This is a genomic window from Alishewanella agri BL06 (assembly GCF_000272005.1).
GTDB lineage: Bacteria > Pseudomonadota > Gammaproteobacteria > Enterobacterales > Alteromonadaceae > Alishewanella > Alishewanella agri.
On the sequence record NZ_AKKU01000001.1, the window covers coordinates 1 to 57671 of the forward strand.

The 57671-nt window shown below is 48.5% G+C and carries 54 protein-coding genes and 1 tRNA gene (1 of these 55 running past the window's edge); 40 read left to right on the forward strand and 15 right to left on the reverse strand.

Going from position 1 to position 57671, the window contains the following annotated elements:
- Window positions 1–76 precede the first annotated feature (76 nt).
- Window positions 77–1507, forward strand: a complete 1431-nt coding sequence (locus AGRI_RS00005) for an IS1182 family transposase (protein WP_008982986.1) — start codon at window positions 77–79, stop codon at window positions 1505–1507.
- 136 nt (window positions 1508–1643) lie between these two features.
- Here the strand turns inward: AGRI_RS00005 and AGRI_RS00010 are convergent, their stop codons facing one another.
- Genes AGRI_RS00010 through tsaA form a run of 3 tightly spaced genes read right to left on the reverse strand, consistent with a single transcriptional unit; the run spans window position 1644 to window position 5165 of the window.
- The gene (locus tag AGRI_RS00010) at window positions 1644–3371 is read right to left on the reverse strand and encodes a proline--tRNA ligase (protein WP_008982987.1); all 1728 of its coding nucleotides are present in this window, start codon (window positions 3369–3371) and stop codon (window positions 1644–1646) included.
- 53 nt (window positions 3372–3424) lie between these two features.
- Window positions 3425–4483: a Kelch repeat-containing protein gene (locus AGRI_RS00015; protein ID WP_008982988.1), complete on the reverse strand. Its 1059-nt coding sequence runs from the start codon at window positions 4481–4483 to the stop codon at window positions 3425–3427.
- Entirely contained in the window at window positions 4437–5165 is a 729-nt protein-coding gene (gene tsaA, locus AGRI_RS00020; RefSeq protein WP_008982989.1) for a tRNA (N6-threonylcarbamoyladenosine(37)-N6)-methyltransferase TrmO, read from the reverse strand. The genes AGRI_RS00015 and tsaA overlap by 47 nt, the downstream gene beginning before the upstream one ends.
- Before the next feature lie 162 nt (window positions 5166–5327).
- Here tsaA and purU point away from each other — a divergent pair, with 162 nt between their 5' ends.
- Window positions 5328–6161, forward strand: a complete 834-nt coding sequence (gene purU / locus AGRI_RS00025) for a formyltetrahydrofolate deformylase (protein ID WP_008982990.1) — start codon at window positions 5328–5330, stop codon at window positions 6159–6161.
- A 2-nt stretch (window positions 6162–6163) separates the two neighbouring features.
- Here the strand turns inward: purU and can are convergent, their stop codons facing one another.
- The gene (gene can / locus AGRI_RS00030) at window positions 6164–6817 is read right to left on the reverse strand and encodes a carbonate dehydratase (protein WP_008982991.1); all 654 of its coding nucleotides are present in this window, start codon (window positions 6815–6817) and stop codon (window positions 6164–6166) included.
- 265 nt (window positions 6818–7082) lie between these two features.
- On the opposite strand from can, the gene AGRI_RS00035 reads away from it, so the two are divergent.
- Window positions 7083–7610, forward strand: a complete 528-nt coding sequence (locus AGRI_RS00035) for an H-NS family histone-like protein (protein ID WP_008982992.1) — start codon at window positions 7083–7085, stop codon at window positions 7608–7610.
- Between the two features lie 84 nt (window positions 7611–7694).
- On the opposite strand, the gene AGRI_RS00040 is transcribed toward AGRI_RS00035, so the two are convergent.
- Window positions 7695–8447 (reverse strand): YciK family oxidoreductase, encoded by a 753-nt coding sequence (locus AGRI_RS00040; protein ID WP_040291180.1) that lies wholly within the window; start codon window positions 8445–8447, stop codon window positions 7695–7697.
- A 225-nt stretch (window positions 8448–8672) separates the two neighbouring features.
- Here AGRI_RS00040 and AGRI_RS00045 point away from each other — a divergent pair, with 225 nt between their 5' ends.
- From AGRI_RS00045 to AGRI_RS00055, 3 genes are all read left to right on the forward strand, one after another.
- Window positions 8673–11060: a VolA/Pla-1 family phospholipase gene (locus AGRI_RS00045; protein WP_008982994.1), complete on the forward strand. Its 2388-nt coding sequence runs from the start codon at window positions 8673–8675 to the stop codon at window positions 11058–11060.
- Window positions 11061–11166: 106 nt separating this feature from the next.
- Window positions 11167–12165 carry a protease SohB gene (sohB, locus tag AGRI_RS00050; RefSeq protein WP_008982995.1) on the forward strand — a complete coding sequence of 333 codons (999 nt, stop codon included), beginning with the start codon at window positions 11167–11169 and terminating at the stop codon, window positions 12163–12165.
- Window positions 12132–12851, forward strand: coding sequence for a class I SAM-dependent methyltransferase (locus AGRI_RS00055; RefSeq protein WP_008982996.1), 720 nt, complete (start codon window positions 12132–12134; stop codon window positions 12849–12851). Before sohB ends, AGRI_RS00055 begins: the two co-directional genes overlap by 34 nt.
- Before the next feature lie 27 nt (window positions 12852–12878).
- Here AGRI_RS00055 and AGRI_RS00060 read toward each other — a convergent pair whose 3' ends face one another.
- On the reverse strand, window positions 12879–14216 hold the full coding sequence (locus tag AGRI_RS00060) for a dicarboxylate/amino acid:cation symporter (protein WP_008982997.1): 1338 nt from the start codon (window positions 14214–14216) through the stop codon (window positions 12879–12881).
- A gap of 159 nt (window positions 14217–14375) precedes the next feature.
- Complete coding sequence (locus AGRI_RS00065) at window positions 14376–15416, reverse strand: IS630 family transposase (RefSeq protein ID WP_008982998.1); 1041 nt, start codon at window positions 15414–15416, stop codon at window positions 14376–14378.
- A gap of 116 nt (window positions 15417–15532) precedes the next feature.
- Here AGRI_RS00065 and AGRI_RS00070 point away from each other — a divergent pair, with 116 nt between their 5' ends.
- Entirely contained in the window at window positions 15533–17758 is a 2226-nt protein-coding gene (locus AGRI_RS00070) for an Ig-like domain-containing protein (protein WP_008982999.1), read from the forward strand.
- A gap of 127 nt (window positions 17759–17885) precedes the next feature.
- A complete protein-coding gene (locus tag AGRI_RS00075) occupies window positions 17886–19214 on the forward strand; it encodes an IS4 family transposase (protein ID WP_008983000.1) in 1329 nt (442 codons plus the stop codon).
- Window positions 19215–19289: 75 nt separating this feature from the next.
- Here AGRI_RS00075 and astB read toward each other — a convergent pair whose 3' ends face one another.
- Window positions 19290–20630, reverse strand: a complete 1341-nt coding sequence (gene astB / locus AGRI_RS00080) for an N-succinylarginine dihydrolase (protein ID WP_008983001.1) — start codon at window positions 20628–20630, stop codon at window positions 19290–19292.
- A gap of 226 nt (window positions 20631–20856) precedes the next feature.
- Here astB and topA point away from each other — a divergent pair, with 226 nt between their 5' ends.
- Window positions 20857–23442 carry a type I DNA topoisomerase gene (gene topA, locus AGRI_RS00085; RefSeq protein WP_008983002.1) on the forward strand — a complete coding sequence of 862 codons (2586 nt, stop codon included), beginning with the start codon at window positions 20857–20859 and terminating at the stop codon, window positions 23440–23442.
- A 47-nt stretch (window positions 23443–23489) separates the two neighbouring features.
- Here topA and AGRI_RS00090 read toward each other — a convergent pair whose 3' ends face one another.
- Complete coding sequence (locus AGRI_RS00090) at window positions 23490–24254, reverse strand: hypothetical protein (RefSeq protein ID WP_008983003.1); 765 nt, start codon at window positions 24252–24254, stop codon at window positions 23490–23492.
- A 282-nt stretch (window positions 24255–24536) separates the two neighbouring features.
- Between AGRI_RS00090 and cysB the strand changes: the two genes are divergently transcribed.
- A complete protein-coding gene (gene cysB / locus AGRI_RS00095) occupies window positions 24537–25514 on the forward strand; it encodes an HTH-type transcriptional regulator CysB (RefSeq protein ID WP_008983004.1) in 978 nt (325 codons plus the stop codon).
- Here cysB and mutH read toward each other — a convergent pair.
- On the reverse strand, window positions 25511–26191 hold the full coding sequence (gene mutH, locus AGRI_RS00100) for a DNA mismatch repair endonuclease MutH (RefSeq protein ID WP_008983005.1): 681 nt from the start codon (window positions 26189–26191) through the stop codon (window positions 25511–25513). The genes cysB and mutH overlap by 4 nt on opposite strands.
- Window positions 26192–26571: 380 nt before the next feature.
- Here mutH and rppH point away from each other — a divergent pair, with 380 nt between their 5' ends.
- The 9 genes from rppH to AGRI_RS00145 all read left to right on the forward strand — a co-directional run bounded on the left by rppH (window position 26572) and on the right by AGRI_RS00145 (window position 35312).
- Complete coding sequence (rppH, locus tag AGRI_RS00105) at window positions 26572–27078, forward strand: RNA pyrophosphohydrolase (RefSeq protein WP_040291187.1); 507 nt, start codon at window positions 26572–26574, stop codon at window positions 27076–27078.
- Window positions 27079–27104: 26 nt separating this feature from the next.
- Window positions 27105–29363: a phosphoenolpyruvate--protein phosphotransferase gene (gene ptsP / locus AGRI_RS00110; RefSeq protein ID WP_008983007.1), complete on the forward strand. Its 2259-nt coding sequence runs from the start codon at window positions 27105–27107 to the stop codon at window positions 29361–29363.
- Between the two features lie 92 nt (window positions 29364–29455).
- The gene (locus tag AGRI_RS00115) at window positions 29456–30250 is read left to right on the forward strand and encodes a sulfite exporter TauE/SafE family protein (RefSeq protein ID WP_008983008.1); all 795 of its coding nucleotides are present in this window, start codon (window positions 29456–29458) and stop codon (window positions 30248–30250) included.
- Between the two features lie 19 nt (window positions 30251–30269).
- A complete protein-coding gene (lgt, locus tag AGRI_RS00120; protein WP_008983009.1) occupies window positions 30270–31076 on the forward strand; it encodes a prolipoprotein diacylglyceryl transferase in 807 nt (268 codons plus the stop codon).
- The gene (locus tag AGRI_RS00125) at window positions 31073–31921 is read left to right on the forward strand and encodes a thymidylate synthase (protein ID WP_008983010.1); all 849 of its coding nucleotides are present in this window, start codon (window positions 31073–31075) and stop codon (window positions 31919–31921) included. Before lgt ends, AGRI_RS00125 begins: the two co-directional genes overlap by 4 nt.
- Before the next feature lie 70 nt (window positions 31922–31991).
- Window positions 31992–32627 carry a FlgO family outer membrane protein gene (locus tag AGRI_RS00130; RefSeq protein ID WP_008983011.1) on the forward strand — a complete coding sequence of 212 codons (636 nt, stop codon included), beginning with the start codon at window positions 31992–31994 and terminating at the stop codon, window positions 32625–32627.
- Window positions 32624–33283 carry a FlgO family outer membrane protein gene (locus tag AGRI_RS00135; RefSeq protein ID WP_008983012.1) on the forward strand — a complete coding sequence of 220 codons (660 nt, stop codon included), beginning with the start codon at window positions 32624–32626 and terminating at the stop codon, window positions 33281–33283. The genes AGRI_RS00130 and AGRI_RS00135 overlap by 4 nt, the downstream gene beginning before the upstream one ends.
- A 174-nt stretch (window positions 33284–33457) precedes the next feature.
- Window positions 33458–34147, forward strand: coding sequence for a FlgO family outer membrane protein (locus AGRI_RS00140; RefSeq protein WP_008983013.1), 690 nt, complete (start codon window positions 33458–33460; stop codon window positions 34145–34147).
- 166 nt (window positions 34148–34313) lie between these two features.
- Window positions 34314–35312: a DUF4382 domain-containing protein gene (locus tag AGRI_RS00145; protein WP_008983014.1), complete on the forward strand. Its 999-nt coding sequence runs from the start codon at window positions 34314–34316 to the stop codon at window positions 35310–35312.
- A gap of 14 nt (window positions 35313–35326) precedes the next feature.
- On the opposite strand, the gene AGRI_RS00150 is transcribed toward AGRI_RS00145, so the two are convergent.
- Both AGRI_RS00150 and AGRI_RS00155 read right to left on the reverse strand, forming a co-directional pair.
- A tRNA-Arg gene (locus AGRI_RS00150) sits at window positions 35327–35401 on the reverse strand.
- 52 nt (window positions 35402–35453) lie between these two features.
- Window positions 35454–36596 carry a flagellar assembly protein T N-terminal domain-containing protein gene (locus AGRI_RS00155; protein ID WP_008983015.1) on the reverse strand — a complete coding sequence of 381 codons (1143 nt, stop codon included), beginning with the start codon at window positions 36594–36596 and terminating at the stop codon, window positions 35454–35456.
- A gap of 217 nt (window positions 36597–36813) precedes the next feature.
- Here AGRI_RS00155 and AGRI_RS00160 point away from each other — a divergent pair, with 217 nt between their 5' ends.
- Window positions 36814–37272: an LPP20 family lipoprotein gene (locus AGRI_RS00160; RefSeq protein ID WP_008983016.1), complete on the forward strand. Its 459-nt coding sequence runs from the start codon at window positions 36814–36816 to the stop codon at window positions 37270–37272.
- A gap of 30 nt (window positions 37273–37302) precedes the next feature.
- Here AGRI_RS00160 and flgN read toward each other — a convergent pair whose 3' ends face one another.
- The 3 genes from flgN to flgA form a co-directional block, all read right to left on the reverse strand.
- Window positions 37303–37737 (reverse strand): flagellar export chaperone FlgN, encoded by a 435-nt coding sequence (gene flgN, locus AGRI_RS00165; RefSeq protein ID WP_008983017.1) that lies wholly within the window; start codon window positions 37735–37737, stop codon window positions 37303–37305.
- Window positions 37734–38054 carry a flagellar biosynthesis anti-sigma factor FlgM gene (gene flgM / locus AGRI_RS00170; protein ID WP_008983018.1) on the reverse strand — a complete coding sequence of 107 codons (321 nt, stop codon included), beginning with the start codon at window positions 38052–38054 and terminating at the stop codon, window positions 37734–37736. Before flgM ends, flgN begins: the two co-directional genes overlap by 4 nt.
- Window positions 38055–38131: 77 nt before the next feature.
- The gene (gene flgA / locus AGRI_RS00175; protein ID WP_008983019.1) at window positions 38132–38842 is read right to left on the reverse strand and encodes a flagellar basal body P-ring formation chaperone FlgA; all 711 of its coding nucleotides are present in this window, start codon (window positions 38840–38842) and stop codon (window positions 38132–38134) included.
- Window positions 38843–38968: 126 nt separating this feature from the next.
- Here flgA and AGRI_RS00180 point away from each other — a divergent pair, with 126 nt between their 5' ends.
- The 20 genes from AGRI_RS00180 to fliS all read left to right on the forward strand — a co-directional run.
- Window positions 38969–39898 carry a chemotaxis protein CheV gene (locus tag AGRI_RS00180; protein WP_008983020.1) on the forward strand — a complete coding sequence of 310 codons (930 nt, stop codon included), beginning with the start codon at window positions 38969–38971 and terminating at the stop codon, window positions 39896–39898.
- A gap of 16 nt (window positions 39899–39914) precedes the next feature.
- Window positions 39915–40748: a CheR family methyltransferase gene (locus tag AGRI_RS00185; protein ID WP_008983021.1), complete on the forward strand. Its 834-nt coding sequence runs from the start codon at window positions 39915–39917 to the stop codon at window positions 40746–40748.
- A 76-nt stretch (window positions 40749–40824) separates the two neighbouring features.
- Entirely contained in the window at window positions 40825–41226 is a 402-nt protein-coding gene (flgB, locus tag AGRI_RS00190) for a flagellar basal body rod protein FlgB (RefSeq protein WP_008949729.1), read from the forward strand.
- Between the two features lie 2 nt (window positions 41227–41228).
- On the forward strand, window positions 41229–41651 hold the full coding sequence (flgC, locus tag AGRI_RS00195) for a flagellar basal body rod protein FlgC (protein ID WP_008949728.1): 423 nt from the start codon (window positions 41229–41231) through the stop codon (window positions 41649–41651).
- A 10-nt stretch (window positions 41652–41661) separates the two neighbouring features.
- Entirely contained in the window at window positions 41662–42345 is a 684-nt protein-coding gene (locus tag AGRI_RS00200) for a flagellar hook assembly protein FlgD (protein ID WP_008983022.1), read from the forward strand.
- Window positions 42346–42370: 25 nt separating this feature from the next.
- Window positions 42371–43672, forward strand: a complete 1302-nt coding sequence (gene flgE, locus AGRI_RS00205) for a flagellar hook protein FlgE (RefSeq protein ID WP_008983023.1) — start codon at window positions 42371–42373, stop codon at window positions 43670–43672.
- Window positions 43673–43842: 170 nt separating this feature from the next.
- Window positions 43843–44589, forward strand: a complete 747-nt coding sequence (flgF, locus tag AGRI_RS00210; RefSeq protein ID WP_008983024.1) for a flagellar basal-body rod protein FlgF — start codon at window positions 43843–43845, stop codon at window positions 44587–44589.
- Window positions 44590–44659: 70 nt separating this feature from the next.
- A complete protein-coding gene (flgG, locus tag AGRI_RS00215; protein ID WP_008983025.1) occupies window positions 44660–45448 on the forward strand; it encodes a flagellar basal-body rod protein FlgG in 789 nt (262 codons plus the stop codon).
- 10 nt (window positions 45449–45458) lie between these two features.
- Window positions 45459–46130 (forward strand): flagellar basal body L-ring protein FlgH, encoded by a 672-nt coding sequence (flgH, locus tag AGRI_RS00220; RefSeq protein WP_008983026.1) that lies wholly within the window; start codon window positions 45459–45461, stop codon window positions 46128–46130.
- A 9-nt stretch (window positions 46131–46139) separates the two neighbouring features.
- Window positions 46140–47234, forward strand: a complete 1095-nt coding sequence (locus AGRI_RS00225; RefSeq protein ID WP_008983027.1) for a flagellar basal body P-ring protein FlgI — start codon at window positions 46140–46142, stop codon at window positions 47232–47234.
- A gap of 1 nt (window position 47235) precedes the next feature.
- Window positions 47236–48360, forward strand: a complete 1125-nt coding sequence (gene flgJ, locus AGRI_RS00230; protein WP_008983028.1) for a flagellar assembly peptidoglycan hydrolase FlgJ — start codon at window positions 47236–47238, stop codon at window positions 48358–48360.
- A 29-nt stretch (window positions 48361–48389) separates the two neighbouring features.
- Entirely contained in the window at window positions 48390–50441 is a 2052-nt protein-coding gene (gene flgK, locus AGRI_RS00235) for a flagellar hook-associated protein FlgK (protein WP_008983029.1), read from the forward strand.
- Between the two features lie 4 nt (window positions 50442–50445).
- Entirely contained in the window at window positions 50446–51669 is a 1224-nt protein-coding gene (gene flgL / locus AGRI_RS00240; RefSeq protein ID WP_008983030.1) for a flagellar hook-associated protein FlgL, read from the forward strand.
- 174 nt (window positions 51670–51843) lie between these two features.
- A complete protein-coding gene (locus AGRI_RS00245) occupies window positions 51844–52671 on the forward strand; it encodes a flagellin N-terminal helical domain-containing protein (protein WP_008983031.1) in 828 nt (275 codons plus the stop codon).
- 196 nt (window positions 52672–52867) lie between these two features.
- Complete coding sequence (locus tag AGRI_RS00250) at window positions 52868–53692, forward strand: flagellin N-terminal helical domain-containing protein (RefSeq protein WP_008983032.1); 825 nt, start codon at window positions 52868–52870, stop codon at window positions 53690–53692.
- 66 nt (window positions 53693–53758) lie between these two features.
- Window positions 53759–54586 carry a flagellin N-terminal helical domain-containing protein gene (locus AGRI_RS00255; protein ID WP_008983033.1) on the forward strand — a complete coding sequence of 276 codons (828 nt, stop codon included), beginning with the start codon at window positions 53759–53761 and terminating at the stop codon, window positions 54584–54586.
- A 216-nt stretch (window positions 54587–54802) separates the two neighbouring features.
- Entirely contained in the window at window positions 54803–55627 is an 825-nt protein-coding gene (locus AGRI_RS00260) for a flagellin N-terminal helical domain-containing protein (protein ID WP_008983034.1), read from the forward strand.
- A gap of 68 nt (window positions 55628–55695) precedes the next feature.
- On the forward strand, window positions 55696–56085 hold the full coding sequence (locus AGRI_RS00265) for a flagellar protein FlaG (RefSeq protein WP_008983035.1): 390 nt from the start codon (window positions 55696–55698) through the stop codon (window positions 56083–56085).
- A gap of 9 nt (window positions 56086–56094) precedes the next feature.
- Window positions 56095–57558, forward strand: coding sequence for a flagellar filament capping protein FliD (gene fliD, locus AGRI_RS00270; RefSeq protein WP_008983036.1), 1464 nt, complete (start codon window positions 56095–56097; stop codon window positions 57556–57558).
- Window positions 57559–57569: 11 nt separating this feature from the next.
- A protein-coding gene (gene fliS, locus AGRI_RS00275) for a flagellar export chaperone FliS (RefSeq protein WP_008983037.1) crosses the window boundary here: on the forward strand, window positions 57570–57671 show its beginning. 333 nt of this gene lie beyond the right edge of the window; the window shows 102 of its 435 coding nt (coding positions 1–102); it begins with the start codon at window positions 57570–57572; its stop codon lies beyond the right edge, outside the window.

The following is a 57671-nucleotide window of genomic DNA, read 5'->3' on the forward strand; positions in this document are numbered from 1 at the left end:
AGACTGCTGACAAAGTCCTGGACGCCGATCCAGGACTTTGATCTAATAGGGTTAGTTGATTTGAAGGCTAACCATCATGCTCAAAACTCCCTCTCCTCAACAATATCAGTTAGAAATGGTCACGCTCGAAGAGCTGGTACCAAAGAACCATTTGGTACGCAAGGTCGATGCCGCCATTGATTTCGAGTTCATTCGTGCTGAAGTCGAACATCTCTATTGCAAAGATAATGGCCGTCCGCCGATTGACCCTGTCCGTTTGTTTAAGATGATGATCCTCGGCTATCTGTTTGGCATTCCCAGTGAGCGTCGTCTGGTACAGGAAATTCAGGTTAATGTGGCTTATCGCTGGTTTTTGCGGATGGGATTAACCGAGAAAGTGCCTGATGCCTCCACGCTGAGCCAGAATCGTATTCGTCGTTTTAACGGCACGGATGTGTTTCAGCGTATCTTCGACCGGATAGTTGAACAGGCGTATGAGCAGCGTCTGATTGGTGGTCACACGCTTTACACTGACAGCACACATTTAAAAGCCAATGCCAATAAGCGCAAGGCGGTGAACAAAGAGGTGGCGGTCAGTGCATCGGCGTATATCGCTGAGCTCAACAAGGCGGTTGAAGAGGACCGGTTAGCCCATGGCAAAGCGCCACTCAAACAAGATGACTCGAAGGAGCCTGAAACCAAAAATCAAAAGGTAAGCACAACCGACCCTGACAGTGGTTTTATGACGCGGGAAGGCAAACCGCAGGGCTTCTTCTACCTTGACCATCGCACCGTGGATGGCCGCCACGGCATCATCACGGATACCTTCGTGACACCGGGGAATGTGCATGATAGCCAGCCTTATCTGGCCAGATTAGACCGTCAGCTTGAGCGCTTTAAGTTTAGTCCGATAGCCGTTGGCTTAGATGCGGGCTACTTTACGGCACCGCTTTGCCATTTAATCCGGGAGCGGCAAATTGCGCCGGTTATTGCCTACCGTCGTCCCAATGTCACCGCTAATCCGATTAAGAAGAAGCAATTTACCTATGATAAAACAACCGATACCTATCGTTGCCCCCAAGGTGAAATCCTGACTTACAGCACGACAGACCGTCAGGGCTACCGGCATTATCAGTCTAACCCTAAAGTGTGTCAGGATTGCCCGCTACGCCAGGACTGCACGAAGAACAAGCAGTATAAGAAAACGATAACCCGGCATGTCTGGGAAGAGGATAAAGAGCATGTGAGCGGGTTGCGGCTGCTGTCGTGGGGTAAGAAGATTTACAACCGACGAAAAGAGACGGTTGAACGCAGCTTCGCGGACGCAAAACAGCATCATGGCCATCGCTATGCACGGTTCCGTGGTCTGGCGAAAGTGCAGATGCAGTGTTTACTGGCGGCGGTAGCGCAAAACATCAAGAAAATGGCCTTGCTGGCCTTTTTATCGCTTTTTTATCTCATAAAGTGCACTTTAATGGGAATTAAAGTGCGATTTAGGGCTGAGATATGGCGAGTAACCGTAATCTGATTGGAAAGTGGTAAAAAATGATAACTGCGGCAGCATAAAGATCACAGCCGTAAAAAAACAAACCCCAGTCTTAAAAACCGGGGTTTGTCATTAATCTGAGGCAGCCTCGGCTGCCTTTATGCTATCAAGCGGTCACTCAGCGTTTGAGCTGCTGATTAACAAAGGCCAGCACCTCATCGATAGCCAGCAACTCGGTGGCACCGCTGCGGCGGTTTTTATATTCCACCTGCCGGTTATCCAAGTTACGCTCGCCGATGACAATATGATGCGGGATACCGACCAGCTCCATATCGGCAAACATCACACCCGGGCGCTCTTTACGATCATCAAACAGTACCTCAATACCGGCAGCAGTCAGTTGCTGGTATAGCAGTTCAGTTGCTTCGGCAATCCGTACTGATTTGTGCATATTCATCGGAATTAACACCACCTGAAATGGCGCTATCGCGTCAGGCCAGATAATGCCGCGTTCGTCATGGTTTTGCTCGATGGCTGCAGCGACGATACGGGACACGCCAACGCCATAGCAGCCCATGGTCATGATCTGGTGCTTGCCTTCTTCGTTCAGTACACCGGCTTTCATCGCCTGTGAGTATTTATCACCCAGTTGGAAGATATGGCCCACTTCAATGCCGCGCTTGATCACCAGTTTCCCAAAGCCACAGGGGCTGGCATCGCCCTCCACGACATTACGCAGGTCGGCAACCTGATAATCGGTGACATCGCGGTCCCAGTTAACACCGGTCAGATGGAAGCCATCCTGATTAGCACCACAGCTAAAATCGGCCAGATGCGCCGCGCTGCGATCGACAATCAGCGGCAGCGGGCACTTTACCGGGCCTAACGAACCCGGGCCGGCACCCATTACGGCGCGGATTTCTTCTTCCGAAGCAAACACCAGCGGGCTGGCAACTTGTGGCAGCTTTTCGGCTTTGATTTCGTTTAATTCGTGATCGCCACGCAGTACCAGGGCGACCAATGTCTGGGGCGCATCGTCACTGGGTTTGGCAGCATAGACAATCAGCGTTTTGCTGATTTGACTGGCCGGTTGCTGTAACAGCGCGGCAACTTCAGCGACCGTTTTCGCGCCAGGGGTTGCTACCTGTGTCAGCTGCTGCGTCGGGGCAGGGCGGGGGCCTGCCGGTGCCTTGGCTTCCGCCATTTCGATGTTTGCGGCGTAATCGCTGGTATCTGAAAAGGCAATCGCATCTTCACCTGAGGCGGCTAAGACGTGGAACTCGTGCGAGACGCTGCCGCCGATAGCGCCGGTATCAGCCAGCACCGGCCGGTAGTCCAGACCTAAGCGGTTGAAAATATTGCAGTAGGCACTATACATCGCATCATAGGTTTGCTGCAGCGATTCCTGACTTAAGTGGAAAGAGTAGGCGTCTTTCATCAGGAATTCACGGGCGCGCATTACGCCAAAGCGTGGCCGGCGCTCATCGCGGAATTTGGTTTGGATCTGATACAGATTCAGTGGCAGCTGTTTGTAACTGGTGATTTCGCGGCGTACCAGATCGGTAATCACTTCTTCATGGGTTGGCCCCAGCACAAAGTCGCGCTGGTGGCGGTCAACAAAGCGCAGCAGCTCAGCATCCATTTTTTCCCAGCGCCCGGATTCCTGCCACAGCTCAGCCGGTTGTACCAGCGGCATTAATACTTCAATGGCGCCGGCTTTATTCATTTCTTCGCGGACAATTTGCTCAACTTTACGCAGCACCCGCACACCAGACGGCAAATAGGTGTACATCCCCGAGGCCAGACGACGGATCATTCCGGCGCGCAGCATAAGTTTGTGGCTGATCACCTCGGCATCGGCCGGGGTCTCTTTCATGGTCGATAATAAATACTGACTGGTGCGCATGCGATTCTCTGCAAAAAGCTGATTCTTAAGTGGCGGCTATTCTAGCAACGCTTTTACTCGGGCAGAAGTTTAATCTGCTGATTAATTACCTGATTGGTCACTTGCTGCTGTGCGAGCATCCCGCCCAGGCTGTAAAAACTGCCGTTGATCTCCACCAGCGCGCGCAGATCCATCACTGCGGTGGCAGCCTCGCCTTTAAACCAGCGTTGCTGCTTTGGCGAATATAGCCATACCGCAGCCGAGGGCTCAGCGGCCTCGCCCTGATAACCGACACCGTTTAAGCGGTAAGGGGTATCACTGCCGCCGATAAAGGCCGCGAACTCTTCGCCATTAAAACGCACTGTGCTGGCGGCTAAACGATACCGGCCCTGTTGATCGGGATGCGCGATCTGGCGCCAACTGATTTTAAGTGGGTCGTTAGCCAGAGTGCCGGCCCAGCAAGCCGGTGATTTTTGTAATGCTGGTGCCTGGTCTTGGGCGTAATGCAGGGTGACGCCATCGCAGACAATTAACTGATTGGCGGCGATGGTGGCAGCATGGCCGAATACCGGCGCCCCGGGAAAAGGCGTCGCCTGCGCCCAGCGCTGGGTAAAGTTATCAAATACCTGCACCAGATTGACGGTGCCGTGATCGCTCCAGCCGCTTACCAGATAAATATACCGGTTCTGGTGTGGCACGGCTGCGGCATGGTCAACCGGCACCGGCATATCATTCAGACGGGTAAAGCGCCGGGTGACCGGGTCCAGCCGGTAACTGTCTGAGGCGGTGGTCACATTACCATCGGACTGCATAAAAGCGCCGCCGAAAATAAAGAAGTTGTTATTCAGAGCAACGGCACTAATACCAATCCGGCCAGCCAGGCGTTGCTGACTGGGCAGGGCTGGCAAACTGTTCCAGCTAAACTCGCCGACGGTATGCAACCAGACTTTGTTATGCTGATCAGCGGTGTTTTTTCCCGGCGCTATGCCTCCGACTGACAAAACATAGGTTTTATCGCGGATGCTGGTACTCGCCACCGCATTGTTACTGACCGGCTCTGGCAAGTCAGGCAGGGCCAGTACGATACTACTGGCAGCCAGCAAGCTCAGACAGCTTAATGATTTCAGTAACATAGTTATGTTCTCCGTTTACCGTCCACTTAATATTGAAGTTATACAGCGTCATACCATAGGTTTGTTCACTCTCGCGCTGTTTTTTATAAGGCGGGCGTGGGTCTTGTTTCAACACCTTCTCTATCAGCTGCTGTAACTTCGGGTAGGCGCTTTGTTGCCGGCAAAACTGCTCGGCTGCTGCACTAAACTCAACCGTCATACTGGTTTCCGGTGCCGCGTCAGCGAAACCACCCCGGGCATCAGCCAAGGCATCAGAGTAGGGTAGATAGGGTTTAATATCCAGGATTGGCGTGCCATCGAGCAGATCGATACCACTAATAAGTAAAGTTACTGCGCCATTATGGATCTCAACCCCGTCCAGTTTGACTACCGACAAACCCAGTGGGTTAGGCCGAAAAGTTGCCCGGGTCGCAAAGACCCCTTTGCGGGTGTTGCCACCCAAGCGTGGCGGGCGCACCATAGGCGACCAGCCTTTATCGGCGGTTTCGTGAAACACAAATACCAACCACAGATGACTGAACGCTTCGATACCCCGAATCATCGTTTCGCTGGCGTAGGGTGCCTGCAGTTTTAGCTTGCCGGTGGCCTCTGGTATTAATCCCGGCTGCCGGGGAATCGCAAATTTTTGTTTGTAGGGTGACTCGATATAGCCAATCACCTGCATCTGATACGGGTTAGTCATTCGGCCTTAGCAGTTAAGTTGTAGGTTTTATTCGGACTTTATTATGCAAGCACCAGCTTGAAACAACAAGAAAAGTTGATTTTAGCTGTCTAAATGGCTTTGACGCCAGATGGATATGTTGTCAGAATGACAGGCATGATAGTTGAGTTGGAAGTTAACCAGATGGAACAACGGATCCTGCTTACCGCCTGCCCGGACTCGAAAGGGTTGATCGCCCAAATCACCAATATTTGCTACAAGCATCAGTTAAATATTAGTCGGAATACTGAATATGTGGATCCGGTCAGTGGGCAGTTCTATATGCGAACCGAGCTGGACGGGTTTTTTAACGAAACCACCTTACTCGCCGATCTGGATCGGGCTTTACCGGCAGGCAGCTCCCGGAGTTTGTTGCGTCGTCAGGCAAAGCGGGTAGTGATTCTGGTAACCAAAGAGGCACATTGCCTAGGTGATATCCTGATAAAAGTTTACGATGGCTCGTTATCGCTGGATATCGCGGCGGTAGTGGGGAATCATCCGCAACTGGCCACACTCGCGGAACGCTTTGCGATTCCTTATCATTACGTTAGCCATCACGGATTAAGTCGCGAAGCGCATGAGCAGGCGTTACTGCAGACGATTCAGCCCTATCAGCCGGAGTATTTAATTCTGGCCAAATTTATGCGAATTCTAACGCCGGCCTTTGTCGCCGAGTTTCCAAACCGGATTATCAATATCCATCACAGCTTTTTGCCTGCCTTTATTGGTGCCAGACCCTATCAGCAAGCGTTTGAGCGTGGGGTGAAAATCATCGGAGCAACAGCGCATTTTGTAAATAATCAATTGGATGAAGGGCCGATTATTCAGCAGAAAGTGCTACCGGTTGATCACAGCTACAGCGCGGAAGATATGGAAAGAGCCGGTCGTGATGTTGAAAAAGCCGCGCTTAGCGAAGCGTTGCAGTTTGTTACTGAGGATCGGGTCTTTGTACACGGCAACAAAACGGTGATTTTGTAGCCCTAGTCGCTGTCTGGCAGTTCCAGCGGATCCAGTGCGTAGATCCTGTCAATTTGCTCCAGACTGGAATGGCTGACTTTTAAATCCTTGACCCGGCCATTACGTAAGCTATACACCCAGCCATGAACACTCAGTTGTTGGCCGCGTTCCCAGGCTTCCTGGACAAAGCTGGTATGGCAGAGATTTTTTACCTGCTCAGCGACATTGAGTTCAATCAAGCGGTTCACCCGTTGATCCTCGGTTTCCAGGCAATCAATTTGCTGGCGGTGCAGCGCATAAACATCTTTTACATTACGTAGCCAGTTATCGACGAAACCGACGCGCTGATTCAATAGCGCTGCTTTAACACCACCACAGCCATAATGGCCAACCACTAAAATATGTTTCACTTTCAAAATATCGATAGCGTATTGCAATACCGACAAGCAGTTCATATCGGAATGCACCACCAGATTAGCGACGTTGCGATGCACAAAGAGTTCGCCCGGCATCAGGCCGACGATTTCATTAGCAGGCACCCGGCTGTCCGAGCAACCAATCCACAGATACTCGGGTGCCTGTTGCTCGGAGAGTTGTTTAAAGAAGCCAGGCTGTTCACGTTCAATACGATCGGCCCAATTGCGGTTGTTAATAAACAAATTGTTAAAGTCTGGCATCTTAGCGCTCACGAAGACAAAATCGCGACACAATAACGGATTTTTCGCAAACTACAACACTGACCAGCCAAAACAGACTCAGCTACTGTATTGGCAGCACAGGCGTTTACAATAAATTTAGATAGCATATATCAACACTAATGGGGACAAATTAGTAACGCAATATTAAATGAATGATAGCTGAATAATATCGATATTATAAAAGCACTTTTGTTGTTACATCATTTCCGTTATCATGTCGCGGATTATTAAACGGGAGTCTAAGATGTCTTTATTACTTGATAAACGCGAGTTAAAGAAAGCCGCAAGAGAATTAACGCTGGCTAAGTTAAATGATGTTCTGGAGACGTTACAATCAGTGCTGGCAGAACGTCAGTCTGAGCTGGATGCGATCAATGAAATTGAACGCTTCGCCCGTGAAAAAGGATTTACACTGGAGCAGTTAGGTTATAAACAGGTACAAGAGGTGGTTGCCAGTACACCGGCGTCAGTAAGCAGTGATGACAAAAAGCCAGTTAAGCCTAAATTTAAAACGCTGAATAAAGATAGCCAGTATTTTTATGTTGAGAATGGCAAGTTACAATTATTGCGGACTCATACAATGAAAAAAGGTTTGCAGGAACGCGGAATTGATGTGGTTCCCGCCGCCAAGGTAGACAAAAAGTTTGCTAAAGATATTGAGCGTTTATTAGCCGATGCCACTGAGCAGGCAGTCACAAACTATAATCAGAAAGTGTTAGTTTGGAATGATTGGGCCAGAGTTAATGGTGGTGAGTTATTAGAACAGCGTTAAGCTGATGTCTTGCTTGTAATAGTTCAAAGCAAGGTCTTTACCAATAAACCCGGCATTGCCGGGTTTATCATTGTAAGAAGCGAGCTATTTTGGTTGCGCATCCAGCGATTGCCCGGTAACACCAATACTGGCATCACTCATCAGATATAAATAAAGCCACATTAAATCCTCCGGCGTTTTCAGTTTTTGCGGGTCTTCACCCGGATAGGCTTTAGCACGCATACTGGTGCGAGTAGCACCCGGATTGATACAGTTCACCCTCAGGCTGGTATTATCATATTCATCGGCGAGGATTTGCATCAATCCTTCAGTGGCAAATTTTGACACTGCATATGGCCCCCAAAATGCCCGGCCTTTGCGACCAACACCCGATGATGTAAATACCACTGATGGCTGCTGACTTAACTGCAACACAGGAATTAGCGCCTGAGTCATTAACATCGCCGCAGTAACATTGATTTGCATAATATCTTGCCAGGTAGGCAAGTCGATATGTTCAAAGGGCGTTAATACCCCCAACAGGCCTGCGTTATGCAGTAAACCATCAAGGCGACCGAATTCAGCACGGATCGTTGCCGCCATATCCTGATAATGCTTTTTGGTCGCGCCTTTTAAATCCAGTGGCACTATTGCCGGCTCCGGATAACCTGCCGCCACGATTTCGTCATAAACTGCAGTGAGTTTAGCGGTTGTTTTTCCTAACAGAATAACGGTAGCGCCGTAGCGGGCGAAAGTTACAGCGGCGGTTTTGCCAATACCGTCTCCGGCGCCAGTGATTAAGATGACTTTGTCTTGCAGCACACCCGCCGGTGCATTATAAGATGTTGGAACTTGCATTTCATGCTCCCAAGCCAGAAAAAATGGCGACAGGATACGCCGAAAGCCGGCATTTTGCACCTTTCTTCACGATATCTGTGTTTTTGCTCTAGCGCTCTTGAAAACTTTGAGTTAACTTTAACTGGTCGTAGCTGTTAGCCATTAACAGCCGCCTAATTCAGAAATAAGCAGAGTAAGGTTTTGCTTTGCAATAAAAAAATACCAGTGATGGACAGGGGAGAAGATATGAACAAGCTGGCAATAAGTATTGCTGTCACAGCGGCGCTCGGTCTGGCGGGTTGTGGTGATTCGCTGGATGATATCAAACAGGATGTCGTGGACTCCGGGACGGTGGTAGTCCCTAGTTCCCGAGTTGTGTTTGACCCTACAGCCGGTCAGGTTTCGGTACCAAATGACTTACTATTTCAGGGAACTAACGACGGCACCTTAACTCTGGATAGTGGTGCTACGCCTGACTACACTAACCCGCAAGTCGCTTTAGGTGCCTTGGATGGTTGGTCAACGCAGAATCCTTTTAGTATTGCACTAAACTTCCCAGCCGGCGTATCGCTGAATATGGATTCGGCGCGGGCACCAGGCTCTGTTCGTCTGTTTAAAGCCTTGATGGGCGATCCGGCATCACCTGATGCGGATTGTCGGCCAGTACCTCGCGGTTTGGCGTGTAAAATTGTCGCTGAATTACAATACGGCGTTGATTTTGTATCGGCGGGCAGTGGTAACAGTGTCGCTGTGATTCCGTTAAAGCCACTGGAGGGGGCAACCACTTATCTGTTGGCGTTAACCAATGGCTTGAAAGACAGCACCGGCGCAGCTATTAAACCATCGACCACTTATGAACTGGTAAAACAAGATCTGGCGACTAATCCATTAGCGACCGATGCACAGCGCGGCCTGCAGGCAGTGATCAATAGCTTCGAGAGCACTATGCTGCGCGACGAAGGTTTACCGAAAGAAAGTATTATCTACACCGCTGCCATTACTACCCAATCGACGGCAGCGGTAATTGCTAATTTAAAGCAGCTGATGGCATCTCCTACACCAACCGGTTATGCGCCTGGTCAGTTAACGGTGCAGAATACCGGCTTGAGAGTGTCTCAATTAAATCCGGCGTTTGCTACTTCGCCGGCGTTTCAGTTAGCACGCTATTATCAGGGCAGTATGACGCTTCCTTATTTCCTGGGCGTACCTTCAGCTGAAAATGTCACGGCACCGCTAAATACCCGTTGGACAGCGCGTTGTGACAGTGGTGCTATTATTGCTGCGCTACCACCAAGTTTGAAACCTGCCACGCCGGTTTCCGAGAATGATGGTTTTTGCCAGGCAGTCAGTAACGGTGCTTTGCGCGATTTAGGTGTTGACAGTGCCCGTCACCTGACCAAATTTAATACTATTCCTAAGATCAACAGCTATCAGAACGTCGAAGTTCAGATGACAGTGCCGGATACCAACTTTATTCCAATGCCGGAAGCCGGGTGGCCGGTAGTGATTCTGCAGCACGGTATTACGTCGAATAAGCAAGCGATGCTGGCTATCACGGGTACACTCAGCTCTCAGGGCTTTGCGACTATTGCGATCGACCATCCATTGCATGGTAGCCGCGGTTTTAGCTATGAAACCCCTGACCGTACTTTAAACTTTAATGCGTCGACTAACTCAGCGACAGATTATATGAACCTGTCTAACCTGTTAGTAACCCGCGATAACTTGCGGCAAAGTATTGCTGACATGTTAGCGCTGCGTTTTGCATTAAATACGATTAGCGGTGTCACTGTTGATTTAAGCCGGGTTCAATTTTTAGGCCATTCACTGGGTGGTATTACCGGTGCCAGTATGGTTGCTGTTGCTAATGCGCCGTCGGGTAACGCCATGTTAGACGCGGCCTTTAAGGTTGAAACGGCGGTTCTGGCAATGCCAGGCGGTGCCGTTGCTAACTTCCTGTTAGATTCTCCGTCATTTGGTCCACTGATTAAAGCCAGTGTGATGTTGGGTGCAGGCGGGGAGTTAACCAGCCAATTTGTAACCTATATTGCGACCAATACCGATTGTGGTGCGCCAACGGCAGCAACGGCGGCAACCTGGCCAGCCTGTGCTGCACCTGCTGTAAATACTTATCTGGCCAGTTTGCAGCAAACCGGCAACACTGCTCAGTTAGCGCGTATTACCGCAACGCTGACGCAGTTCGCCTTTGCAGCGCAAACCGTAACCGATAGCGGTGACCCAAATAATTATGCACAAATGTTGGTAGCGGGTAACACCCCAACCTATATTATTGAAGTGGTAGGTGATGGCGCAGACAATAAGCCGGATCAGGTTATTCCAAACGGCTTCTTTAATCCGTTGACGGCGTTAGCGCAAGGCCGGATGGCTTTAGCCGGTACTGAACCGCTGGCGCGTTTATTAGGTGTTGTTGCCGTGCCGGCGCAGGCACCGGGTGTTGCGCTGGATGGTAACAATGCCTTAACCCGCTTTAATGCCGGTGACCATGGCTCTATTCTGAGCCCGGCAGCCAGTGCCGCCGCAACGGGTGAGATGCAATACCAGACGGCAACCTTCTTCCTCAGTCGCGGTACCCAGATTGGGGTGCAAAATCCGGCAGTTATCGCCGGTAATTAAGGTCTGGCGACCTTAAAATAAACAGCCCGGCTGCACTTGCGCCGGGCTGTTGCTTTTTCGGATATCGGCATAAAATAGCGAAACATTGCTGTAGTAGGAGGATGCCTTGGCATTTTTATATGAATATGGGCTGTTTTTAGCTCAGGTTGCGACCCTGGTTGTCGCACTGGCGGTCATTATTGCTTTAGTCACTGGCGCAGCAGTTAAAAGCCGACCCCGCAAAGGTCAGTTAGAGGTAACGGATTTAAATCAAAGCTTTTATCAGCATCAGGAATTGCTGCAACAGCATTTGTTAGACAAAAAGGCCTTCAAAAAATGGCAAAAAACCGCCCATAAAGCCTATGACGCCTTAACCGAACAACCCAAACGGCTGTTTGTTCTGGAATTTAATGGCAGCCTTGATGCCCGCGAGGCCGAGGCATTGCGGGAGGAAGTCAGTGCGGTATTAGCCGTTGCCACGCCTGAGGATGAGGTATTATTAAAACTGGAAAGTGGCGGTGGTGTAGTGCACGGTTATGGCTTGGCGGCCTCTCAGTTAGACCGCTTAAAGCAGCAAAAAATAACCTTAACCGTTGCCGTCGATAAGGTCGCTGCCAGCGGCGGTTATATGATGGCGTGTGTCGCTGATAAAATCCTCGCTGCGCCTTTTGCTATTGTTGGCTCTATCGGCGTGATCGCGCAATTACCTAATTTCAATAAATTACTGAAAAAGCACGATGTGGATTTTGAGCAATTTACTGCAGGTGAGTTTAAAAGAACGGTAACCTTGTTTGGTGAAAACACGGACAAAGGCCGGCAAAAGTTTCAGCAGGAGTTGGAAGAAACACACCAGTTGTTTAAAACCTTTGTTGCTGAGCATAGACCACAACTGGCTCTGGAACAGGTAGCGACCGGTGAACACTGGTTTGGCTATCAGGCTAAAGCATTAGGGTTGGTCGATGTGCTCAGTACCAGTGATGATTATTTGCAGGCCGCGTGCAAGGAACGTCAGGTACTCGCGGTAAAATTCAGTCAGCGTAAACGTCTGGCTGAAAAGCTAGGCTCAGCAAGTGCGAGCTTTGGTGCTGATTTATGGCAAAAGCTGCAACAAAAGCGCTGGTTTTAACGGCGATGGAAGCAGTGTTTTGGCATCAGTGCTGGCAGCAGAATCAACTGGGGTTTCAACTTACAGAACCGCACCCGCTATTGCAGCAGTATCTCCCCCGGATCCTGGCGAAACGCCCGGATGACTGTAATGAAATTGTGTTGCCACTATGTGGCAAAACGCCCGACTTACTGTTTTGCCAGCAATTTTTACCGGTGCAAGGGTTTGAGTTATCGCCGATTGCCTGTCAGGATTTTTTTCGGGAGCATAATCTGGCAGTCAGCTGTCAGCCCTGGCCGGATCCTGAGCTGCAGTTTATGCATTATCAGGCAGAACGCATTCAGCTTTGGCAGGGCGATTTCTTTCAGGTGCCTGATAAATGGGTATCTGACAGCGCACTCATTTACGATCGGGCAGCATTAATTGCCTTGCCGGCAGAGATGCGCCAACACTATGCAACAAAGCTGATGTCCTGGTTAGTGCGTGGTGCTGAGTTACTGGTCATTACGCTGGAGTATCCACAGCAGGAGCGATCAGGGCCGCCATTTTCAGTACCGGCAGCGGAATTAACGGTGTTATTTCCAAATTGCGAGATCGAGTTGTTAGATACCGTTGATATTACCGGGCAGGGCTTTGGCCGCCGCCGGATGGCGACCAGTTATTTGTTAGAAAAAATTTGGACTGTCCGTTACAAAAACGGCGCCTAATGGCGCCGTGTCAGAAGATCTGCCAGGTTAATTCCGCATATGGTGAAAGTCGATCGTTTCGTCTTTTAAGCCGGCTCGCGGATCATTAAATACCCTCTCGTCAAACTCACCTTCGCTCTTAGCAACTACGATTGACACCATGGCATCGCCGGTAATATTGACCGAGGTCCGCGTCATATCGAGTAAACGGTCAACACCGATAATCAGCGCTATTCCTTCCACCGGTAAACCAACCTGTTGCAATACCATTGCCAGCATAATCAAGCCTACACCTGGGACACCGGCAGTACCAATTGATGCCAGGGTTGCGGTCAGGATAACCATTAAATAATCGCTAAGGGTTAGATCTACACCAAACACCTGTGCAATAAAGACGGTAGCAACACCCTGCATTATGGCGGTACCATCCATATTAATGGTAGCGCCCAGCGGCACAGTAAAAGAGCTGATGCTGTTATTGACGCCAAGCTTTTTGTTCACGGTTTCCATGGTGACCGGTAAAGTGGCGTTACTGCTGGAAGTGCTAAAAGCAAACAACGCAGCATCGCGCATTTTTCGCAAAAATATTAGCGGGTTTAGACCGGTTAGCGATTTTAGCAGCGTCGGGTAAACAGCCATGCCATGGAACAGCAGCACAAACAGCACCACTAAAAAATACTTTAATAAGCTGGCAATGGTTTCAAAGCCCAGAGTGGTAAACAGCTTGGCCATCAGAAAAAATACGCCATAGGGTGCCAGATTCATCAGTAACGTCACCAGCTTCATAATGATTTCATTAAAATCATTAAACAATGCAGCAACCCGCTCACCTGCCTGACCACTTAGTGCTACAGCTAAACCAAATAAAACAGCAAAGACAATAATTTGCAGCATATTGCCTGACGCCATCGATTGAATCGGGTTGCTTGGGAAAATATTAATAAACACCTGCGCCAGAGTCGGTGCAGAACTGACGTCAAAAGTCGCGTCGCTTTGCATTTCGACACCGTTGCCGGGGCCAACCAGCAGGGCGGCACCAATTGCCAGACTAATTGCCAGTGCCGTAGTCAGAATATAGAGCCCGATAGATTTTCCACCAAGGCGGCCCAGCTTGGAGGTATCTGATAAAGAACAGGTACCACAGACCAGCGAAACAAACACTAATGGCACCACCAACATTTTTAAACTGGCGATAAATATCTCACCACCAACATGAAAAATGCCGTCAACAAAAAAAGCTTTTAAGGGTAGCGACATACCGAGCAAGGTTAAGCGACGTTCTTCGGCACCGCCGAGTAACCACTGAAAGAAGAAACCAACGGCGATACCGGCAATCATGCCCAGAACAATACGGGCTGTCAGGCTGAGTTTTGTTGTTGTCATCATACTCATCATCTAATACTTGTCATAATAATAGGGTAACAGTTTGTGCAGCTGCATGGCAGATCAGGAATAATTTTTTTTAAATAACGCTGCCGGCTGGATATTTATTGGTTTAAGATACAGAATTAACAAAACTATATAAAAAGAGCTAAATAACCGATCCTAATTGTGATACACCCGCTTTAGTCCATGCTTGCCGCCCGGAAACGGTGCGGCAGTGTCCATAAAGTAGTGAACCTGCTCCAGTAAATCATCCATGTTTTTGCACTGATGATTCCGGGTTATCGTCTCGTGCAGAGCATGCCACAGTTTTTCAATTTTGTTATGCCATGGGCTATAAACCGGCAAGAACAGTAACTTGAACTTTGGATTGTCGCTCAGCAACTTCTGGGTTTTCTTGCTCTTGTGGATGATGTAATTATCCACGATTAACCGAATGCTCTTAGCCCGACGATACTGACCTTTAAGCTTTTCCAGCAATTCAATAAATAAGTCACTGGTCTTGCGCTCGCCACCTACATAAACGATTTGCCCTGTCTGGCCGTGTAATGCTCCCGCCAGATAATGTTTCTTGTTCTGTCCTGGTGTTGCCACTTTACGCTGCTCGCCACGGTGCCCCCAATCTGCACCGATTTTAGGATTCAGATGGATATCCACTTCATCCTGGTAAAACACCGGGTGGTCAATACTGTTATCTGCCAGCGCCTCCCGGATAGCCGCCAGTTTCTCCTTTTTATCCGGGTCTTGGATATAAAGTGTTGGCGCAGCTCGCCGCCAGACAATTCCTGCTTTGGGCAACCAGCGTCTGATTGTTGAGCTGTGGATCTGAATGTTACATAACTTGTTCAGTAACAGCGCAAACAACTCTGTACTCCAGCGTGAACGCTGATATCCAAGCGTCCTTGGCGTGTACTTCAGCAAAATTTTCAGCACGCCACAGATAAAATCCCGATTCTGCCTAGCGGGTCGACCAACGCCTTTAGTTTTTAGACCATCAACACCGGCAACGTCATACCATTTCAACCAGCGGTTAAGCGATGACCGACCCGCTTGCAGTAAGCTCGCAACCTCTGACTTGGTTTTACCTTTCAACACCAGCAAGACGGCATTCGCACGGCGGCAAAGGTCTCTATCTCGTGTTTTGTGAATAATCTTCTTCAGCCGGCGGGTTTCCGCACCATATAAAAATGCTATCCTGTTCATACTCAATGCGTTTGTGTGGCTTATTAGTTTGGCGACCGATCTGATCGCGCAAACCGCATTGAGTTCCCTTCCCTGAGTGATCTACTATTTGGAACAATTATTTAGGGAGAGTTTTCATGCTGAGCATCCGGCAACTCTGGGTTGTGATTGTAATTTTCGTCCTGTCAGCTTGTGGCGGTGGCGGTACTTTAGAAAGCGGTGGCGGTTCAGGTGGCGGAGGTTCAGGCACGACACCTGTTTACACTCTGCAAGTTGAACTCCTTAATGCCACTGGCGCGGCTAACAGCTCGCTGTCTGCGAGCCAGCCATTAACCGTCAGAGCAACATTAACCGCAACCCAAAACGCGGCCATTGCCGGCAAAGTTATCGCCTTTACCATTGACAGAGAAGGTCTGGCGTCGTTATCCAGTAATACCGGCACTGCGTTGACAGACAGTAATGGTGTCGCCACCCTGACGCTCAATGTCGGTACGGTAAGCGGTGCAGGCTTGCTCACCGCAACCTATAGCGAAGGCGAAACCGTCCGTGCCAGTCGAGCAGTTGGGTTTCAGTCTGCCGGAGATGGAGGTGGTGAAACCGGTGTTACTATTTCCAGCGTTCGCGTTTTGGCAGATCGCACCCAACTTGGATCGGGAGCGTCAGAGGCAATTCAGCTCTCTGCATTGGTACGGGATGCTAATAATGTTTTGTTGGCGGATATCCCAGTTGTGTTTTCTGCGGACTCTGGTGAATTGGAAATTGTTTCCAGTACGACAGAACAAGATGGTGTTGCCAAGGCAAAACTGACCAGTCAAATTGATAAGTCAATTCGTGACATCCGAGTTAGTGCCAGAGTTGGTGGCGTTGAGGACGTAATAATGGTGCGGGTAGTTGGCACTATCCTTGAGGTGGTTGCCCCCTCAGCCGTGGTGCTCGGCGATCAGGTTACCTTCAACTTTTCCCTGCAAGACTCTGCTGGTCAGGGGATTGCGAACCAGCAACTTCAGGTAACGTCGGCATTAGGTAATGCATTGAGTCAGACGAATCCGACAACGGGCAATAATGGTCAGGTCAGTATTCAATATAACGCAGCGATGAGTGGTGACGATACCGTTACGGTCACTGCGTTAGGCTTAAGTCAAACCTTTGCAATCAGTGTTAAAGCCGATAGTTTCGTTTTTTTACCTGCCGATGATCTGCAAGTTCCGGAAATTGAGTTAAATCAACCGGAGTCATTACGACTCGAGTGGCTAACAGATGGTATTCCGAATGCTAATAGCCCAGTGCTATTCTCGACTACGCGGGGCCAAATTGCTGAGACGGAGGCAGGTTTATCGACTGCTCAAGTAGTTGCTCAAACTACGACTGGAACAGATGGTCAGGCTGAAGTCTTCATACGGTCAGCTTTTGCAGGTTTATCTACCATATCTGCTCGTGGTGGCGATAATGAGGTTAATACCCAAAGGTTGGTGGAATTTATAGCAGTAAACCCAAGTAAAGTAGAAGTGCAGGCATTTCCTGCTCAGGTAATTCCGGGTGAAAGCAGCGCAATTCGTGCTATTGTCCGCGACGCCAATAATAACCCTGTCAAAAACCAGCTGGTCGCATTTTCGCTTGAAAATAGCGCCGGAGGCTCTATCAGCTCCGGAACTGCGATCACTAACTCTCAAGGTGTAGCAACGACATCATTTACTGCTGACCTCAATACTGGAGCTGGTGTTGAGCAGAGGAATCTTGTGGTGAATGCTTCTTTGGTCAACAATAGTAGTATTGCGGATACAACCGATATCAGTGTTGGTGGCCGGACACTGTTTTTCCGCTTTGGTACTGGTAATACTGTTGAATCGCCGAGCCCGAGCCTTTATCGGAAAGAGTTCTCGATTATTGTCACTGATGCATCAGGTAATCCAGTAACTAACCAACCACTAAATCTTGCAGTTGTCTCGCTTGGGTACCGTAAAGGCTACTGGGAAAAATCGCCACCACCACCGGAGACTTTTAAAGTTTGGGCTGCAGTTACCACCGCCTCTTGTGTAACAGAAGATGTTAATTTCAACGGCATCATGGATAGTGGCGAAGACTTTAATGGTGACAATCAGCTCACTCCAGGCAATCTGGCGACAGTGCCCAGAACCGTGACCTCTAATAATGAAGGGATTGCCGTCTTCAACGTGACTTATCCAAGAGATGTCGCCCCGTGGTTAGACGTAAGGTTGCAGGTTTCGGGCTTTGCTGCCGGTACCGAAAATATTAGCTACCGAGAGTATGCCCTACCGGTGGCTGCGGCGGATGTTACTCAAGAGAACATAGCGCCTCCTGATAACCCGTTTGGCGTAGTAGCCAACTGCGCTACACCGGACTAATGTGATTGATGATAACTAAAAAGGAGCCAGTCGGTAATGCCGATCAGTTAATAGCTTTTCAGATCGGTTGACCGATCCAGTAGTTGGTATATAAAGGCCTACAGAATGAACTCTGTAGGCTTTTTTTATGCATATTAGCCAAGCGCTGGAAACCGTTTTAGTAAATAGTCATACCGTTGACTTTGATAGTTTGTCAGATGTTTTAGACCCTGGACTTATTGAAACAGGGCTTAGCATTGCCGGTGTATCCACGATCAGAACTCGCCGTCTTCCCATGGAGCAAATGGTATGGGCAGTACTGGGTATGGCCCTGTTTCGTAATATGTCTATAAAACAGCTTGTATCTCAGATGGATATCTTGTTGCCAGGCAAAGTACCTTATGTTGCGCCAAGTGCCGTCGTACAGGCCAGGCAGCGTTTAGGCTACGAAGCGATAGAGCATATATTTAATCTCACCGCTGGACATTGGAATCAGCAAGCTGACCATCCCAATTGGTGCGGATTAACGCTATTAGGTGTGGATGGTGTCGTGTTTCGCACCGAAGATACACCCGAGAATAGTGCCGCATTCGCCAGAACGAAGTCGCACACGGGAGAAGCCTGCTACCCACAAATTCGAATGGTATGTCAGATGGAGTTAACGAGCCATTTGCTCACCGCCAGCCGGTTTGACAGTGTTGATACTAATGAGATGATTTTAGCTGAGGACCTAATCCCTCATACCAGTGATAACTCTCTGACAATATTCGATAAGGGGTTTTACTCACTGGGTTTGCTTTATAAGTGGCAAAGCACAGGTGAACAACGCCATTGGTTACTGCCATTGAAGAAGCATACACAGTATGAAGTCATTCGGTCATTGGGCAAACAGGATCAACTGGTACGACTGACAACGACGCCCCAATCACGCAAGAAATTCGCAGACTTACCGCATACGATTGAAGCGAGATTGCTGACTAAAACCATTAAAGACAAAGAAGTCAAAATACTCTGCTCTTTGGTAGACCCGATGCGTTTTCCTGCCGCTGACATTGTTGATTTATACTCGACCCGCTGGGAAATCGAACTGGGCTTCAGGGAAATAAAGCAGTCAATGTTGCAGAATACCTACACACTGCGCTCAAGAAAACCAGATATGGTGAAACAAGAGCTGTGGGGAGTATTGCTGGCCTATAACTTGATCCGGTATCAGATGGTACTTATGGCTGCCTCGTTAGGAAAAGATATCACGCCAAGTCAGCTGAGCTTCAAAGAATCAGCAAGTTACATCGTATTCCAGTTAGCGACATTACCCTATGTTGCGCCAGGAAGAGTCCCACGGGTAGTGATGAATATTACCGAAATGGCGTCTTACTTCTTACTACCTGGACGACGAGAGCGATGTTACCCACGGTGTATAAAGTCGAGTAAGCAGAAATACCCTGTTAGAAAGAAAAATGCCGGTCAGCTTAACTGACCGGCATTAAGCCAGTCGGCTCCTTTTTATATTATGCACTACCAGAAAAATACGGTAGCTAGTTAGTACTAGAACTTAACGCTGAAAACTGTAAACCGAACCTAACTGCAGAATTTGGGTTAACTCATCTAAAGCAGTGCGCGATTCAATCATCAGCTGTGGATCGGCCAGATCAGCTTCGTTTAACTGGTCGCGATAGTGCTTATCGACCCAGGTATTTAAACGCCCGAATAGTGCATCGGACATCAATACTGCCGGATTAACAGCCTGACGTTCCTGTTCAGTTAGCACGACGCGTAGTCGTAAACAGGCAGGACCACCACCATTGCGCATACTTTGTTTAACATCAAAATATTTAACCTGGCGAATGGGCGTATCCTGTTCACATAATTCGGTGAGATAGCGATATACGCCAGCGTGCTCCTGGCATTCGGTAGGCGCAATAATCACCATTTCACCGGATGGCAGATTAATTAATTGGGTGTTAAACAAGTAGGTATTGACTGCATCGGCGACTGAAACCTGTTGATCTTTAACTTCAATAAAATGCAGCGGGCTGGTCTCACCAAATTTCTGCCGGATTTCAGTCAGTTTCTGCTGGGTGTCTAAAAATGCTTGCTGGTGATAAAACAGCACATTACGGTTACCTACCGCAATAACATCATTGTGAAACACGCCCTGATCGATCACGGCCGGGTTTTGTTGTAGATAAACCGTGCCAGTATCACTTAAGCCATGTAAACGTGCCACTGCCTGACAGGCTTCCAGCGTTTGCCGGGCCGGGTAACGTTGCGGTGCGGGTTTACTGCTATCAAAGGCGTGACGGCCATAAACGAACAGCTCGACACCGGCTTTGGCGTAGTCGCTGCATAAGCGTGTATGGTTAGCGGCGCCCTCGTCACCAAAATGATCGTTATCCGGTAAGTGCTGGTGATGTGCAAAATGGCGGCTATCATTAAACATTGCCCGCAAAATACGTCCGGTAGTTTCCGGCTCTAACGAGCGATGAAACTTATTAGTCAGGTTCGCAGGGGTAAAATGGACCTTGCCATCAGCGGTGTCAGCACTCGGCGATACCGTTGCCGCATTAGCTGTCCACATACTGGATGCAGAACAAACCGCACGATATACTTGTGGCGCTTGTTTTGCAGCCTGAGTAATCACCTGGGTGTCAGTGCCGCTAAATCCGAGCCGGCGCAGCGCAGCCAGGTCTGGCCGCTCTTGTGGTGCTAACACGCCTTGTAACATGCCCAAATCATGTAGCGCTTTCATCTTCTGCAGACCTTGCTTGGCTGCTTGTTTCGGGCTGGAAGCGTTTTTAGCGTTGTTTAAAGAGGCAACATTACCGACTGACAAACCGGCATAGTTGTGCGTCGGCCCTACCAGGCCGTCAAAATTGGCTTCATAAGCTTGCATTTCAATATTTATCCTTATTTGTTGCGACGCTGTTTTTGTTGTTTTTGGTCGCGGGATGTTATGCTTCATTTTTTTAGATGGTCAGAGACTGGTCAATTCAGCGAAAAAACCAGCCAATAGGCATAATAATCAGTTTAGACACTTGTCACAATAACGGTTTGCGGATATACGTTTAAAAAAGGGGCGTCAGACTAGGGCGTCGTGCTGAAGGATCTTTGGATTAAAAATGGCAAAATCACTGGTTATAGTTGAATCACCGGCAAAAGCGAAAACCATTAATAAATATTTGGGTAGCGATTTTATCGTTAAATCCAGTGTGGGGCATATCCGGGATCTGCCCACGAGTAGCAGCAAAGATAAAGCCAAAACCACGGATAAAAGCCTGAGTAAAGCCGAAAAGGAATATCAGGCCCTGGTAGATCGGATGGGGATTGATCCGGCGCATGGCTGGAAAGCTCGCTATGAAATTCTGCCCGGCAAAGAAAAAGTGGTGAAAGAGCTAAAAGCCTTGGCTGAGAAAGCGGATACGGTTTATCTGGCAACGGACTTAGACCGTGAAGGGGAGGCGATTGCCTGGCATTTGCGTGAAGTCATTGGTGGTGATGAGCAAAAATTTAAGCGGGTGGTCTTTAACGAAATTACTAAAAATGCCATTACCCAGGCCTTCCAGGTGCCAGGTGCTTTGAATCTGGACCAGGTCGATGCCCAGCAAGCACGACGTTTCCTCGATCGGGTGGTCGGTTTTATGGTATCGCCACTGCTGTGGAAAAAGGTTGCCCGCGGGCTATCCGCAGGCCGGGTGCAATCGGTCGCTGTGCGGTTAGTGGTAGAACGGGAACGGGAAATTAAAGCCTTTGTACCGGAGGAGTACTGGAGTATCGATGCCGATACATTGACTGCCGCCAAGGCGCCACTGCAACTTGCGGTACAGAAACATGCCGGCAAAACCTTTAACCCGGTAAATAAAGCCGCTGCCGATGCGGCACTGGCGATATTACGCCAGGCTGAATACCGCGTCGTCGAGCGCGAAGATAAACCGAGCAGCAGTAAGCCACAGGCACCTTTTATCACTTCAACCCTGCAACAAGCCGCGAGTACCCGTCTTGGTTACGGGGTGAAAAAAACGATGATGTTGGCGCAGCGGCTTTATGAAGCAGGTCATATAACCTACATGCGTACCGACTCGACCAACCTGAGTGTCGATGCCGTCAATCAGTGTCGGGAATATATTGGCGATACCTTTGGGCCAGCCTATCTGCCTGCGGAGCCAATCAGTTACGGTAGCAAAGCCAATGCACAAGAGGCTCACGAAGCCGTGCGGCCATCCGACGTCACGGTGTTGGCATCGGCCCTGACTGATATGGAAGCCGATGCCCGTAAGCTCTATGAATTAATTTGGCGCCAGTTTGTGGCCTGTCAGATGCCGGCTGCGCAATATGATGTGACCAATATCACCGTCAGTGCAGCGGATTTTGAATTGAAAGCGAAAGGCCGGGTACTGCGTTTTGACGGCTGGACCAGGGTGCAACCAGCAGTAAAGCGCAAAGGCGAAGAAGAAGCCGAGCTACCTGATGTGAAAACCGGCGAAGTCCTGAGTTTGCAGGACCTTATTGCAGCACAACACTTTACCAAACCGCCAGCCCGCTTTAGCGAAGCCAGCCTGGTAAAAGAGCTGGAAAAACGTGGTATTGGACGGCCCTCGACCTATGCCGCCATTATTTCCACTATTCAGGAACGTGGCTATGTTCGGGTGGAAAATAAGCGGTTTTACGCCGAAAAAATGGGGGAAATTGTAACGGACCGCTTGGTTGAAAACTTCGATGATCTGATGAATTACGATTTTACTGCCAATATGGAGCTGAAGCTGGATGATATTGCGAAAGGGCAATTAAGCTGGCGCCGTGAGCTGGACCAGTTTTATCAGGGCTTTAGCCAAAAATTGCAAACCGCTGAATTGGAACCAGAGCAAGGTGGGATGCGCGTCAACCAGTTTGTGTTAACCGATATTGATTGTCCGACCTGCGGTCGCAAGATGGGGATTCGTACGGCTTCTACCGGCGTATTCCTCGGGTGTTCGGGTTACAACTTACCACCCAAAGAGCGCTGTACTACGACGATGAATCTGGTGTCAGGCGAAGAAGCGGTGCATGTTGCCGATGATGAACTGGAAACCGAAGCGCTACGTCAGAAAAAACGCTGTGCTAAATGTGGTACCGCGATGGACTCGTACCTGATTGATGAGCAGCGCAAACTGCATGTTTGTGGTAACAATCCACAGTGTGATGGCTACTTGGTGGAGCAGGGCAACTTCAAGCTGAAGGGTTATGAGGGCCCTGAGATTGAATGTGATAAGTGCGGCGCGCAGATGCAGTTAAAATCCGGCCGCTTTGGTAAATATTTTGGCTGTACTAACAGCGAGTGTAAAAACACCCGTAAGTTATTACGCAACGGCGAAGCGGCTCCTCCGAAAGAAGATCCGGTTCATTTGCCAGAGTTAAAATGTGAGAAGTCGGATACCTATTTTGTGTTGCGCGATGGGGCTTCAGGTGTGTTTCTGGCAGCGGCAAACTTCCCGAAATCACGTGAAACCCGCGCGCCACTGGTGAGTGAGTTAAAGCAATTTCGTGACCGGCTGTCGCCAAAGTTTTTCTATCTGGCCGATGCGCCGGAGCAGGATAAGCAAGGTAACCCAGCTATAGTGCGTTATAGCCGCAAAACTAAGCAGCAGTATGTAATGACCGAGCAGAATGGTAAAGCGACCGGCTGGTCGGCCTGGTATGAGAATGGCCGTTGGGTCGTTACTGATAAATAGCCAGCGTTGTGTTTAACAAAACAGGGCCCCAGGGCCCTGTTTTGTTATTACCATTTGCGTTTTGGCGCAAAGAGCTCATCGATATCTTTATTCTCTTTTTCACCACGTTTTTCGATATCCCGCGCATTACCCTGCTTGAGTTCAACGGTAATTTCTTCCAGCGCCATTTGGGCTTCTGAAATACGATTAGTAACATAATCATTCTGGTGACTGGTATGACGCAATACAGTCAACGCTTTTTCAAAATATTGACGTGCAGAGCCCAACATATTATTGGCTCGGGCGTTACGACCACGTTTTAATTGGCTCTCAACATTTATTCGCAATTGCAGTAAATCTAACCGGCGATCTTCATCGATAACTAACTGGGTATCCATGTTACCTCTGGCATGCTCAGCCCGCAGCAGGGTTCTGAGTTTCTTAATACCTTTAACCATGGCAAGTAATTGTTGATCGTTGTCAGGCAGGCCCGGTATATCTGCGATTGCTTGTTGGGCATTACTCAGTTCGCTGACGCGCTTTTCGGTTTCATCAAGTCGTTGCTGCAGATCTTTTGCCGTTGGCTCCAATTCGACCATGGCTCGTAACAGATAACTGATCCGTCTTAGTAACATCAACGATAGGCCGGTAGATAGCGGGACATTGGCGGCGTTAAACAAAATTTCTTCTGTTTCTTCCAGACCATGTCGTAGCTTCGTATATTCAGCACGTTTCAATGCCCGTAACCGCTCCCGATGCTGTTGCATCACATTAACGGTAATCGCGATAATCACCAAAGCTAAGATTAGCGTGATGATCAGGGGTAAGACCATTTACACCTCTGTCTTTCAGGATATGCCAACATCTTAATCGGAAAAACCACAGATGAACAGCCAAGCTTTGGCGTTGTTTATGCTCCGTCGTTCTACCACTAAAACCAATTTTGCTATTTATTAGCTTAAGCAAAAGTTGCGCCAAAAATTCATCTGCTGCAAGTGCGGTAGTATAGACTTTCGCCTAGCAACATTTTGATATAGAAACTGCTAGTATAGAAAGCTATTGGAATATCTCTGTCATCAGGTATAGTGACATTTGGTTAGAAAGGATCTTTAGCGATGAAATTACAACAATTACGCTATATCGTTGAGGTGATGAATCATAATCTGAATGTCTCATCCACCGCTGAAAGTTTGTATACCTCCCAACCGGGTATCAGCAAGCAAATTCGAATGTTGGAAGATGAGTTAGGTATTCAGGTTTTTGGGCGGAGCGGCAAACATTTGACGCACGTTACCCCGGCAGGTCGCGAGGTGATAGAGATTGCGCAGCAAATTTTGGCGAAAGTGGAAAATATCAAAGCCATCGCCAAAGAGCATACGCTGCCAGATCAGGGCAAGTTGAATATTGCCACAACGCATACTCAGGCCCGCTATGCACTGCCACCGGTGATCCGTAGTTTTATGCAAAAGTTCCCGCGGGTCTCTTTGCATATGCATCAGGGTTCGCCGCAACAAATTTCCGAAGCAGCGTCGCGTGGTGATGCGGACTTTGCCATTGCCACTGAGGCGTTACACCTATACAACGATTTGGTGATGTTGCCCTGTTATCACTGGAACAGGAGCGTGATCGTCCGTAAAGATCATCCGCTTGCTCAACTTAGCCACAAAGTACAAATTGAGGATGTAGCGCGTTTTCCGATTGTTACCTATGTCTTCGGCTTTACCGGACGTTCGGAGTTGGATCGCGCCTTTGCCGCCCGGCAACTGGAACCGCAAATCGTGTTTACTGCCACAGATGCCGATGTCATTAAAACCTATGTCCGGCTTGGCTTGGGCGTGGGGGTTATCGCTTCCATGGCCATCGACCCGGTGCTGGACCAGGATTTAGTCGCGCTGGATGCCAGTCACTTATTCGATGCCTCTACTACCAAAATTGGCTTTCGTAAGGGCGCGTTTTTACGCACCTATATGTACGACTTTATCGAGCGCTTTGCACCGCACCTGACTAAAGATGTGGTAGAAAAAGCCAATGCTTTGCGTAGTCAGGAAGAAATTGACCGGATGTTCAGCAAGTTTGACCTGCCGGTACGTTAACGCTCGCTCTCTAATCCAAATGCCTGCGCTAAGATAGCCCGGGTAAAAGCCACTTTTAGATAAAAACCGCGTGGCAGGCTAAGTACTGGCCTGCCATCAGCACCAATAGCCGCTGTCAGTGCTTTACTGTCAGCGGCTTTGGGGCGCAGCTGTAATACCTTACCATGCGCGCCTTTAATTTGAGCCAAACGTCCCAGTGCAATCAGTTCCATCAGCTCTTCCCAGTCTTGTCGCAGTAAAGCCTGCTGCGCGGCGTCGGGTTGCCAGATAAAGCCCTGACCAATAATCCTATCGGCCGGTGCCATATCTCGCTCTGCTAGTATCGGTAACCACAAGACGCGGCTCAGTTTGCGGCAGACCCAGGATTCAGGCCATTGTTGCCCGGTTGCCCCGGTAAGGGGGGCAACACAAACATAGGTACTTTCCAGCGGCTTTCCATGTCGGTCAATGGGCAGGGTTTTTAGCTCGAGCTCAAGGTGCGGGAAGTCATGGATCGCTTGTGAGCCACCGCTGGCGCCTAGCGCTAATTCCAATAGTTGGCCCACCCAGCCTTTATCACGCCGCAAATCGGCAGGAACCGGCACCTGTAATTCAGCCGCCAATTGGCCAAGTGTCAGGCCGGCAATCTGCTGACAACGGGCGAGTATTTGATCAAGGTTAGCAGGGGCAGCAGGCATCGTGACGTTCGTTAGCTAAGTGAATTATTACCCTAGCATTTTTTTGCTGTGACGGCTGCTTAAAAACGCAGCAAACTAACTTATGCACAGACAAAGCTGCTAAGCTGGCAGCCGGTTAATTAGCTAACTAAATGAAATGTAATATAAAAACCTATTTATTAAATCTTGATTTCGACAGGGACAAGAAGTTATCCAGTGATTAACTCTGGCTTATCCAAGGCTTTATGCACAGACTCTGTGAAAAAGTTCACAGTGTTGCCGCTTAAACTTATCTTGCTGTGGATAACTTGTGTGAAGTAAGCTGAAAATACCGTTTGCCGCCACGGCAACTTTGTGAAAGAATCTTTGCTATAGCAGACAGAGACTTGCTTGAGGTTAGTGTGATCGATGCCGAGGGTTTCCGGCCCAATGTCGGCATAGTGATTTGTAACACCCATGGACAGGTGTTTTGGGCGAAACGATATGGTCAGCATTCCTGGCAATATCCACAGGGCGGTATTGACGACGGGGAAACTCCCGAACAGGCAATGTACCGTGAACTGCACGAAGAAGTTGGGCTAAGGCCCGAAGACGTAGAAATTATTGCGACAACCAAACATTGGTTACGCTATAAGCTGCCAAAACGACTGATTCGTAAAGACAGTAACCCGGTGTGTATTGGGCAAAAGCAAAAGTGGTTTTTACTACGACTGACTTGCCGGGAAGAAGACGTAAATCTGGCGAAAACCAGTCACCCCGAGTTTGATAGCTGGCGTTGGGTCAGTTATTGGTATCCGGTGCGGCAGGTGGTTTCCTTTAAACGGGAAGTGTATCGCAAGGTTATGAAAGAATTCGCTCCGGTCGCTTTGCCTTTTATTCGCCGGGATAGCAGTAAACGTAAACCATAAACAACCTTCAAATTAATGAGGTTAGTATGTTAGGCCAGTTGCGGCGTATTGTTCAGGATGTGGCACAGGAGCCGATACTTAACAAGGCGCTCGCTGGCTTGGTCAGTAGTATTAAACACGCGTTAGCCACCGAATGTTGCTCGGTCTATCTTGCCGATTATGAACAGCAGCATTTTATGCTAATGGCAACTGATGGTTTAAATCAGGATGCCGTTGGCAAAGTGTCGATTGGTTTTTCCGAAGGCTTGATTGGTTGGGTTGGCCAACGGGAAGAACCCATCAATCTGGCTCAGGCCCATTTACACCCACGATTTAAAGTCACGCCAGAGGTCAGCGAAGATCGCTTTTCGGCGTTTTTAGGCTGCCCCATTATCCATCATCGCAAAGTGCTGGGCGTGCTGACGATTCAGCAATCTGCAGAGCGCGTCTTTAGCGAAGATGAAGAGTCCTTTTTGGTGACCCTCGGCGTGCAACTGGCATCAGTGCTGGCTAATGCTGAAATGCGTGATGCAGCCAGCCGCAGTCCAAGTTACCAACAACAGGCAACACAGTTGCATGGGTTACCCGGTGCGCCGGGGATGGCGATAGGTCAGGCTTATGTGCTGCAGCCTGCCAGCGATTTTGCCGCGATTTCACTGAAAAAAGCCGATGATCCAGAAAAAGAACTGGCGCTGTTCTATCGCGCAGTAAAGATTACTAAAGCGGAATTTAATCGTCTGGCTGAGCGGATGTCACAACATTTGCCGGAAGATGCGCTGGCGATTTTTGATGTTTATCACCAGTTACTCGATGCCGCCAGCCTGGGGCGGGAGATTGAAGAGCAAATTGCTGAAGGCTGGTGTGCCAAAAGTGCCTTGAAGCGGGTTGTAGAACGTTTTGCCCGCCAGTTTGATGATATGGAAGATCCTTATCTGCGTGAGCGTGGTTTGGATATCCGCGATCTGGGGCAGCGGGTGCTGAATAATTTGCTGGATACCGAACAGCGCCGGGCCAAGTTGCCGGAAAAAGTGGTATTAGTTGCCGATGAAGTGACCGCGACCATGTTGGCTGAAATTCCACGCGAGCAGTTAGTTGCCGTGGTGTCATTGCGCGGGTCGGTCAACTCGCACGCTGCTATTATGGCCAGAGCGCTGGGGATCCCAGCGGTGATGGGGGTCAGCGAACTACCTCTTTTACACTGGCATGAACAAAAAGTTATCGTTGACGGTTACCAGGGCTTGATTTTGCTGTCGCCAACCGAGGCGGTCAGTAATGAATACCTGCGACTGATCAGTGAAGACGTCGCCTTGCATGCCAGGTATCAGGAAGAAATTCACTTGCCGTCACAGTCGCAATGTGGTGAGCGCTTTAAATTTATGGTGAATTCCGGTCTGGCGGTAGAGCTGGAGAACCAAAACGCCCAGTACACGGATGGCGTTGGTTTATACCGAACTGAATTTCCGTTTATTATCCGCAGTCGTTTTCCTACCGAGCAAGAGCAGGTCGAGCTCTATACGAAGGTGTTAACCGGTTATCCGGGGAAAACCGTGGTGATGCGTACGCTGGATGTTGGCGGTGATAAAGCCTTACCTTATTTCAGTATTATCGAAGAAAACCCGTTTCTTGGCTGGCGTGGGATCCGGTTAACCTTGGATCATCCGGAAATTTTTCTGGTGCAAATCCGGGCGATGATCAAGGCCAATATTGACCAAAATAATCTGCATATTCTGCTGCCGATGGTTTGTGATTTAGCGGAAGTCGATGAGTCGGTGCGCTTAATTCGCCAAGCTTGCTTTGAGGTTAGCGACGAGCTGGGTATTGCCTTACCAAAACCGAAAATTGGTGTGATGATTGAGGTGCCTTCGGTTTTATACTTATTGCCGGAGCTGGCTGAAAAGGTCGATTTTTGTTCGGTTGGTACCAACGATTTAACGCAGTATCTGCTGGCCGTGGATCGTAATAATGCCCGGGTTGCTAACCTCTATGATGCGCTACACCCTGCCGTACTGCGCGCGCTGTATCAATTGGGCCAGCAGGCGCAGGCGTTAAAGTTTCCGATCAGTATCTGTGGCGAGTTGGGTGGTGAACCAGCAGGGGTGTTGTTACTGGCGGCCATGGGATTCCGGCGTTTTAGTATGAATAGCAGCAATTTGGCACGGATAAAATGGTTATTGCGGCGGGTTGATTTATCGGAGCTGGCATTACTGTTACCGGAAGTCCTCTGTTGTCACTCGCCAAAACAAGTTCGGCTGCAGGTACAGCGCTTTTTGGAACAAAAGCAGCTGTTAGCCCAAGTCCGGGCCTGACGCAAGCTAAGATGAGCCAACGCTTAACCCTACTGCAGCAGCCAACGGCTTCTGGTACACTAGGGCTATCTTGTGTTGCTGAGTAATCGCTTTTGTTAAGCATCTTCTTGTTAACCGCCGCCTTAGGCGCCGTAGTGGGTTTACTGGCAGGCTTATTGGGTATTGGCGGTGGCCTGATTATCGTGCCGGTGTTAGTAGTACTATTACCCTTTTTTGATGTTATTCCGGCTGAGCATGCAATGGTGGTAGCGATTGCAACCTCGCTGGCTTCTATTATTATCACCTCAGTGTCATCGGTCCGAGCGCATCATAAACGTAATAACGTGAGCTGGAATATTGCCCTGCCGGTGATGCTGGGTGCCGGACTCGGCGCACTGCTGGTGGGTTACCTGGCACATAATCTGAGTGGTAATACACTGCAATTGATTTTTGGTGTTGCCGTGGGGATACTGGCGCTGCGTATGCTGATTTCACGAAGTACCACTGGCAAAGCTGCGCTGCCCGGTCTGATCCCACTTGGCAGTTTTGCCGCACTGCTGGGTAGCTTTGCTGCGTTACTCGGTATTGGTGGGGGAGCCCTAATCGTGCCGATGCTGAACTATTTTTCTGTAGATATGCGCCGCGCTATCGGTTGCGCCGCGGCCAGTGGTATCGCCATTGCTGTTTTCGGTACAGTCGGTTATGTCAGTGCCGGTTGGCAGCATTATCAGCTTAATGCCGGTTTTATTGGTTATATCTATTTACCTGCTTTACTGGGTGTGATTAGTACCTCCATTTTTACTACTTCCATTGGTGCCAGCCTGACACAAAAGTTACCGGTAATGACCATTAAGCGGGTGTTCGGGATCTTTTTGTTAGTGGTCTCGGCCCGCATGGTATTGGCTTAGAACACATAAAAGGACTGTTATGACAACGACACCGCTGCAATTTCCAGATATTAATCCAGTCCTACTGGACTTGGGCCTGGTGAAGATCCATTGGTATGGCGTGATGTACCTGGTCGCGTTTGCGATTGCCTGGTGGCTGGCGAACCGGCAGGCGGCGAAAGCCAATTCGGGCTGGAATAAGGAACAGGTCAGCGATTTGTTGTTTTATGGTTTTCTTGGGGTGTTATTAGGCGGACGGATTGGTTATATCCTGTTTTATCAATTCAGCTATTTGCAGCAGGACCCATTATATTTATTTCGGATCTGGGAAGGCGGTATGTCATTCCACGGCGGGTTATTAGGTGTATTGCTTGCGATGGCCTTGTTTGCCCGCAAATACCAAAAACCGTACCTGGCACTGGGTGACTTTGTTGCCCCACTGATCCCGTTGGGGCTGGCTGCCGGACGTATTGGCAATTTTATCAATGGAGAACTGTGGGGCCGGCCAACCGACGTACCCTGGGCGATGGTCTTTCCCACCGGTGGCGATGTGGCGCGCCATCCGTCACAGCTCTATCATGTCGCTCTGGAAGGCATGTTATTGTTTGTTTTGATTATTCTGATTAGACAATTAAAGCCGGCACAAGGCGTATTGGGCGGTGTCTTTTTAGCCGGCTACGGTATCGCGCGCTTTACGGTAGAGTTTTTCCGTGAGCCAGACGCCCATCTTGGCGTGTTGTCACTTGGGATGACGATGGGACAGTGGTTATGTCTGCCAATGGTTATTGCCGGCGTTGGCATAGTGCTCTACGCCCGGCAACAAGCGCGGCGGGGAGTTAAATCATGAGGCAATATCTACAGTTATGTCAGCGTATTGTTGATGAAGGCATCTGGGTTGAGAATGCCCGTACCGGTACCCGCTGTCTGACAGTCATTAATGCTGATCTGGAATATGATGTTGGCAATAATCAATTCCCGCTGCTGACGACACGTAAAAGTTATTACAAAGCAGCGATAGCTGAATTGTTAGGATACTTAAGGGGTTATGACAGTGCCGCACAATTCCGTGCTATCGGTTGTAATACCTGGAACGCGAATGCCAACGAAAATCAGGCCTGGTTAGATAACCCGCATCGTAAGGGTGAAGATGATATGGGCCGGGTATATGGTGTGCAAGGCCGGCGTTGGCAGAAGCCCGATGGCTCAACTTTAGATCAACTGGCAAAAATCGTCAGCAACCTGAGCAAGGGGATCGACGATCGTGCCGAGATCCTGACCTTTTATAACCCTGGTGAGTTTGAGCTTGGTTGTCTGCGGCCCTGCATGCATACCCATACCTTTAGTTTACTGGGAGATAAGCTGTATCTGACGTCTTATCAACGTAGCTGTGATGTACCGCTGGGACTGAATTTTAATCAGGTACAATGTTTCGTATTACTGGCACTTATGGCGCAAATCACCGGCCACAAAGCGGGTAAGGCCTACCATAAAATTGCCAATGCTCACGTTTACGAAAATCAGCTGGAGCTGTTAAAACTGCAGCTGCAGCGTGAACCCTATCCCTCGCCGCGTTTAACTATTAATCCCGAGATCCGCAGCTTAACCGATCTGGAAACCTGGGTTACAACTGACGATTTCGTATTGCACGATTACCAGTACCACCCGGCAATCAAATACCCGTTCAGCGTCTAGTCAAAAAATCATCTCTTGTTGTGGCCTGTTTTTTGCTAACAGCATTAGTAGTAACCAGCAAGAGGTGATTATGAATAAGCTTTCTGCCGGCCTGCTGCTTAGTGTGTTAATAGCGCTGAGCGGCTGTGCCCGTCAACAGAGTACCGGGTTAACCGTACCGCTGCCCATCAGGCAGGTACAGTCGACGGGTTTAAGTCCGCAACCGTTGGGGTTTTATACCGATCGTTTAGCGGTGCAACTGTTTAATCCGGTGTCAGGTGCTGAAAACCAGTGGCGGCATGGGATTGCCGTCAGTAGTTTTTTGCCGGTACGCCAATTAACCCTGGAAGACAGTAACAGCCAGCAAATTGACCTGGCTAACCAACTGGCTGAAAGTATGCTGACAGCGGCAGTGCAGCGTGGCTATAACGTTATTGATTTACGTTTGCGGGCAGCGGTGTTGCTAAAAGCGGATCATGAACAAGGCTTTTCCCGGTTATTATCGGAACTGCAACACCAGCACCAGGCACGTATCCTGTTAAGCGGAACCTATGCGCCGCAGGAGGATGGTGTGGTAGTCAATGTACGGTTGATTGATATCCAGACTCAGCAAGTGCTGGCGGCAGCAACGGATTATATTCCGGATAATGTCACCTGGAGTGCCGAGAAAATGCTCAAAAGAGGCAATTATTTATATCGAAGTGATCGGATCGGAGAGAAACCATGAAACCTTATTTGTTGTTAGCACTTGCTCTGACCGGATTGACTGCTTGTTCGCAAACACCGCCAGCTGCCAAAGTTGTGCCAGAGAATGCTGTTACCATGCGCGGTGAGCTGGCGCGTGAGCAGCGGATCCTGGAGCAGCAGGCATTCTCAGTGCAATCGGCGCCACAACATTTCCGACAGACGCCACTGGTGACACTGGATCATTATGCCCGTAATCTGGTGCACGAATTAATGGCTAATCACCATCGGGTAGAAGAGCAGGCAATGGTCGCGGTGACTGATCTGGCTTTTGTTGAGTCGGATTTACAGCAAGGCTCGGTGTTTTCTAATCATCTGAGCGAAGCTATTATTTACGATCTACATCTGTTCGGTGTGCCGGTATTGGATTTCAAAGTTACTGATTATATTCGGGTGACCGACAAAGGTGACTTTGTGTTAAGCCGGGACTTTAGCGAGCTATCAGCGGAATTGCCAATCAAATATGTAGTAACCGGTACTATCACTACGCATCAGGCGGGGGTGATGTTAAACGCACGGTTAATTCAGATTGATAGCAAAAGAGTGATTTCGGCTGCCCGCACCTTTGTGCCCGCAGCGGTCTACAACGCGATTCTGCAACAAAAGCATGACGCTATTCTAAAGTTAAAACAGGGATAAGCAGCGCATCGTTAGTTTTTTCCGCATCGGTTGTCGCCCTGACAACCGGTTTGCATTTTTCTTTCGCCGTTATCACCTTTACCGCCTTGTGACTTTTCTTCGTCTTTTGCTAAAGTTTAGCCAACATAAGCCGAAAAGAATGCGACATCTTATGTCGGAATCAAGGAGCTAAGAATGAAAAAAGTAAGTCTGGCGCTATTAGGCGCTGTCACACTGTTGAGTGGTTGCTACAGCTATCACAGGGTAGAGGATGGCTACAGCCGTTGTGACAGCAAAGGTAATTGCCATACTGAAATGCGTCGGCATTATCATGATCATGGAAAAGATAGCGGCATTACTCCTCTGCCGACCAATCAACAGGGAGTCAAGCAGAACGGCTGGATGGTGCCGCATCAATATGTCACCAGTCTCAATTCAAACAAGCAGCTGAACGATTATGTTGCGCAAATGGCGATGCAGCTGGTAGAGACCTTTCATTTATTTCCGGTAGAGTCACGGGTGGCGGTTGCCTCCTTTGTCGATTTGGACAGTGAATTAAACCGCACCAATATTATTGGTAATCAGTTAGCAGAAGCCTTTATTCATCAGTTCCAGCAATTTGGTATTAGTGTGGTGGATTTCAAAACGACTCGGGATATTCAGGTAACCCCTGGTGGTGACTTTGTGTTTAGTCGCAATCACACTCAACTGGATATGCTGCAGCAAATTGATTATGTGTTGTCGGGTACTATGGTATTTACCCCGCGCGGTATTATGGTCAACGCCAGAGTCATCAATTTCCGGACCAAAGTGGTTGCCGCCAGCTCGCAACAGCTGATCCCACACTTTGTGGTAAGTTCGCTTTATCCTTCGATCTTGCGTTAGCGCAAAATAACCAGTACCTGCCAGCGTGACGTAGCATAAATAATGCTTACGTCACCATAAACTTCTTACGCAAGCTTTATTCATCTGTCAGTCAGCAAGGCTCAGCATAATCAAAGGATAACCTTAACTGATATCTCAGTTTACAGGGTGAAAAAGGAGAGTAGAGATGAAAGCGATATTTCCACTGACTTTGATGGGGCTGACAGCGCTTGGCCTAACCGCCTGTGGCTCCGACAGTGATACTGCTGTGCCGGTAAATCAAACTGCGGTGTTCAGCTTTGCGGTAAGTGATGCCCCAGTCACTGAGGCGGCTAAAGTAATGGTTTGTTTCTCTGGAATCGAGCTGGTCGGCAATGGTTTATCGCCACAAAGGTTTACTATCGGTTCCGGTCAGTTTACATCCGATGCGAACGATGAGTGTCGTAACTTAAGTGGCTCGGTAGTCCCTAATACCCGCGGCGTTGATTTACTGACGCTACAGGGAGCGACAGCTGAGGCTCTGATTAGCGCGGCGACGGTACCTGCAGGGAGCTACGGTCAGTTACGTTTAGATATTGCAGCTGGCAGCTATGTTGAGAAGCTTGACGGTAGCCGCGTGCCGCTATCAGTGCCTTCCAATCAACTTAGGTTGCAAGGGCCAGTCCTGTCTGCGGGCGGCACCTTTAATTACACCCTGGAGTTCGATTTACGCAAAGCGCTGGTCGATGCTAATCCATCCGGTAACAACAACCCGGCGACACCGGATTATTTATTAAAACCTACCGGGTTAAGGTTAGTGGATAACAGCACTGTCGGTCATTTGCAGGGTGAAGTGAGCGAAGGTTTTTTACTCAATAACCAATGTACTGTTAATCCTGCTGATGAACGGGTCGCGGTAGCCAGTATTTATCTATACAGTGGCGCGGATAGGCCGCTGCTGGAGTTATCTGATAATGGTGGTAATAACACCTATCAGCCGTATGCCAGCACAGCGGTATTTTTTGATAATTCACAAACTCGCTACAGTTATCGCTTGGGTTATATTGATGCCGGTACTTATACCGTAGCCATTAGCTGTGATACGCAGGACGATCCCGATCAACCTGATGACATCACATTTATTAGTGCACAGAATGTGACGATAAGCAGTAGCTCGCAGCCGCAAACAGTGAATTTTGGCGACTAATTTCATGTCAGGCCTGGCTGCCCCAACAGGAATCGAACCTGTAATTGCCCCTTAGGAGGGGGCCGTTATATCCATTTAACTATGGGGCAAGGCGGCCGAAAGTCTAACAGAGTTAAATCCTTATGTGAACTACTGGCGGGGCTATTGCCCTGCCAGACTCACGATATCTCCCGGTTGGATATGATTCAGTAATTGCTGCGCAGTCGAGGCGGCCCAGGCGCTGTCAGGCGTTACCTCAGTGAGCGTTAGCTTAACCGGACTGTGGATCAGGCGGCGAATGCGGCTATCTTGCGGGTCGCGTTGTACTTGTATCAATTGCACCTGGTCGCCTACTTTTAAACCGTGACTGCTACCCAGACCAATTTCAATTTGTTGTTGGCGAACCTGACGAATTTGCGTTAACAGCGGCTGACATTGCAGTTGTTGCTGAATATCAAGAGCGGCAGCACGCAGTACCTGATCGATTTTCTGACCATAAGGCATTTGCCAGAATGCCATACTATGGCTAGCCGGAGTTGCTTGTTGCTGCGGCCATTGACTGCCGGTGCGATATTCTTGTTGAAAGCTGATTTCGCGCTGATAGGTATCGTATAACCACAGCTCCAGAGCAAAAAAACGCTCGTAGTTGTCGCTTTGCCAGAATTTACTGAGTTTACGGCCCAGAGATAGATCATTGATGCTGGCAAGTAAGATAAATTGCTGTCCGTCCGCAAACAAGGCATCGGCGACTTCCGCGTTAAGTTGTTCCGGTAGCATCAATTGCTCTGTTACCTCAAGCCTGGCTGCAGGTGCAAAGTCACGCAAATGTCGGGCGAGTTGGCGGGTGCTATGTTCACCCAGTTGAAATAATTGCCCATGGATCGCATCCTGCCGTGCCGCTAACTGAATGGTCGGGAGTTGCAGTGGTGCGCGGTGTTGCAAGCTGCAGCGGCTCGCTTCGGCAATAATATGTGCTCTAAGCGTGATACTAACCTGATTCTGGCTGTGGGTTTCTGATAATAATTGCACCTGCTTTAATTCTGCAGCGCTACTTAGGGTCACCTGATGATGTTGTAAGATACCCTGAATAACTTGTTGCTCGCTCTGTATTTTGGCACCGGCAAATAAGCTGGCGCGTTGCAAAGCGTCTGCAATTGCTGCTTGGCGTGCGGCATTGATATCACCACGCTCAATAGGCGCCTGGCCGGTGGCTTCGTACCAGTTGGCATCCGCACTGGCGCTGTAAAGTGATAAACTTAACAGCAGTAGGCTTAAAGGGCGCAGCGCGCGAAGCGTATTTCTCATAATCAAACCTTTTAGGAACCTGGCAGCGGCTATTATAACGCTGGCAGCAATACCGAACTCAGTTGGATAAAGCAAACTTTATGCCGTCATAACGAAGGTTATGGCATTTATTTTGCTTTATAGAAAGACACAAGATTAACTCGCAGGCTGCGCTGCTGGTTTTAAGCTTCGCCAGCAGCGTGTTTAATAGCGATTTCGACTGACAAGAGTGAGCAAAATGAAAAATGCAGGTTTAGCTTTTATCTGTAGCGCCCTGTTGGCGAGTTGTAGTCAACTGGCTGATCGGCATATTGAGTATCAGCAGGAGGTTCCGCTGAGCTTCCCGGTGATTACTGCCTTAGGAGCTGCACCCATTTCCGCACAGCAAGGCAATGATGCGACACAGCGGATGTTATTAGCGATGCGCGCGTCTAAATTAGAAGCCTACCGAGAGTTAGCTGAGCGGATATATGGTCAAAGAATTGACAGCCAGAATACAGTGAGTGCGATGGTGGCACAAAGCGATGTGTTGGAAGCTTCAGTACAAGGCGTGATCCGTGGTGCCCGGGTTGTGAAAACCTATGCAGTGGATGACACCTATATCACGGAGCTGGAGCTGAATTTCGCCGAGGTTTACGCAACATTACAACATACTCAGCCAAAACAAAGTATTCGTAGTGTGCGGTATCTATGGTGAAATTCTGAAGACTAATGCTAATTGACCGGCTCAGGCTTTAATGCCGGGGCCTTTGTTATCGACCGCTGGTTGGCCCTTGCTCGTATAAGTTAAGCCTGATTTACCCTGCGCCCCTAATAACTCATTCTTAAGCCGCTGCAACGTTAGCTGGCTTTGCTCGACGACTTGCTGATTAACCTGGGTTTGCTGTTTACAGGCAGCCAGTGTCTTGTCCATTTGTGTCACTTGCTCAATAAACCAGTCTTGGCTTCTGAAGCTCGCTAACTCAGGGAATTGTGCCAGCGTTTGATCAAGGGTGGCAATTTTTTGCAGCAAGTCACTTTTTTGCTCTACCAGTAAGTCGAGTTGCGCGGCATCACGTTGGGTTAGGGCAGTTAACTCATGCGATAATAACAGCAAAAGCGCATCCAATTGCGCTTGTTGCTGATTTAACAAGGTGATGATGGTATCTGGCTGTTGACTCATTTTCGGTCGAATAAATCGCCTTCAAATTGCATGATGCGTTTGGCCAGCATCTCAACATTAATCTTGTATTTACCTTCCGCAATAGCTTGCTTAATTTTGTCGACACGCTCTTGGTCGATACCACTGCTATTGGCTGCCTTTTCCTGTAATTTAGAAAACTGCTGCGCTTGCGGGGTAATCGATACTGAGTCCTGCTTTTGCGTTGCCTGACTGGACGCATTTTGCTGCACAGCAGTTTGCTGGCGCTGTACCAGTTGGTCAGTTTTGTCTGACTTTACTTGCGGAGTATTCTGCAAGTTATTGATATTAATTGCCATAATAGAACCTCATCACCTTAAACACAGTCCTTATGCTCAGGTTAACGGCTGCACTTAATAAAACTTTAGCTTTTTTTCTAAAATTTTATCCGGACTTGATTCACGCCAACGACCTCGGAACTGATGTTGCGGCCAGACTGCTGGTTTTTAACCTGAACGGTGTCACCCAAACTGCCGTCTTGCTGCGCAACGCCTGTGGTACTGACTGCTAAACCACCCTGGCTAATCTGTATTGTAACAATATCGCCACGGCAAACAAGACATAAGTCTTGTAAACTAATTATCTGCCCGACACTTAAACTGCGTTTGTTACGGCTGCCAACGATAAGCGCAGGCTCTTGCACAATAGCGCCTCGCACTAATCGCCGCTCACGACGTTGTATTTCCAGCATATCGGCAGTAAGAGCGGTTCCTGGAGCGATATTTTGCCGGCTGACTACCAGCTCCAGCCATTCGGTCAGGCGTGCCGGAATAAATAGCTGCCAAACTAACGGCGCATTGCAACTCACCTGCACCGTGGTTTGCCGGGGATTATAGTTTGCCGGCAGACTGAACTCAGGCGCATGCGCACAGCTTTTGTTACCAATCCGGTTATCCAGCGCCGTTAGTTGCACTTCCGTATCGGTGTCAGCGGTCGCAAATTGCTGATTGACCCAGACCTCGGCTAATTCGGTTAATTGCTCTGGCGTATAGCTCTGGTTATCGTCGGCGTGTACTTTAAGCAAACAAACCGACAACAATGATGCTGTAAACAGGGCTCGGCAGATAAAATTTTCGTACTTTTTCATATAGTTTGGCTATGCTTTACAGATAAAGGGTTATAACATGACCGCCAGGTACCGCTCAGTCATTTTTCTGTCACTGCTAGCCAATTATGCAAGTACCGCGCCCATTAGCAGATAAAGGAGCCATTGATGTCTAGTATCCTAGATTCCGTTAACCAACGCACGCAGTTGGTTGGGCAAAACCGCCTTGAGCTACTGTTGTTTAAACTCAATGGTCGGCAACGGTATGGCATCAATGTGTTTAAGGTGCGAGAGGTGCTGCAGTGCCCGCAATTAACTGCGATGCCGAAGCGGAATAAATTTGTACGCGGTATTGCCCATATCCGCGGTCAAACCATTTCTGTTATCGATTTAAGCCTTGCCACTGGCGGCAAGCCCATCGCCGATTTGTCGACTGCGTTTATCATCATTTCTGAATATAACCGCTCGGTACAAGGCTTCTTGGTAAGTGGGGTTGAGCGCATTGTTAATATTAATTGGGAGGCGATTATGCCGCCACCCAAAGGCACCAGCGGCAAACAAAGTTATCTGACGGCGGTAACGGAAATTGACAAAGAATTGGTCGAGATCCTGGATGTGGAGAAAATACTGGAAGAGATTTCTCCTTCGCCAACGATGATCCGGGATGAAGCCCTAACCAAGAGTATTACAACAGATTTGGGTAACCGCTTAATTCTGATTGCTGATGACTCTGCTGTAGCGCGCAATCAGGTAAAGCGGGCGCTGGAACCGCTGGGCGTGCAAATGCATTTGGTAAATAATGGCCGGGAAGCCTTAACCTATTTACAACAGCTAGCGAAAGACTGTCAGACCTCGATCACGGAAAAAGTAGGGTTATTAATTTCCGATATCGAAATGCCAGAGATGGATGGCTACACTCTGACAGCAGAAGTCAAAGCCGATCCGAAACTGCGCAAATTACACGTGATTCTGCATACTTCATTAAGCGGGGTGTTTAATCAGCAGATGGTACAAAAAGTTGGTGCTGAGGATTTTATTGCCAAATTTAATCCTGATGAGCTGGCACAGTCAGTACAAAAGTGGTTACACACTGATTAAGCACTGAGGACCTTCGGTGACAGATAAGCAATTACAAGAAAGTGAATACCGCCAGTTCCGTGATTTTTTGGAGCAGCAGTGCGGTATTGTGCTGGGTGAGAACAAACAGTATCTGGTAAAGAGCCGGCTTGGGCCCTTAATGCAGCGTTTTAGTATTGCTACCTTGTCCGAGTTGCTCACCAAAACCATGAATCCGTTTGAACGCCAATTACGCTCAGCCGTTATTGACGCCATGACCACTAACGAAACACTCTGGTTTCGGGATACTTACCCCTACGAGCTGTTAAAGAGCCAAATTTTTCCGGAGCTGGAAAAAACTTGCCGCAGCGTCAAAATTTGGTCAGCGGCCAGTTCGTCAGGGCAAGAGCCTTATTCGATTTCTATGACCGTGCTCGAGTACCAGCAGGGGCGCCCGAATGCGTTTCCTGGTGGTGTCAGTATTCTAGGTACCGATATTTCCAATACTATGCTGGAACATTGCCAGCGAGCCGAGTATGACGGTTTAGCCTTAGCCCGGGGCTTGTCGCCAGAGCGGCGTAGCCGCTTTTTTGAAGACAGTGGCAAGGGGATGATGCGGGTAAAAGAGCAGGTTCGTAAAAACGTCAGTTTTCGCCACCTAAACCTACTCGACTCTTATACCTTGTTAGGTAAGTTCGATATTATCTTTTGTCGTAACGTGTTGATTTACTTCTCTCCCGAAGTAAAAACCAAGATCATCCGCCAGTTTGCGCAGGCTTTAAACAGCCGGGGCTATTTAATTCTGGGCGCTTCCGAGTCACTGTCTAGTCTGAATGAAGACTTTGAGATGCTGCGCTGTAATCCCGGCATTATCTACCGCAAGAAAACCTAGCCTGATAACACTTCACTAATTTTTGGCCTGCTCTTTGCATTGCCTGGTTGAGTGTTCAACTTAAGGTGGCAAAAAAATGGCTATCAGTTTTGACAAAGCATTTGGCATGCACCAGCAAGCACTGCTGATCCGTGATCGCCGTGCCCAGGTTCTGTCTGAGAATATCGCCAATGCCGATACCCCCGGCTACAAAGCCAAAGAGCTCGATTTTCAACAAGCACTGAATAATGCGCAGTCCCGTCAGGCGCGGCCGGTAAGCCGAACCCATGAAGGGCATTTTCATATTTCTACTGAAGTCCGGCAGGAAGTGAAGTTTCGTAACCCGGATCAACCCGATACTGGCGACGGCAACAGCGTCGATATGCATCGCGAGCGTAATGCCATGATGCAAAATGCCATTGAGTATCAAACCAGTTTACAGTTTCTGAATAGCCGAATCAGTGGCCTGAAAAAAGCTATCACAGGTACAGGACAATAATTATGAGCTTATTTAAAGTGTTTGATATTGCCGGCTCAGGCATGACTGCGCAGTCGGTACGAATGAATACCACCGCCAGTAATATTGCGAATGCTAATAGCGTCAGTAGTAGTATTGATCAGGTTTATAAAGGCCGGCATCCGGTATTTGCGGCAGAACTGTCCGAGGCAAAGCGGCAACAAGATGCCGGTAGCGGCGTAAAAGTGCTGGGTATTGTCGAGTCAGAGGCGCCACCGGTGGTGGAGTATGCGCCCAATCATCCGCTGGCAGATGAAAACGGCTATGTCTACAAGCCTAACGTCAATATTATGGAAGAGATGGCCAACATGATCTCGGCATCACGCTCTTACGAAACCAATGTGCAAACTGCCGATGCTGCCAAGCAAATGTTAATGCGCACTCTACGCTTAGGGCAGAGCTCTTAAGGACTAACTGATGACGACCGTTAATAATAATTCTGCACTGGATGGGATGTACTGGGACAACAAAAACAAGGTACCAGACAAGAATAATGGTGCTTTAACCCAATCTGATTTTTTTGCTTTGTTAACCCAGCAACTGGCATTTCAGGATCCGACCAAGCCGGTTGAGAATGATCAGATGATTGCGCAGATGACCAACTTTACCATGGCCGATGGTATTTCAAAGTTAAATGAAAACTTTACCAGTCTGGCGCAAAGCATGAGCTCTAACCAGGCACTGCAGGCGTCGTCGCTAGTTGGACGCAGTGTGTTGACGCAGTCAGACCAGTTAGTTTTTACCGGCGATTCGTTATCGCGTGGTCAGATTAACGTCGATACCGTGGCCGACAATATGAAAGTGATTATTACCAAACCCAATGGCGAATTAGTGAATACCTTTAGTGTGGATAATCCACAACTGGGTAAGAACGAGTTTGTTTGGGATGGTACCGATGGTGATGGTGAAGCAATGCCACCCGGACTTTACAATATCAAGGTGGAAGTTAGTGCCAACGGTAAAACCGAAACCGTGCCCGTGCAGGTCTACACCCCGGTTTCCAGCGTCAGCATGGGCAACAATGGTAATGGCATTATGCTTAATCTGATTGGTTTGGGATCAGTCAAATTGGCTGATGTGTTAGAAGTTTCTTACAGTTAAATAACCGCTTAAGGTGAGGTGACATATGAGTTTTCAAATTGCATTAAGCGGCATTGCTGCTGCGCAGAAAGATTTAGATACCACGGCCAATAATATCGCAAACGTGAATACCACCGGCTTTAAAGAGTCGCGTGCCGAGTTTGCTGATGTGTATGCATCATCAGTTTTCCAATCAGCAAAAACCAAAGTGGGTGATGGTGTGCGGACCGCTGCGGTTGCCCAGCAGTTCCAGCAAGGTGCGCTGCAATTTACCAATAACTCACTGGATTTAGCGATTACCGGTGATGGTTTTTTTGTTACCGCTTCTGAAGTCGGCTCGCGGGACTATTCTTATACCCGCGCCGGTGCATTTAAGCTGGACAGTAACAACTTTATTGTCGATAACAACGGCAATTTCTTGCAGGGGTATCCGGTAGATACTGAAAGTGGCTCTACCACTTCGGTCAGTTTAAGTACCACTAACCCGATTCAAATTCCAACCACCGCCGGGGCACCCAGTGCAACGCGGGATGTGTTTTTAAGTATGAATCTGGATTCAAGAGCTCTGCCACCGACAGTCGCTACTTTTGATCTTGAAAATCGAGCCAGTTATAACAGTACCACCTCGACTACCATATACGACAGTCTGGGACAGGCACATATTTTAAGTATTTACTTTGTGAAAAATACATCCAATGAGTGGGATGTGTACGGTGCTTTTGATGGAGATCCCTTACCTATAGCACCTTTGACTTCGTTAGAGTTTACATCCGCTGGTTTACCGGCTGGCTCGAACAATGACGGTTCTGGCTTATTTGATGATGCATTAGTGCCGGTGGGCGTGCTAAACGGCCTGCTTACTAACGGGGCGAGTTTCGGTGATCCAGCCAACGACTTCGGTATTCGTTTCCGCGATGAGGCTGGGACCAGACGGCCAACGCAATATGCATCAAATTTTGAAGTGGGTACTTTAAGTCAGAATGGTACTACTGTCGGTCGTTTAACTGGTTTGGATATTGATGCCAGCGGCAAGATTATGGCGACCTATTCTAACGGCGATCAGCAGTATTTATCTCAGGTATCAATGGTGCGCTTTGCCAATCCACAGGGGTTAAGTCAGTCAGGGAATACGTCGTGGCGGGCGAGTTTAGCATCGGGCGAACCGCTGGCGGGTGAGCCTAATACCGGTACCTTTGGTAGTGTTCAAAGCTCAGCGTTAGAACAATCAAACGTTAACCTGACTACGGAGCTAGTGGATTTAATCAGTGCCCAGCGTAACTTCCAGGCCAACTCCAGAGCGCTGGAAGTCAATAGCTCGTTACAGCAAACGATTCTGCAGATCCGGTAATCCGATGTTTCTGTTTAAAAAGCCACGCTGTAACAGCGTGGCTTTTTGTATTTGCTTTTGCAGGCAATTCATTCTCTCCAACTTGTAGTTCTGCTGCCCGGATTAATTAATCTGGCACTTTCCTTGCTTAGTATCTTGCCAAGAGTCAATTCCTTTACACGAGGTTGCTGATGGATCGTTTGCTTTATATCGCCATGAGCGGTGCCAAAGAAAATATGCATGGTATCAGTGTCAGAGCTAACAACCTGGCAAATACCGGTACAGTAGGCTTTAAAGCCGATTTTGAGCAGGCTCGCGCGATGCAGGCTTTTGGCGCAGGTTTACCAACCCGGGTATTTTCGATGACCGAACGACCTGGTCAAAACTTTGACAGCGGTGCGCTGATTATTACTGAACGTGAGCTGGATATGGCGATTCAGGGCGACGGTTGGTTTGCAGTTCAGGATAAAGACGGTAATGAAGCCTATACCCGCGCCGGCAATATGCAATTAAGCCCAACCGGCATGCTGTTAACCGCCAGCGGTTTGCCAGTGCTCGGCGATGACGGCCCAATCCAGTTGCCGGTACCGCTTGCCAAAATGGAGATTGGTCAGGACGGTACGGTGAGCGCCAGAGTACAGGGCGCTCCGGCCAACGTAATGGAACAGGTCGGGCGAATTAAATTAGTTAAGCCACCTTATACGGAAATTGAAAAAGGTAATGATGGTTTATTCCGGCGTAAAGATGGCCAGCTAGCTGAAGTCAGTGCCGAAGTCAGCTTGCTGCATGGTGCCTATGAAGGCAGTAACGTCAATGCCATTGGCGAGATGACCAGCATGATTAGCTTACAACGACAGTTTGAGTTGCAGGTGAAAATGATGAAGCAGGCTGAGCAAATGGATCAGCAACAAAACCAGCTGCTGCGGATTATCGGTTAAGTCAGGTTTTAGCGATTGAGGTAACCGCCTTAATCATTCGGTTCAAAGGGCTCAGGCCCGGGAGGTTCAAATGCATCCGGCTTTATGGATTAGCAAAACAGGTTTAGACGCCAAACAGCGTGATATTTCGGTGATCTCGAATAACCTGGCTAACGCCAGCACCGTCGGCTTTAAGAAAAGCCGGGCGATTTTCGAGGATTTGCTTTATCAAAATATTAATCAGCCAGGTGGCCGTTCTTCACAAAACTCGGAACTGCCTAACGGATTAATGATTGGTGCCGGTACCAAGGTGGTCGCGACACAAAAAAGCTTTACCCAGGGCAATATGATTACCACCGAAAACAGTTTGGACCTAATGATTCAGGGCCATGGTTTTTATGAAGTATTAATGCCGGATGGCACCATTTCTTACACCCGTAATGGTCAATTTACGGTAGACGGTGATGGCAATATGGTCACCTCCGGAGCCGGCTATCAGGTGCAACCGAATATTGTGATTCCGCCGGACGCGACTTCCATCATGGTTTCGCAAGATGGTGAAGTGTCTGTGCGCTTAGCCGGGCAGGTCGAAAATGCGGTACTGGGCCAGTTGACGGTAACCAACTTTATTAACCCGGCTGGCCTTGAACCGATAGGCCAGAACCTGTTTAAAGAAACGCCGGCCAGTGGCGATCCAGTACAAGGTATTCCGGGCCTGGAGGGGCTGGGCATTATTGTGCAGGGGGCGCTGGAAACCTCTAACGTTAATGTCACGGAAGAGTTGGTTAGTCTGATTGAAAGTCAGCGGGTGTATGAGATGAACTCCAAAGTGATCTCTACCGTCGATCAGATGCTGGGTTATGTCATTCAGCAGCTTTAAGGAGGCATTGATGCGTACGTTATCGTTAGTCTTGCTGTTTAGTTTACTCACAGCTTGCGCCTCGACCCGTGAGGCAATGCCCGACGACCCGTATTTTGCGCCTTTACCGCCCGAGCCAGCACCACGGCCGGTGCTGAAGACGGGTTCGTTGTTTACTCAAACGCATTCAAACAGCTTGTATTCCGATAATAAAGCGCGCCATGAAGGTGACATTATTACCGTGGTACTGCGTGAAAAAACTCAGGCGTCAAAAAAAGCGAAAACTGAAACGCAGAAAGATAGCAATGTGGCCTTTGAGCCATTGAATATCGCCGGACGCAATGCGTCTATTGGTGGCAATGTATTGCAGTTTGGCGCGGGTAGTACCCAGGATTTTAAGGGCGATGCTAAGGCAGATCAGAGCAACAGCCTGGTCGGTGACATTTCGGTCAATGTATTGCAGGTATTATCGAACGGTAATCTGGTGATCCGCGGTGAAAAATGGTTAACGCTGAACACCGGGAAAGAATATATCCGTTTAACCGGGGTGATCCGGCCACAAGATGTCGATGTGAATAACACTGTCGAGTCAACCAAGATTGCCAATGCGCGAATTGAGTACAGTGGTACCGGTGCCCACCATCATGGTCAATCACCTGGCTGGTTAGCACGGTTTTTTAATGGCCCCTTGTGGCCATTCTAGGAGCACATAATGCGTAGTAGATTCTTGCTTGTCGGTCTGTTGCTGGCGCTAATCAGTGTCACCGCCGATGCTGCGCGGATTAAAGATGTCGCCGATATCGAAGGGGTTCGTTCGAACCAGCTGGTCGGCTATGGTCTAGTGGTCGGGTTACCAGGTACCGGCGAGCAAAGCCCTTTTACAGAACAAAGCTTTCGTACCATGCTGGCAAACTTTGGTATTAATTTACCTGCCGGCACCCGCACCCAGATAAAAAATGTGGCAGCAGTGGCCATTCACGCTGAGCTACCGGCCTTTGCCAAGCCAGGCCAGACTATTGATATTACGGTGTCTTCAGTCGGCAGTGCGAAGAGCTTACGCGGCGGAACTTTACTGCAAACTTTCTTAACCGGTTTAGACGGTAATGTGTATGCAGTAGCGCAGGGCAGTTTAATTGTTAGTGGCTTGGGTGCTGAAGGGTTAGATGGTTCACGGATCCTGGTCAATACGCCGACAGTAGGCCGCATCCCCAACGGCGCTGTGGTAGAGCGTGAAGTTGAGTCGCCCTTTGCTAAAGGCGATTTTATTACCTTTAATCTAAAGCGGCCGGATTTTACTACGGCCAAACGGCTGGCGGAAACCATTAATGGCTTTATGGGACCGGAAACAGCCTTCTCGCTGGACGCCTCTTCTGTGCAGGTGCGGGCACCACGCGATATCAGTCAGCGCGTATCTTATTTATCAACACTGGAGAATCTGACGTTCCAACCTGCGGATCAGTCCGCGAAAATTATTATTAACTCCCGTACCGGTACCATTGTCATTGGCAAAGACGTGCGGTTATTCCCCGCTGCAGTAACGCACGGTGGTTTAACTGTGACCATTGAGGAAAATCCACAAGTCTCGCAACCCAACCCTCTGGCTGGCGGTGATACAGCTATTGTGCAAGACAGTATTATCAACGTTAGCCCGGAAAACTCGCGGATGTTTAAGTTTGATCCCGGTGTCACCCTGGATGATTTAGTGCGTACTGTAAATGCAGTTGGTGCCGCCCCAGGCGATCTGATGGCCATCCTGGAAGCGTTAAAAGAAGCGGGTGCTATCCATGGTGAGCTGGTGGTGATCTAAGATGAACGGCGCCAAACTGCAGCATTCCTACCATGATCTGCAAAGTTTGCAGCAGATCCGCTCAGCGTCAAAAAAGGATGAGCAAGGCGCCTTACGTCAGGCGGCGGAGCAGTTTGAAGCCATTTTCTTTAATATGTTGCTGAAAAGCATGCGCCAGGCAAACAAAGCCTTTGAAGCCGAAGGTTTAATGAATAGCCAGACCACCGAATTTTATCGGGATATGCATGATAATCAGATGGCAACCGATTTAGCCCAAAAAGGTAGCTTGGGGCTGGCAGATATTTTAGTCCAGCAACTGGATCCGACTGCCGCGGCTAAAAATCGTCAGCAAGCGGCAGCGTTACTACTGCCGGGCGAGCAAAATCGCGAGCTTGCCATGCCACAAGCACAACAGTTTAACGAACAGCCGGAAATGGCACTATTACAGGCCCAATCTGCCCAGCAGCTGGTGCAGGCAGGGGTGATCCAACCTGGTCGGCGTGACGCCTCGGTGTTGACACCGCTGCTGGAAAAGTTACAACAGCAACGGGAAAAAGCGGCCCAGAGCGCCGTGCAACAAACGACGACACCGGATTTAGCCAAAACGCAAACAAGCCCTGCACCATGGCAGGTTGACTCGCCAGTTGCCTTTATTAAAAGTTTATTACCTGCCGCCCGCAAAGCAGCAGGAGCCCTGGGTTTAGATCCTTTGGCACTGATTGCTCAGGCTGCACTGGAGACGGGTTGGGGTAAACGGATGATTAAAACTGCCAATGGTGACAACAGTTTTAATTTGTTCGGTATTAAAGCCAGCCGCAACTGGCAGGGCGACACGGCGGTGGTCGACACGCTGGAATACCGCCAGGGCGTGGCGCGCAAAGAGCAGGCAAAATTCCGCGCCTATACCTCGCCGGAAGATAGCTTAAGAGACTATACTGAATTTATTGCCAACAGTCTGCGTTACCAGCAGGCCGTAGCTGCGGCAGCCGAACCGGCGGCGTATTTCAGTGAACTGCAAGCTGCCGGTTATGCGACAGATCCTAATTATGCGCAAAAAATCATGTCGGTTTACCGTAGTACTGCCTTTGAGCAGGTTCGGGCCGAGTTAGAAAGTACTCAAGATTTTGCGGCAGCAGCCGATGAGTAGCCAATACCCAGTGGTGGGCGGAGCAATTAATGGCAGATAGTTTATTAAGTATTGGTAAAACAGCAGTGTTGGCGAATAGCCGGTTACTCAATACCACAGGTAACAACATTGCCAATATTAATACACCTGGTTATGTGCGTCAGCGCACGACCTTTGTTGCTGAGCAATTCGGCTTAGGGGTTGGGCAGGGCACTACCGAACGTTTGGTAAATGAGTTTACCCAAAAACAATTGCGGCGTGATACCACTAATGCTGCTTATAGCTCGCAATATCTGGCTGAAGCCAACCGGCTAGATGCTTTATTTTCAAATGCTGCCAATAGTATTGCGACCGGCATGAATAATCTGTTCCAACAAATTCAAACCGCAAATAATGACCCGACGCAGTTGTCTAACCGGCAATTGGTCATCGGTACTAGTCAGTCGCTGTTGGATCAGTTTAAAAGTATGTCGACCCTGATTGCGGATCAGGAGCAGTTTCTTAATCAACAATTAGATGCCAATGTGAGTGAGGTCAATGACTTAATTAGTCAAATTGCTACCTACAACAACGATATTGTGTCTTACGGCAGCAGCAGTAGCCGGCCAGTTCCTTTGGATCTTCTGGATCGGCGTGATAGCGCAATTTTAAAGTTAGCCGAATACGTTGATATTCAAACGGTCAATTCTAATAGTGGCGAAAAGCTGGTATTTATGGCCAGTGGTCAGGCGTTGGTGGTAGAGCGTGGCGAGTTCAATCTGTTTTCACTTCGCGGGGAGCCAGATCCGAACGACCGTGTGATTCAGCTCACGTTACAATCCAATAATGATGTCCGGATAGAGCTGGATGCGAAAGGTGTTGGTGGCAAAATCGGAGCCTTAACGGATTACCGCTTGCAAGTGGTGAACCCGGTTCAACGTCAGCTTGGGCAGCTGGCTTTGACTTTGGCAGATAGCATGAACACACAGAATAAGCTGGGTTTAACGTTAAACGGTACCATAGGTCAGGATTTATTCCGCCTGCCGGCCGCACAAGGATTGTCATTTAGCACCAATTCGGCGAATGCCAGAGTTTCAGTGTCGATAGAACCGGGCGAGTCTGGAAAGCTGCCACCAAATGATTTTTTACTTGAAGTTATCGATGCCAACAATATTCGTTTAACACCACTGGATGATATGGGCAATCCGATTACCGCTAACGCAAAGAATATCAATAGCCCAACTGGTATTCCGGGCGTGTTTAATTCTGCTGATGTGGCAGACGGTGATTTATATGGATTACAATTACAAGTTGACGCTGCTGTAGCAGGCGATCGCTTCGTGCTTAAGCCGCTCAATGCTGCTGCGCGTTCAATGCAAATGGCGACTAATCGCGCCGAAGACGTTGCATTGGCTGGTCCGCTGCGTGGTGATTTCACTGCTGCGAATCTGGGTAATGGCCGGATTGAAGGCGTAAAAATATTTTCTACCGACCCAGGCAGCTCTGCCTTTACCAGTTCATCGTTAGTTGATGGCCCCTATACCGTGACTTTTCAGGGGCAGGACAGCGCTGATAACGACAGGTTCGTTTTTAGTATTACGGATATCAACGGGGTGACCTTGGGTGAGGCGCGTTTTAGCAGTAATAACTTTAATAACGTATTAGAAAATAGTGTTGGTTCACCATCGTTAAAAGACACTTTAGGTTTTGATTTTAGTATCACCGGCGTGCCACGGGCAGGAGATACCTTTACTATCGCTTTTAATGAGAATGGCTTTAATGATAATCGTAATGGTTTAGAGCTCTCAGCACTACAGAACGCTTCTTTGGTCAGACGTAATCCGGAACCCTTTGGCGCAGCTGTTAATCAATATAGTCTGAACCAAAGTTACGCAACTATGGTGGGTAATATTGGGGAACGGACCCGGCAAGCGCGCACAGCAGATGAAGCTAATGCCGCAATTTTAGAGCAAACAACCTTGTGGTATGAGTCATTGTCTGGTGTGAATCTTGACGAGGAGGCAGCAGATTTAGTGCGCTTTCAGCAAAGCTATGCCGCTGCTGCCAAAATTTTGGCAACATCACAAACTGTGTTCGACACCCTGTTACAGGCAGTGAGGTAATATCATGCGCTTAACCTTTAATATGCAATTTAATCAAAGCCTGAATGGTATTCTGAATGCCCAGCAACGGATGACGAAAGCAGAATCGCAGTTGAGTAAACAAACCCGTATCTTGTCTCCGGCTGACGATCCGGCAGGCGCCGCCAAAGTGCTCAGCCTGGATCAAAATAAAACCCAAATCGATCAGTACCAGACAAATAGTATTCTGTTGAAGAACAATCTGGCATTACAGGAAACTGTCTTGACCAGCATGCGTACGTCTTACGATCGTGTGCTTACCCTGACTATTGCATCTGGCAATGGTACTTATGGTGCGGAGCAACGTAAAGCGATAGCCTTTGAATTAAGAAATATCCAAACTGAGTTGTTTGATTTAATGAATACCCGCGCAGCTGACGGCAGCTATATTTTCGCGGGATATCAGGATAAAACACCTGCATATGAACGCGACCCCGTGACTGGCGTATTCGAGTTTAAAGGTGATGACGGTAATCGCGCCCTGCAAATATCACAGTCAATTAGTTTGCCTGGTAACGATAGTGGCAAAGCAATATTTGAAAGTGTCTTCAAGCGTTTTCAACCTCAGGTTACGCTTGCGCCTGCTGGGGCGAATCTCAACGTTTCGAATCAAACGACCTTTGATAGTTTTTACCGAGCAAATTTCGACAGTCTGAATCCACTAAATAACCAGTTTAGTTTGCAGATTGACGCAGGGGGTTCGTACCAGTTACTACGAAACAGTACAGCGGTTAATCCCCCTGTTACTGGTAGTTATACTGCCGGACAACCAATCAGCTTTAATGGTTTAACTTTTAACTTGGATGCCGCCACTACACTTCCAACTCAGGTAGATTTTACATTACCACCACCAGAGCAAACTAACGTTCTCAACACCATACAGCGTTATATTGATATTTTGAATGACCCCAACGCCACATCAGATGAACTCTCGGTTGTTCTGGCTGATACTTTGCAAGAAATTGCAAGCACCTCGAGTAATGTTGATGGTTCTCTGGCAAATCTTGGGGGGCGGTTAAATGTCGTGGACAGTGTGTTTAACACTAATGCGGATCTGTTAATTAGCAACCAGCAATACAAAGCCGATATCTCCGAAGTCGATCTGGCTGCGGCTTTAACAGAAATCAAGCGTCAGGAAGTGGCGCTACAGGCTGCATCACAAACCTTTCAGAAAGTGAATGCGACAACATTATTCGACTATATCCGCTAATAAGGTAAAGCAGGCATAACGCCTGCTTTTAACTTTCTGAATATCAAGATAAAAAAATCAAGCAGAAAAACTCTAAAGCTTCCCCGCTCCGCGCCGATAAATAATTAACACGGCAAGAAACAGGCAATACGTAGTCTAAATTGCCCTAATAGATTAAAAAGCGAGGAAAACATCATGGCTTTATTTGTAAACACTAACACCTCATCACTGAATGCTCAGCGCCAGTTATTCAACTCAGGTAACGCGTTAGATACAGCATTCAAACGGTTATCATCCGGTTTCCGGATTAACAGTGCTGCTGACGATGCGGCTGGTTTACAGATCTCTAACCGTTTAACCAGCCAGATCAATGGCCTGGATCAGGCAGCCCGTAATGCCAACGATGGTATCTCACTGGCGCAGGTTGCTGAAGGTGCAATGGATGAAATTACCAATTCACTGCAGCGCATTCGCACCCTGGCGATTCAATCGCAAAACGGTATTAACAGCTCGACAGACCGTGCTGCACTGCAAAAAGAAGTGACACAGCTGAAACTGGAAATCAGCCGTGTAGCGTCTACAACCCAGTTTGGAACACAGAATCTTTTAGCTGGTGGCTTTTCCGCTACATTCTTAGTAGGTGCGAATGCAGGACAAAATATTGATATTAAGTTGTCTCGTACTGGGGGTTATGGCACCAACGCTCTGGGATTAAGTGCACTTAGTGTATCCTCTGTCGGTGGTGCATCTGGAGCACTGGCACTTATTGATACAGCAATTGGTGTTATAGATGGCACTCGTGCTGATTTGGGTGCAATCCAAAACCGCTTTCAGGCCACTATCCGTAACCTGACCAACATCTCAGAAAACGTGGCAGGTGCCCGTAGCCGCATTCGCGATACCGATTTTGCCAAAGAAACAGCCGAACTTACCCGTACACAGATCCTGCAACAAACCAGCACCACCGTGCTGGCGCAGGCTAACCAGCGGCCACAGGCAGCATTGAGCTTGCTGCAAGGCTAGTAAAAACATCCGGATAAAAGGCCGCTTTATTGCGGCTTTTTTATTTTAGAGGTGAAATTAATAATTAAGCACTGTTTTTATAAATTAACTAAAGTATTCTCTTTTTTTTCCGATACATAGTTAACACAAAAGTATAGCAACATCGTCAATTACGGCGACTGCTGCTAGTGTTTAATTAGGTAGCAGGAGAGTTAAGATGGCTTTGTATGTCAATACCAATACTTCATCACTAAATGCTCAGCGCCAGCTGTTCAATTCAGGAAATTCGCTGGATACAGCGTTTAAACGCTTATCATCAGGTTTTCGGATTAACAGCGCGGCAGATGATGCCGCAGGCTTACAAATCTCTAACCGCTTAACTAGCCAGATCAATGGTCTGGATCAGGCCGCCCGTAATGCCAACGATGGTATTTCATTGGCCCAGGTTGCTGAAGGCGCGATGGAAGAAATTACCAACTCGCTGCAGCGCATTCGTACACTGGCTATCCAGTCTCAGAATGGTATTAACAGTTCTACAGATCGCGCTGCGTTACAGAAAGAGGTTACTCAGTTAAAAGCAGAAATTAGTCGTGTAGCTTCTACCACTCAATTCGGTGTTACAAACTTGCTGTCTGGAGGCTTCTCAGCGAAGTTTTTGGTCGGTGCAAATGCAGGTCAAAACATTGAAATTAAATTATCACGTGCCGGTGGATACGGCACAAATGCGCTTGGTTTAAGTGCATTAAGCGTATCGTCTGTAGGAGGCGCGTCTGGTGCGTTGGCACTGATTGACACGGCAATAGGTGTTATAGATGGCACACGTGCAGATTTAGGTGCAATTCAAAACCGGTTTCAGGCGACTATCCGCAACTTAACAAATATTTCTGAAAACGTTTCGGGTGCTCGCAGCCGAATTCGTGATACCGACTTTGCGAAGGAAACGGCGGAGCTGACCCGCACGCAGATCCTGCAGCAAACCAGTACCACTGTATTGGCGCAGGCCAACCAGCGGCCGCAGGCTGCTCTGAGTTTACTGCAGTAACCGGGATAGTGTAATGGGCCGCCTGATGGTGGCTTGTTACATTTTTTACCGAGAAGGAATTGCAGTATGACTTTAGTCGTAAATACCAATCAGTCATCTTTGGTATCCCAGCGATTGCTCAGTAATGCTAGCTCGGGGTTAACGACCAGTTTTGAGCGCTTAACCTCGGGGTTACGAATTAACCGTGCAGCAGATGATGCCGCAGGGTTAGTCATAAGTAACGTACTCACCAGCCAGGTAAATGGCTTGGATCAGGCTGTACGAAATGCTAATGATGCGATCTCATTGGTGCAGGTTACCGAGGGCGCGTTGGATGAGATTGGCGTCAGTTTGCAGCGGATGAGAGTGTTAACTATCCAGTCTGAGAATGGCATTAATAGTGCGGCGGATCTCGCTGCACTGCAGCAGGAATATGATGAACTTGCGGCCTCAATCCAAAACATTGCTGAAAATACGGAGTTCGGTGGTTTGAAATTATTAGACGGCACTAGCCAGAGTATAATTTTTCAAATCGGTGCCAATGCCGGGCAAAAAATTGCCATTGATTTGTCCAGCAGTTACGTCAGTGGGGCGGCAGGTCTCAATATTACTGGCGTCCAATTGGGCACTGATGCTGCGGCGAGTTCATTAGGTACACTTGATGCTGCGATACTGAATATCGATACGGCGCGCACCGAGCTGGGGGCCTGGCAGAATGTGCTTAGTACCACAATACGCAATCTGACCAATATCAGTGAAAATGTATCCGCGTCCCGTAGCAGGATCCGTGATACTGATTTTGCCCGGGAGACGACTGAATTAACCAGAACGCAAATTATACAACAAAGCAGTACATCCGTTTTAGCGCAGGCCAACCAAAGGCCTCAAGCTGCGTTAAGTGTCTTGAACAGTTAATTTAGAGCCGCCTTGTGGCGGCCCTAAATTTATGAATTATATTGTATTTTTTGGTCTGAAAAAAATTTTAAAAAAAATGAGTTTTTTTCTAAAGTTTTAAATATCGCGGTCGATAACTAAGTTAAGCCAAGTTGCAGCTTGGCTCAGTTAACGGGATACCCGTATTTTAAACATCAGTTGAACGTGGCAGCGCTACCGACAACTAAGGAGTGACTCATGGCTTTATATGTAAACACCAACACCTCGTCGCTGAATGCACAGCGTCAGTTGTTTAACTCAGGTAATAACCTGGATACGGCGTTCAAGCGTTTGTCTTCAGGTTTTCGTATTAACAGTGCTGCGGATGATGCTGCAGGCTTACAGATTTCAAACCGTTTAACCAGCCAGGTAAATGGTCTGGACCAGGCGGCACGTAATGCCAACGATGGTATTTCAGTTGCTCAGGTTGCTGAAGGCGCCATGGAAGAGATTACTAACTCTTTACAGCGAATCCGTACACTGGCCATTCAGTCGCAAAACGGTATCAACAGCTCAGCTGATCGTGCCGCACTGCAAAAAGAAGTTACGCAGTTAAAAGCAGAAATCAGTCGCGTTGCCTCTGTAACTCAGTTCGGTACGCAAAACCTGTTAAACGGTACTTACTCTGCATCATTTCTGGTAGGTGCTAATGCAGGTCAAAACATCGATATTAAACTGTCTCGTACAGGTGGATACGGTACTAATGCACTTGGCTTAAGTGCTCTGAGTGTATCTTCTGTTGGTGGTGCTTCTGCTGCGCTGGCATCAATCGATACAGCGATCGGTGTGATTGACGGTACCCGGGCTGACTTGGGTGCGTTGCAAAATCGTTTCCAGTCTACTATCCGCAACCTGACGAATATTTCTGAGAACGTATCAGGCGCCCGCAGCCGGATCCGCGATACAGACTTTGCCCGTGAAACCGCCGAGCTGACCCGTCAGCAGATCCTGCAGCAAACCAGCACGACTGTGTTGGCGCAGGCAAATCAGCGGCCACAGGCAGCTTTATCGTTATTGGGTTAAACTAATACGCGTAGTGGTGAGAAGTTTTGATAAAGTTCTCACCCTACGCGCCGATAAGGAGTCTGAAGATGAGTAGCATTAATGCCAACAGTGCGTCAGGTTTCAGTTACACGGCCACTGCTGATAAAGTCGCTAAAACGGTCGTTGCCGAGCCTAAGGCTGCGGATGAAGCGCAACCGGGCAAATTGGCAGCAGCCGGCGCGCAGCAAATAAGCAAAGCGGAATTGCAGCAAGCGGTTGATGTGGTAAACCAGGCTGTTGCATTAGATCAGCGCTCTTTAAGCTTTTCCGTTGATGATGTATCAGGCCGTTCTGTGATTAAAGTGGTAGACTTTGAAACAGACGAGCTGATTAAACAGATCCCCTCCGAGGAGCTGTTAAAAGTAGCACGGGATATTAAACGGCTACAGGAAGAGATGGGGCAGTCAATTGGCCTGTTAATCGACAATAAAGTGTAGAGGTGGTTTATGTCGGGTATTAATTTTTTGGGTTCGGCGTCTGGCTTGCCATTGGAAGAGTTAGTCTCTACCCTGGTAAAAGTAGAGCGTGACAGTAAACTGAGCCGGATTAATACCACAAAAAAAACCTTAGACACGTCTTTGTCCGGTGTTGGGCAGTTGAAATCGGCATTATCGGCGTTTCAGGATGCGGTAAAAAAGCTGGGTGGAAATACTTTAAATTCCCGAATTGCAACCGTTACTCAGCCGACCGAAAATAAAACCTACCTGGAAGCCTCAGCGTCCAGCACAGCCGCGGCAGGCAGCTTTGATATTAAAGTGAACCAGCTGGCATCCGGCAGCCGCCTGGAAAGTGCTGATGCAGCCTTTTCGTCTGCTAACGATGTGATTTCTACCACTAATGGCACTTTAACCTTTGCTGCCAACGGTAAAAGCTTTGATGTCGACGTCACGGCAGGCATGACGCTGAATGAATTACGGCAAAAAATTAATGCAAAGAGTGATAATTTTGGCGTAAATGCCAACATTATTAATGCAGGCGGTGCTACCGGCACCAAGCTGGTATTAACCTCTGATGAGACAGGCGCGGGTAACGATTTGGTTATCACTAATAATAACGCCGAGCTTGATAACGTCTCAACCGTGCCAACAGGCGCTACAGCAGGCCTGAGTGTCAGCCAGGCAGCACAGGATGCCATTATTGAAATTGATGGTATTACTACGACTAATGCCAGCAATACCTTTAGTAATGTTATTCAGGATGTCACCCTTACCGTTAAAGCTGTGACGCCTGACGGTAACAATGCCAGTGTGAATATTGCTACTGACAATGCCAGTGCTGAAGAGAATATTCAGAACTTTATTAACAACTACAACGTGCTAGTTGATCAAATAGCCGATTTGACCAAAAAGCGTACCTTAGGTGCAGACGGCAAAACCGTCACCGCAGAGGGCGGTGCTTTAGCCACGGACCAACTACCGAAGAACATCATGTCTCAGCTGCGAGGCTTGTTAGGTAATGTGGTTGAAGGCGCTGATGAATCATTGTCAACGCTATATTCGCTGGGTATTACGTTCCGTGAGGATGGAAAGTTAGAGATATCCAGCAGCTCTGAATTTGGTGCAGATTCTGGCCGAACCCGTTTTAATAAAGCGTTAAATGAAAACTATGATGGGGTGGCAGCCTTCTTTGGTGGTGATCAAGGTTTAAGTGCAACTCTGGATAGCTTCCTGAAAGAATTTACCCAAGCTGGCGGTATTATTGCCAGCAAAGAAAACTCGCTTAAGACACAAATTGATAAAAATACTAAAGATTTAGAGGCAGCTAACCGATATATAGCTAGTTTCGAGCAAACTTTGCGTAGCCGCTACACCGCATTAGATGCGCTGTTGGGCTCTATGCAAAATATGGCGTCTACGGTAACAGCGCAGCTGTCAAGTTTGCCCGGATTTGGCACCAATAAATCGAATTAGTGGAGAGCACCATGAGTTATGGAATTAAAGCCTATAAAGCCGTTGGTATTAAAGATGACCTGGCCGTTGCCGATCCGCACCGCGTAATACAGTTATTGATGCAAGGTGCATTA

Coding starts and splice junctions, on each gene's coding strand:
- AGRI_RS00005 (WP_008982986.1), top strand. CDS start 77: ATGCTCAAAACTCCCTCTCCTCAACAATATCAGTTAGAAATGGTCACG.
- AGRI_RS00010 (WP_008982987.1), bottom strand. CDS start 3,371: ATGCGCACCAGTCAGTATTTATTATCGACCATGAAAGAGACCCCGGCC.
- AGRI_RS00015 (WP_008982988.1), bottom strand. CDS start 4,483: ATGTTACTGAAATCATTAAGCTGTCTGAGCTTGCTGGCTGCCAGTAGT.
- tsaA (WP_008982989.1), bottom strand. CDS start 5,165: ATGACTAACCCGTATCAGATGCAGGTGATTGGCTATATCGAGTCACCC.
- purU (WP_008982990.1), top strand. CDS start 5,328: ATGGAACAACGGATCCTGCTTACCGCCTGCCCGGACTCGAAAGGGTTG.
- can (WP_008982991.1), bottom strand. CDS start 6,817: ATGCCAGACTTTAACAATTTGTTTATTAACAACCGCAATTGGGCCGAT.
- AGRI_RS00035 (WP_008982992.1), top strand. CDS start 7,083: ATGTCTTTATTACTTGATAAACGCGAGTTAAAGAAAGCCGCAAGAGAA.
- AGRI_RS00040 (WP_040291180.1), bottom strand. CDS start 8,447: ATGCAAGTTCCAACATCTTATAATGCACCGGCGGGTGTGCTGCAAGAC.
- AGRI_RS00045 (WP_008982994.1), top strand. CDS start 8,673: ATGAACAAGCTGGCAATAAGTATTGCTGTCACAGCGGCGCTCGGTCTG.
- AGRI_RS00055 (WP_008982996.1), top strand. CDS start 12,132: ATGGCAAAAGCTGCAACAAAAGCGCTGGTTTTAACGGCGATGGAAGCA.
- AGRI_RS00060 (WP_008982997.1), bottom strand. CDS start 14,216: ATGATGACAACAACAAAACTCAGCCTGACAGCCCGTATTGTTCTGGGC.
- AGRI_RS00065 (WP_008982998.1), bottom strand. CDS start 15,416: ATGAACAGGATAGCATTTTTATATGGTGCGGAAACCCGCCGGCTGAAG.
- AGRI_RS00070 (WP_008982999.1), top strand. CDS start 15,533: ATGCTGAGCATCCGGCAACTCTGGGTTGTGATTGTAATTTTCGTCCTG.
- AGRI_RS00075 (WP_008983000.1), top strand. CDS start 17,886: ATGCATATTAGCCAAGCGCTGGAAACCGTTTTAGTAAATAGTCATACC.
- astB (WP_008983001.1), bottom strand. CDS start 20,630: ATGCAAGCTTATGAAGCCAATTTTGACGGCCTGGTAGGGCCGACGCAC.
- topA (WP_008983002.1), top strand. CDS start 20,857: ATGGCAAAATCACTGGTTATAGTTGAATCACCGGCAAAAGCGAAAACC.
- AGRI_RS00090 (WP_008983003.1), bottom strand. CDS start 24,254: ATGGTCTTACCCCTGATCATCACGCTAATCTTAGCTTTGGTGATTATC.
- cysB (WP_008983004.1), top strand. CDS start 24,537: ATGAAATTACAACAATTACGCTATATCGTTGAGGTGATGAATCATAAT.
- mutH (WP_008983005.1), bottom strand. CDS start 26,191: ATGCCTGCTGCCCCTGCTAACCTTGATCAAATACTCGCCCGTTGTCAG.
- ptsP (WP_008983007.1), top strand. CDS start 27,105: ATGTTAGGCCAGTTGCGGCGTATTGTTCAGGATGTGGCACAGGAGCCG.
- lgt (WP_008983009.1), top strand. CDS start 30,270: ATGACAACGACACCGCTGCAATTTCCAGATATTAATCCAGTCCTACTG.
- AGRI_RS00125 (WP_008983010.1), top strand. CDS start 31,073: ATGAGGCAATATCTACAGTTATGTCAGCGTATTGTTGATGAAGGCATC.
- AGRI_RS00130 (WP_008983011.1), top strand. CDS start 31,992: ATGAATAAGCTTTCTGCCGGCCTGCTGCTTAGTGTGTTAATAGCGCTG.
- AGRI_RS00135 (WP_008983012.1), top strand. CDS start 32,624: ATGAAACCTTATTTGTTGTTAGCACTTGCTCTGACCGGATTGACTGCT.
- AGRI_RS00140 (WP_008983013.1), top strand. CDS start 33,458: ATGAAAAAAGTAAGTCTGGCGCTATTAGGCGCTGTCACACTGTTGAGT.
- AGRI_RS00145 (WP_008983014.1), top strand. CDS start 34,314: ATGAAAGCGATATTTCCACTGACTTTGATGGGGCTGACAGCGCTTGGC.
- AGRI_RS00155 (WP_008983015.1), bottom strand. CDS start 36,596: ATGAGAAATACGCTTCGCGCGCTGCGCCCTTTAAGCCTACTGCTGTTA.
- AGRI_RS00160 (WP_008983016.1), top strand. CDS start 36,814: ATGAAAAATGCAGGTTTAGCTTTTATCTGTAGCGCCCTGTTGGCGAGT.
- flgN (WP_008983017.1), bottom strand. CDS start 37,737: ATGAGTCAACAGCCAGATACCATCATCACCTTGTTAAATCAGCAACAA.
- flgM (WP_008983018.1), bottom strand. CDS start 38,054: ATGGCAATTAATATCAATAACTTGCAGAATACTCCGCAAGTAAAGTCA.
- flgA (WP_008983019.1), bottom strand. CDS start 38,842: ATGAAAAAGTACGAAAATTTTATCTGCCGAGCCCTGTTTACAGCATCA.
- AGRI_RS00180 (WP_008983020.1), top strand. CDS start 38,969: ATGTCTAGTATCCTAGATTCCGTTAACCAACGCACGCAGTTGGTTGGG.
- flgB (WP_008949729.1), top strand. CDS start 40,825: ATGGCTATCAGTTTTGACAAAGCATTTGGCATGCACCAGCAAGCACTG.
- flgC (WP_008949728.1), top strand. CDS start 41,229: ATGAGCTTATTTAAAGTGTTTGATATTGCCGGCTCAGGCATGACTGCG.
- AGRI_RS00200 (WP_008983022.1), top strand. CDS start 41,662: ATGACGACCGTTAATAATAATTCTGCACTGGATGGGATGTACTGGGAC.
- flgE (WP_008983023.1), top strand. CDS start 42,371: ATGAGTTTTCAAATTGCATTAAGCGGCATTGCTGCTGCGCAGAAAGAT.
- flgF (WP_008983024.1), top strand. CDS start 43,843: ATGGATCGTTTGCTTTATATCGCCATGAGCGGTGCCAAAGAAAATATG.
- flgG (WP_008983025.1), top strand. CDS start 44,660: ATGCATCCGGCTTTATGGATTAGCAAAACAGGTTTAGACGCCAAACAG.
- flgH (WP_008983026.1), top strand. CDS start 45,459: ATGCGTACGTTATCGTTAGTCTTGCTGTTTAGTTTACTCACAGCTTGC.
- AGRI_RS00225 (WP_008983027.1), top strand. CDS start 46,140: ATGCGTAGTAGATTCTTGCTTGTCGGTCTGTTGCTGGCGCTAATCAGT.
- flgJ (WP_008983028.1), top strand. CDS start 47,236: ATGAACGGCGCCAAACTGCAGCATTCCTACCATGATCTGCAAAGTTTG.
- flgK (WP_008983029.1), top strand. CDS start 48,390: ATGGCAGATAGTTTATTAAGTATTGGTAAAACAGCAGTGTTGGCGAAT.
- flgL (WP_008983030.1), top strand. CDS start 50,446: ATGCGCTTAACCTTTAATATGCAATTTAATCAAAGCCTGAATGGTATT.
- AGRI_RS00245 (WP_008983031.1), top strand. CDS start 51,844: ATGGCTTTATTTGTAAACACTAACACCTCATCACTGAATGCTCAGCGC.
- AGRI_RS00250 (WP_008983032.1), top strand. CDS start 52,868: ATGGCTTTGTATGTCAATACCAATACTTCATCACTAAATGCTCAGCGC.
- AGRI_RS00255 (WP_008983033.1), top strand. CDS start 53,759: ATGACTTTAGTCGTAAATACCAATCAGTCATCTTTGGTATCCCAGCGA.
- AGRI_RS00260 (WP_008983034.1), top strand. CDS start 54,803: ATGGCTTTATATGTAAACACCAACACCTCGTCGCTGAATGCACAGCGT.
- AGRI_RS00265 (WP_008983035.1), top strand. CDS start 55,696: ATGAGTAGCATTAATGCCAACAGTGCGTCAGGTTTCAGTTACACGGCC.
- fliD (WP_008983036.1), top strand. CDS start 56,095: ATGTCGGGTATTAATTTTTTGGGTTCGGCGTCTGGCTTGCCATTGGAA.